The following is a 56,411-nucleotide window of genomic DNA, read 5'->3' on the forward strand; positions in this document are numbered from 1 at the left end:
CGAGGCCCTGCTCGTAGCGGCGGGCGACGGCGTTGCGGCCCTCGACATAGCTGTCGAGGCGGGTGAGCTTGCGGCGCAGGATCTCGGCCTGGACCTCGTCGAGGCGGGCGTTGTGCCCGGGGGTGCGGACGACGTAGTAGACCTTGTCCATGCCGTAGTAGCGCAGCTGGCGCAGGGCCCGGTCGGTCTCCTCGTCGGCGGTGAGGACGGCGCCGCCGTCGCCGTACGCGCCGAGGACCTTCGTCGGGTAGAAGGAGAACGCGGCGGCGTCCCCCATGGTCCCGGCGAGGCGGCCGTGGTGGCGGGCGCCGTGGGCCTGGGCGCAGTCCTCCAGGATCCTCAGCCCGTGCCGCTCGGCGATGCGGCGCAGCGGCTCCATGTCGGCGCACTGGCCGTAGAGGTGGACGGGGAGGAGGACCTTGGTGCGCTCGGTGACGGCGGCCTCGACCTGCTCGGGGTCGATGAGGAAGTCCTCCTCGCGCACGTCGACGAAGACGGGGGTGGCGCCGGTCGAGACGATCGCGACGACGGTCGGCGCGGCCGTGTTCGAGACGGTGATCACCTCGTCGCCGGGGCCGACGCCGAGGGCCTCCAGGGCGAGCTTCAGCGCGTTGGTGCCGTTGTCGACGCCGGTGCACCGGCCGCCGCCGTGGTAGGCGGCGAACTCCTCCTCGAAGCCGGAGACGCTCTCGCCGAGCACGAGGCGGCCGGACGCGAAGACGGTGGCGACCGCGTCGAGGATGTCGTCCTTCTCCTTCTCGTACTCGGGCAGGTAGTCCCAGACGTACGTGGTCATGGCTCTCCTCGGGTGTGGCGGGGGGTGCGTGGCGGGCGGCTGTCAGGGGTGGTGCGGGGTGCGCGCGGCCTTCCACCAGTCGGGGTTGTCGCGGTACCAGGCGACGGTGGCGGCGAGGCCCTCGGCGAGGGTGCGGCGGGGCGCGTAGCCGAGCTCTTCGCGGATCTTGCGGTCGCTGAGCGCGTAGCGCAGGTCGTGGCCCTTGCGGTCGGGCACGTGGCGGATCATCGACGCGTCCGCGCCGCACAGGTCGAGGATCCGCTCGGTGAGTTCGCGGTTGGACAGGTCGTCGCCGCCGCCGACGTTGTAGACCTCGCCGGCCCGCCCGCGGGTGAGGACGAGGTGCAGGGCGCGGCAGTGGTCCTCGACGTGGAGCCACTCCCGGCGGTTGCGGCCGTCGCCGTAGAGCGGGACCGGCCGGCCCTCCAGGAGGTGCGTGACGAAGCGGGGGATGACCTTCTCGGGGTGCTGGCGGGGCCCGTAGTTGTTGGAGCAGCGGGTCACGCTGACGTGCAGGCCGTGGGTGCGCCGGTACGCGCGGGCGAGCAGGTCGGAGCCGGCCTTGGAGGCGGCATAGGGCGAGTTGGGGAGCAGGGGCGAGTCCTCCGTCCACGAGCCCGTCTCGATCGATCCGTACACCTCGTCGGTCGAGACGTGGACGAAGCGCTCCACGCGGGCGTCGACGGCGGCCTGGAGGAGGGTCTGCGTGCCGAGGACGTTGGTGCGGACGAAGTCGGCGCCGCCGTCGATGGAGCGGTCGACGTGCGATTCGGCGGCGAAGTGGACGACGGCGTCGTGGCCGGGGAGCAGTCCGGCGAGGAGCGCCGCGTCGCCCACGTCGCCGTGCACGAAGGCGAGGCGGTCGTGGTGGGCCGGGAGGTTGTCGCGGTTGCCGGCGTAGGTGAGGGCGTCCAGGACGGTCACGGTGTGCCGGGCGCCCGGTTCGAGGGTGTCGTCGAGGAGGGCGCGGGTGTAGTGCGAGCCGATGAAGCCGGCGCCGCCGGTCACCAGGATCCTCATGCGGGCTCCTCGTCTCTCCGGGCCGGCTCGGCGTGCCGGTCGTCGGTGGTGATGTCCATCAGGTACCGCCCGTAGGGGGACTTGGCGAGGGCGAGGCCGAGGCGGTGGCAGGCGTCGCGGTCGATGTACCCCATGCGCCAGGCGATCTCCTCGACGCAGCCGATGCGGACCCCCTGCCGGTGGGAGAGGATCTGCACGTACTGGCCGGCCTCGGTGAGGGCGTCGTGGGTGCCCGTGTCGAGCCAGACGAAGCCGCGGCCGAGTTGGACGAAGGTGGCCTTGCCGCGTTCCAGGTAGGTGCGGTTGACGTCGGTGATCTCCAGCTCGCCCCGGGCCGAGGGGCGCAGCGAGCGGGCGATGTCGACGACCTCGTTGTCGTAGAAGTACAGCCCCGTGATCGCCAGGTTGGAGCGGGGGCGGGCCGGCTTCTCCTCCAGTCCGACCAGCCGGCCCTCGGCGTCGACCTCGCCGACGCCGTACCGCTCGGGGTCGCCGACGGGGTAGCCGAAGAGCACGCAGCCGTCGACGTCGCGGGCGGAGGTGCGGAGGATCTCGCCGAAGCCGGGCCCGTGGAAGAGGTTGTCGCCGAGGATGAGCGCGACGGAGTCGTCGCCGATGTGCTCGGCGCCCAGGACGAACGCGTCGGCGAGGCCGCGCGGCTTGTCCTGCTCGGCGTAGGTGAGGGTGAGGCCGAGGGTCGAGCCGTCGCCGAGGAGCCGCTGGAAGCCGGGGACGTCGCCGGGGGCCGCGATGACGTGGATCTCGGTGACGCCGGCGAGCATCAGCACGGAGAGCGGGTAGTAGATCATCGGCTTGTCGTAGACGGGCAGCAGCTGCTTGGAGACGCCCAGGGTGATGGGGTGCAGCCGGGTGCCGTGGCCGCCGGCCAGGATGATTCCCTTCATCCCGCGGTCCCTTCCGGAGTGGTGGGTTCTTCCGCGCGGCCGTCCCGGGTCACGAGTCGGCGGTGGTGCTCGTCGCGGGCGTCTTGGGTGGCGGCGACGCCGACAGGAACCGGTCGCCGCGCAGTTCCTCCTCGGCGGTCTGCTCGACGCGGTTCATCGCCATCCGCAGCAGTGGCGGGGCCATGAGCGAGGTGAGGACGGCGACGAGGACGACGATGGAGTACATCTCCACGGTGAGCAGTCCGAGGCGTACGCCGATCAGGGCGATGATCACCTCGATGACGCCGCGGGCGTTGATCCCGGCGCCGAGGGCGAGGCACTCCCAGCGGTTCATCCGGGTGGCGGCCCCGCCGATGAACGCGCCGAGGAACTTCCCGACCACGGCGACGGCGAAGACGGCCAGCCCCCACAGCGCGACCGTCGGGTCGGCGAGGGACGTGAGGTCCATGCGCAGTCCGGCGGTGGCGAAGAACAGGGGGGCGAGGACCGCCATCACGGTGGTGTTGAGCGGGGACAGGGCCGAGGCGTCGAAGTCCTTGGCGCCGCCGACGAGGATGCCGCAGAGGAACGCCCCGAGGGCCGCTTCGAGGCCGAGCGCGTGGGTGCCGGCGGCCGCCAGGGTCATCAGCACGACGACGGTGACCACGGGCAGGCCCGGTACGGAGGCCCGCGCGGCGGCCCGCAGGGCGGCGCCGACGACGAGCCGGCCGACGGTCATGGTGACGGCGATGAGCAGGCCGACCTCGCCGAGGGTGGTGAACACCTCGCCGGCGTACAGGCCGGTGGTGGCCATGGCGGCGATCAGGGACAGCAGGACCCAGCCGACGGCGTCGTCGATGGTGCCCGCGACCAGGATCATCTGGCCGATGTCCCGGTGGATGAGCTTCATGTCGATGAGGGTCCGCGCGATGACGGGGATGGCGCTGACGCACATCACCACGCCGACGAAGAGCGCGAACACGGTCTGGTCGGCGCCCGGGGCGCGCAGCTGCGCGGGCAGGACGAAGCCGAGCCAGGCGCCGAGGGCGAGCGGCACGAGCAGTCCGGCGGCGCCGACGCCCGCCGCGCGGGCCCCCTGCCTCCGGACGAGTTTCAGGTCGAGGTGGATTCCGGTGAAGCCGACGAGCAGGATGACGCCCAGCTGTCCCACCGCGTCGAGCAGGTGCATGTGCTCGGCGGTCTGCGGGAACAGCCAGTTCCCCACGCCGGGCGCGGCGTGGAACAGCAGCGACGGTCCGAGGAGCACCCCGGCCGTCAGCTCCCCGACGACCGCCGGCATGCCCAGCCGCTCGGCGAGGCGGCCGAGGAGCAGCGCGGTCAGCAGCAGCACGCCCACCTGGAGCAGCAGGATCATCAGGGCGTGGCTGGGGAGGGGCTCGACCACCGAGGCGGCCACGGTCATGAGGGGCACTCCTTTCCGTACGACGTCTCGGCCCGGGTGGTCCCGGCGGGCGCGGCCGCGGGGGCCGCGCCGGCCGGGCGCGGTGGGCGTCACGCCGCCGCGGGCCGGTCCTCGGCGTCGGAGCCGGTGCCGCTGCCGTCGCCGAGCGCCTCGAAGTGGCTGGGGCGGCCGTCGACGTAGACCTCCCGCCCGATCTTCTGGGCGTCGCGGCGGTGCATCAGCTCCCACGTTCCGTCCGTGCGGTGCAGCAGCGTGGAGTGCCACGGGGTGGTCCACGCGTCGGCGGCGCCCAGCAGGCGGATGCCGAACTTGATGGAGCCGCGGTTCTGCGGGTGGATGGAGAGGCGGACGTTGCGCGGATAGCTCTCGGCGATCAGCTCGCTCCAGGCGCGGCTGCGGAGGATGACCTCGTAGGCGCGGCGCCGGCAGTCGCGCTGGAGCGCCGACCGGGTGCCCTCCCAGTTGGCGGTGTCCTCGACCAGGAAGCGGGTGATGCCGCGGTACATGCGCAGGGAGGACTCGTCCTCGCGGACCTCGGCGCGCAGCTCCTCCAGCGAGGGGCCGAGGGTCGTGGCGGCGCGCTGGCGCTTCTCGTCGTACGTCAGGTCCGGCCCGTACACGTCGCGCAGGTCGAAGGTGTCGAGGTGGTCGGCGAGGCCCTCGGCGCGGATCATGTCGGCGATGGCGTCGTTGTACGCGTCGATGTGCGCGTCCGGTACGTGGATGACGTCACCGAAGATGTGGCCGTCGGAGCAGATGAGGACCTTCGCGCCCGGCGCGTAGACCTTCTCGATCTCGGCGCACAGGGAGTCGAGGAAGCGCAGCGCGAGCCGCTCGCCGTGGTCGGGGAGGTGGCTGAAGACCTTGTCGAGGTTGGGTGACTTGCAGGGGAAACCGGGCAGGCTGAAGATGACCTGCTCGTTGTTGGCCACGAAGTCCCGTATCTGGGACAGCTGCTCCGGGAAGTCGTCCGTCTTGTCCAGATGGGTGTCGGGCTCGACGGTGCGCCGGTGCGGGATGAGCAGCCGCACGATCTCGTGGCTGATGCGCTCGACCTCGGTCGTCAGGGCGGGGCTCGTCGTGGTGGCGGACTCGGACATGGCTGATCGGCTCGCTTCCGTGAGTCGTGGTGCGGGGAGGTGTGGTGCGGTGGCGGTCCCGGCGTGAACGGCCGGGTGCGGTGCGGTGGGCACGCGGCGGGGCCGGTTCAGTGCTGTACGGGGCAGCCGCCGCGCGGGGCGGCGTCCGAGGGCCCGTAGGCGACGGGCAGTTCGTTGAGGCCGCGGGCGAGGACGGCGCCGACCCAGACGAGCTCCTCGTCCGGCACGGCGAGGCGGATCTGGGGCAGGCGGTTGAGCAGTTCGCGGACGGCGATCTGCAGCTCGACGCGGGCGAGGGCCGCGCCGGGGCAGAAGTGGATGCCGTGGCCGAAGGCCATGTGCGGGTTGGGCGAGCGGTCGAGGTCGAGGGTGTCGGCGTCGGGGAACCGCTCGGGGTCGCGGTTGGCGGCGCAGAGCGAGACGATGACGGAGTCGCCGGCGGGGACGGTGGTGCCGTAGAGGTCGGAGTCCTCGGCGAAGAACCGCCACGTGGTGAGCTCGAAGGCGCTGTCGTAGCGCAGGAGTTCCTCGACGGCGCGGGAGAGGAACGCCTGGTCCGCGGCGCTCATCTCACCGGCGACGGCCTCCTGGAGGCGGCGCAGCTGGGCGGGGTGGCGCAGGAGCGCGACGAGCGCGGTGGTGATCTGGTTGGTCACCGGCTCCTGGCCGGCGACGAGGAGCTGGAAGACGATGGAGTCCTGCTCCTCCTTGGTGATCTCCCCGGCCTCGCAGGCCCGCACGAGCTTGGTGAGCAGGTCGTCGCCGGGGTGGGCGCGCTTGTGCTCCACGACGCCGGTGATGTAGTTCTGCAGGCCGCGCAGGCGCCCCTCGTACACGGGCCGCAGCGGGTCGCTGGGGCCGACGGGCTGGACGACCTTGCCCCAGTCGCGGTCGAAGCCGGCGGCGATGTCCTCGGGCAGGCCGATGACCTCGGCGAGGACGCGGAAGGGGTAGTGGGCGGCGAACGCGGCGACGACGTCGACCACGCCGCTGCCGCCCTCGGCGCCGGCGGCCGACGTGTCCGAGCCGGCCGAGCCGCCCGAGGTGTCGGACGCGGCGAGCGCGGCGTCGAGCAGCTCGGTGGCGATCTCCTCGAAGCGCGCCCGCTTCCGCTCGACGTTGCGCGGCGTGAACGCCTCGGTGACGAGCTTGCGCATCACGGTGTGCTTCGGCGGGTCCTGGTGCAGCAGGTGCACCTGGAGCTGGGAGTGCTGCGGCTCCGGCATGATCGCCGCCCGGTCGCGCCACGCCTTGTTCCCGAGGTCGTGGTTCTTGCCGAGGCGGTCGTCGTTGAGTGCGCCGTGCGCCGCCTCGTACCCGGTGACCAGCCACGCGTTGACCCCGCTGGGGAAGTTGACGTGGTGCACCGGGCCCTCCTCGCGGAGCTTGCGGTACAGCGGGTAGGGGTCGGTCTTGTACTCCTTGCCGTAGAGCGGCAGCGGTTCGGGACGCGACATGGCGTGGTGCTTCCTTCCTGAGGGGCGGTCCGGTCCCGGGTGGGGCCGGTGGGGTTCGCGGAACGCTGCACGCGCGGTCGACCGAGCGCGGGCGCGCCGAAGCGGCGCGGGGCGTGGAGCGGTGGGGGTGGTGGTACGCGGCGGGGGCGGTGGTACGCGGTGGTGCGTGCGGTGCCGGCGGTGCGCGGGGTGGTGCGGGGCGGAAGTGGTGGAGGCCGTGACGCGGGGCGGCACGGCGGGGCCGCGGCAGGCGGCGGGGTCGGTACTGCGCGAGGGGGACGGGACCGTTCCGACGGCCCGTCAGTGGTGCTTCCGGTGCTTCCGGTGTTTCACCACCGGCTTGTGCGCGGCGTCACATGGGAACCGTCTACGCGTACAAGTCACCAACAGTGAGCGAGTATTCTTGGCCACAGGTCAACATGTCAAGTTGGATCTGTTCACCCATCAACTCGTTCAAGCCTGACCGGAATCGATCAAACAACTGGCTTAAATGACTGCCTCGCGCGCCTGGTTCATCCCATAGAGTGAGTTTCCATGATGGCCTCACGGGGGAGCGCTGTCCGGTTCGGCATTCTGGGCACGTTGGTGGTTTCGGTCGGAGAACAAGATCTCCACCTGGGCGGTCCGCGCGCCCGCGCGGTTCTCGCCGCACTGCTGCTGGAGGCGAATCGGCTCGTTCCGATTTCCCATCTCGTGGAAGCGGTGTGGGAACGCGTTCCGCCCGCGACGGCGGAACACCAGATTCGTAAGATCGTCGCCGATCTCCGTTCACGTATTCCCGACGCACCGGAAATGCTCGTCACCGACGGACCGGGATACCGGATCATCGTCGGCGAGGAACAACTCGACCTCCTCCGCTTCGACCGGGCCCTCGACGAGGCGCGCCGCTGCGCCACCGTCGACGGCGAGGTCGCCGCCCTGGAGACCGCCCTCGGCCTGTACCGCGGACGGGTCCTGCCCGACAGCCGCAGCCCCGTGCTCACCTCGGCGGCGGCGGCCCTGGAGGACCGCTACCTGGGCGCCCGCGAACGCCTCCTCGAACTCCGCCTGGAGCAGGGCCGCGCCCACGACGCGGTGACCGAGCTGCTGACGCTGGTCGCCGAGCACCCGCTGCGCGAGTCCCTCAGCGCGCTGCTGATGGTCGCCCTGTACCGGGTGGGCCGGCAGGCCGACGCGCTTCGGGTCTACCACGACCTGCGCAACCTCCTCGCCGAGCAGCTCGGCATCGACCCGAGCAGCGCCGTCAACTACCGCTACCAGCAGATCCTGCGCAACGAGCCCGGCCTCGACCGCTCCCCCGCCGCCGCCCACGGCCCCGCCGCCGCGCAGCCCCCGGCCCCGCCGCCGCGCTCCCTCCCGCACGACCTGCCCGACTTCACCGGCCGGGAGGAGGAGCTGGCGCGGCTCCTCGCGCAGGCGTCCGACGCCCCCGACGGCGCCGCCGCCCACCCGGCCGTGCGGATCGTCACCGTCGACGGGATGGCGGGCAGCGGCAAGACCACCCTCGCCGTCCACGCGGCGCACCGGCTCGCCGACCGCTACCCCGACGGCCAGGTCTTCCTCGACCTGCGCGGCTTCAGCCCGCACGGCCCCCCGCTCACCCCGCACGAGGCGCTCGGCACGCTGCTGCGCGCCCTCGGCGTGCCCGGCGACCGCCTCCCCGACGACCCGTCGGACCGCGAGGGCCTCTGGCGCGGCATGACCGCCGACCGCCGCATGCTGCTCCTCTTCGACAACGCGGCCGCCTCCGACCAGGTGCGCCCGCTGATCCCCGCCGGGCCGCACTGCCTGGTCCTCGTCACCAGCCGGCCGAGCCTCGCCCAGCTGGACGGCGCCACTCCCCTGCCGCTCGCGCCGCCCCCGGCCGCCGACGGACTGGCGCTCCTCGGCCGGGTCCTCGGCCACCGCCGGGTCGCCGCCGAGCAGGAGGCCGCCGCCGAACTCGTCGCGCTGTGCGGCCGGTTGCCGCTGGCGCTGCGCGTCGTCGCCTCCCGGCTCACCAACCGCCCGCAGTGGAGCCTGGCCTACCTGACCGGACGGCTGCGCGACGAGGCCACCCGCCTGGACGAGCTGGCCGTCGAGCACCGCAGCGTCCGCGCCTCGCTGGGCCTGTCGTACGCGGCCGTGCCCGCCACCCACCAGGAGCTGTTCCGGCTGCTGGGCGCCCACCCCGGCGCGGACTTCGACGGGCCCGCCGCCGCCGCGCTCGCCGGCCTCGCCCCGCATACGGCCGAGTCCCGGCTGGAGGACCTGCTCGACGCGCGGCTCCTGGACCAGCGCGTCCCCGGCCGCTACACCTTCCACCCCCTGCTGCGCGCCCTCGCCCGGGACGCCGCCGCACAGGAGCCGCGGGCCGCCGGCGAGTCCCGGCGCCGGCTGCTCGACCACTACCTGACCGCCGCCGAGGCCACCGCCGCGCTGGTCGAGCCGGGCCGCCGGGTACCGCGACCGGCGGCCGAAGTACGGCCGCCGGCGGCCGTACCGCCACCGCGCGACGCGACCGCCGCGCTGGCCTGGTTCGACGCGGAACGGGCCAACCTGCTGGCGGTGCTCGGCCACGCGGAGGAGTCCGGGGCCGACCGCCACGTCGCCCGCCTGTCCCTCGCCCTCGCGCCCTGCCTGCACGCCCGCGGCCAGGTCGAGGACGAACTCGCCGTGCTCCGCAAGGCCGCGGCGGCCGCCCGGCGCCTGGGCGACCCGGCCCTGGAGCGCGCCGCCCTCACCGGCCTGGCCGCGCCCTACGGGCGGCTCGGGCGGGTCGCGGAGGGCCTGGAGTGCGCCCGCGAGGCGCTGTCCCTCTCCGAGCGCACCGGCGACCGGGCCGGCGCCGCGCTCTGCCTCAGCCGGATCGGCGCGTTCCACAACGCCCTCGGCCAGTACGAGAGCGCCATTGCCGCCCTCCACCGCGCGCTGGTGCTGCTCAGCCGCACCGAGGCGCGCGCCACCGAGGAGAACGCCGTCCTCGCCTCGCTCGGCGAGGCGCAGGCCGCCCTCGGGCGGCACGCCGAGGCGCTCCAGACCAGCCGCCTGGTCATCCTGCACAGCCGGGACGCCGGCGACCCGCACGGCGAGGTCACCGGCCTGACCGGCGAGGCGACGGCCTACGCCGCCGCCGGCCAGCTGGACATGGCCCTGGACCGGCTCGCCGAGGCGGCCGCCCTGGCCCGGCGCGCCGCCGCGCCGGACGGGTCGGCACCGGACGGGTTGGCGCCGGTCCTCGCCCGGTACGCCGACGTCTACCGCCGCCAGGGCCGCCACCGCGAGGCGCTGCACGCCGGGCACGCCGCCCTGCACCTGCTGCGCCGGGACCGCCGCCCCGCCCTGACCGCCGCCGTCCACAACGTCATCGGCGCCGTCCACCGCGACCGGGGCGAGTACCAGCGCGGCGAGGGCCACCACCAGACGGCCCGCCGGCTCGCCCTGCGGGCGGGGCTCCGCCGCGAACTGGCGCTCGCGCTCGACGGCATCGCCCACGCCCGCGCGCACGGCGAGGGCCCGCAGGAGGCGAAGGAGCACGAGCCGCGTTCGGCGCCCGCCGCGCCGGTCCCCCCGGTCCACGCCCACGCCTGCGCCACCCAGCACCCGACGCACTGACGCACCGGCCGCGACGCACCGGCGCCCCGGCGCCGACACGCACGGCGCCCCGCCCGGCCAACGGGCCGGACGGGGCGTCACACGCGCGTCAAAGCGCGCCGGGCGGCCGTCACCGCAGCGGGGCGAGGACCTCTCCCGTGGCGGCGTCCCGCACGGTGATCGCCTCCATGGGGCAGGTCTCCGCCGCGTCCAGCACCGCGTCGTCCGGGCCGACCACCTCGTCCACCGGGCGCGCCCGGCCGCCGTCCAGCCGCATCCGGCCGTGCGCGGTGCCGAGGCACAGCCCGGTGCCGGCGCACACGAGCCGGTCGACCTCGATCCGCCACTTCCCCCGCTCGCCCACCTGCTCCTGCTCCTGTCGCTGTTCCTGCTCCTGGGACATCTCCTGCTTTCCTTTCACGTCACGGGACGGCAGGGGGCCGTACCCGGTGGAGCGGGGCCCGGCGCCGCGGGCGGCCGCGCGCAGCGACCGCTCCGCGGCCGACGCGGCGTCGTAGCCGGGCAGGATCCCCCTCCGCTCCGCCTCGGCCATCGTCACCGCCCTCCGGTCGCGCTCCGAGATGATCAGATCCGCGCCCCCGGGGACGGGCAGCCCCAGGTCCGGATCGAGGACGGAGACCGCCTCCTCGTCCCGCGCCGCGTACCGCGCGGACCGCAGGTCGGTGATGACGGTCTCCTCCAGCGCCACGACGGCGTGCGCCACGCCGGCGGGCAGGTACACGCCGCTCGGGTGGTCGGCGTCCAGCACGAGCGACTCCCACCTGCCGTACGTCGGGGAGCCCACCCGCACGTCCACCGCGATGTACAGCGCGCGCCCCCGGGAGCAGTGCGCGTACGTGGCCGTGCCGGGCGGCACGCGGGTGAAGTGCACCCCGCGCACCGCCCCCCGGCGCGACCGGCTGTGGGTGGCCTGCCGCACCGGGAACAGCGGGCTGCCGGTGGCCGCCTCGAAGGCCGCCTCGTCGTACGGGGCGGCCACCTGCCCCCGCGCGTCGCAGGAGGGCCGCGGGACGAACAGGTACGCCCCGACGGTCCTCAGCTCGCGCACGTCCACGCCACCCGTCCCTCCCCGCTCGTCCGGCGGTACGCCGTGCGGGACGCCGGTGTCAGGCGCCCGCCAGCTCCTCCAGGCGGGCGACGATGTCCAGCGGGGTCGGCATGGCCTTGATCTCCGCGCGGACCTCCGCCGCGGCCTCGCGGATCGACGCGTCGGCGATGACCGACTCCAGCAGCTCCGGGCCGATGTCGTCGGGCTGGGCGATCCGGCCGAGGCCGCGGTCGGCGATGGCCTGCGCGACGACCGGTCGGCCCAGGCCCTTGAAGGCGGGCATGACCTGCGGCAGCCCGTGCACCATCGCGCCCAGCGCCGTACCCGGCCCGGCGTGGTGGATGACCGCCGAGCAGCCCGCCAGCAGGGCGCTGTAGGGCACCCAGTCGAAGGCGTGGACGTTCTCCGGCAGCGGACCGAAGGGCTCCAGGTCCACCCGCGGCAGGACGACCACGAACTCGGCGTCCGTCTTGGGCGCCGACGCGAGGATCCGCTCCAGGATGACGGCGGCCTCCCCCGGCACGGGCCCGCTGCCGAGGGTGACGGCGATCCGGGGGCTCTCCGGGCGGCGGTTGAGCAGGTCGTACAGCGGCTTCGGCAGCGGGCCGCTGCCGTTGTACGGCACGAAGCCCATGGACCACATGCCGGGCTCGGTCGGGACGACGCTCGGCGGGGTGATGTCGATCGTCGCCCGCGCCTCGGGCAGGGAGACGCCGTGCTCCTCGAAGAGGTCGGCGTGCAGCTGGCTCATCATCTCCGCGGAGGGGTTGACGAAGCCGAAGCCGTGCTGGACGGCGGGCACGCCGAGCTTGGCGGCGGCGACGATGCCGGGGGTCAGCAGCGGCGAGTGGACGACGACGTCGGGCCGCCACTCCTCGGCCGTGCGGATCACCGCGTCGACCATCTCCGGCTGGAGCCGCAGCGCCGCCGCGACGGCCCCGCCGACGACCTCCAGGTACGGCGTGTCGGAGGCCTCCTGGAGGAGCTTGGCGGCGACCTCGGGATGGTTCTGGGCCAGCTTGCCCACCATCTGGTCCAGGGACAGGCCGGGCGCCACGTCCACCGTGCGCGCGCCCGCCTCGCCGAGGGCGAGGCCGGGGCCGCAGGAGGCGACGAGGACCTCGTGGCCCGCGAGCTGGAGGGCCCAGGCGAGCGGGACCATGGGGTAGGTGTGTCCCGTGCCCGGGGTGATGGTCATGAGTACGCGCATGGGTGGGAGTTCTCCGTTCGAGAAGGCGGGCGGCGCGGGGGTGGTCGGCGGCGCGGGCGGCGGGCGGCTTCGCGCCGCCGCCGTCAGCGCAGCAGGTCGATGGGGCGCTCGGGGCGCAGGCCGATGGCCATCGCCCGGGCGGGGCCGGCCTGGAGCGGCGGCAGCCGCCTCATCAGGCGCAGCACGACGGGGGTGGTGGACTTCCCCTCGCCGCGGATCCACGGTTCGAGGAAGCGGGACTGGAGGAAGCGCTGGATCCGCTGCGTGGCGGCGGTGGCGCGCTCGCGGCGCTTCTGCACCCGCGCCAGGTGCTCGTGGGTCAGCGTGCCGTCGCGCAGCGGTTCGGCGAGGACGTTCGCGGCCGCGACGGCGTCCTGGAGGGCGAGGTTGATGCCGACGCCCATGATCGGCGACATGGTGTGCGCGGCGTCGCCGAGGCAGAGCATGCCGGGCCGCCACCACTGGCGCAGCCGGTCGATCTGCACGTCGAGCGTCTTGACGTCGTCCCAGCTGCGCAGGTCCTCCTCCAGCCGGCCGGCGAGGAACGGGGTGAGTTCGGCGAGCGTCGCGCGGAACGCGTCGAGGCCCTTGGCGCGCAGCTCCTCGTACCCGCCCTTGCGGATGGCGACGGCGGCCTGCCAGTGGCCGAGCCGCTCGATGCGGACGAACAGCTGCCCGTCGGAGAGCCGGCCGACCATGCCGCCCGGGTCGCTGTCCTCCTTGGTGAGCTTGAACCACAGGACGTCCATGCCGGAGCCGAAGACCTGCGGCCGCATGCCGGCGCTCCGCCTGAGGGCCGAGCGCCGGCCGTCGGCGGCGACGGTGAGTTCGGCGCGCAGCTCGTGCTCGCCGTCGGCGTCCGTGTAGCGCAGCCCGTTGACGCGGCCGCCGGCCGTGGTCACCCCGGTGACCTCGGCGTTCTGCACGAGCCGGAAGTTGGGGAAGCGGTTGGCCTCCTCCAGGAGGAAGTTGAGGAAGTCCCACTGCGGGAGGAAAGTGATGTACTTGAACTTTCCGGGCAGTCGGCTGAAGTCGGCCAGGGTGTGGGGGCCGTCGTCGGTGACGACCTGGAGGCAGTGGATCCGTTGGTGCGCCAGCTTCTGGAATTTCTCGCCCAGGCCGAGCTCGACCATCAGCTGGTGGGTGGAGGCGTGCACCGTGTCGCCCCGGAAGTCACGTAAGAAGTCGCCGTGCTTCTCCAGGACCACGGTCTCGACGCCCGCCCGGGCCAGCAGCATGCCGAGCATCAGCCCCGCGGGGCCCGCTCCGGCGATGGCGCACGTGGTCTGTCCTGATGCCATGTTCTCCCTCGTTCCGATCTCGCGGCTCGCGTCACCGCGCGTGGGGGGAAATCACCATTCGACGAGAAGGGATTCGGGGGCCCGCGCGATGAGGCCCGGCTTCCACGGAACATCATCCGCGGTGCCGGCGAGGCGCAAGGTGGGGAATCTGGCCATCAACCCCTCCAGTGCCACCTTGAGTTCGGCACGCGCGAGGCTCGCCCCGAGGCAGAAGTGCATTCCGTGGCCGAATCCCAGGTGCGGATTGCGCTCCCGGTCGAAACGGATCGTGTCGGGGTCCTCGAAGACGCGCTCGTCGCGGTCGCCGGCGGCCCGCTGGAAGATCACGGTGTCGCCCTTGCGGATGAGCTTGCCGCCGATCTCGACGTCCTCCGACGCGCGCCGGGGGAAGCTGCCGACGGAGCGGAGCGGAATGATCCGCAGCATCTCCTCGATGGCCGGGTCCAGCAGCTTCGGGTCCTGGCACAGCTGCGTGTACAGCTCGCGCTGGGCCAGCAGCAGGAAGGAGACGTTCGAGATCATGCTGAGCGAGGTCTCGTGGCCGGCCATGAGGACGCCGATGCCGGTGCGCACGGCCTCGACCTCGGAGAGCTCGCCGGCGTCGAGGGCCTCGATGAGCACGGATATCAGGTCGTCGGAGGGGGTGGAGCGGCGCTTGGCGATGAGTCTGCGCAGGAAGTCCTCCAGACCGTCGCGGGCCTCGTTGATCTCCTCCTTGGTGTGCGCGGAGGTGGCGACGAAGACGTCCGAGTAGCGGCGGAACTCGGCGCGCTCCTCGTACGGGACGCCGAACAGCTCCACGATCATGCGGACCGGAAGCGGAATGGCCAGGCGCTGCACGAGGTCCCCGGGCGGGCCCTGCTGCTCCATGGCGTCGAGCTCGGACTCGACGAGGTCGCGCATGCGGTCGGCGAGCTGGGAGACGATGCGCGGCCGGAAGGCGTGGGCGACGACCTTGCGGATCCGGCCGTGGTCCGGCGGGTCCATGCTGAGCAGGTTGCCGGGGCGCAGCGGCAGCGGCGTGACGCGCGCGGTGTCGGGCTCGGTCGCGGCGTGCGAGCTGAACCGCGGGTCGGCGAGGAACTGCTTGATCTCGTGGTAGCCGGTGAGGAGCCAGGCCTCTCCCCCGTACGGCATGGTCACCCGGGACACCGGTTCGTGGCGGCACAGTTCGAGGTACCGCGGGTGCAGGTCGAGCCGGACAACGGGGCCGAACGGGTAATTCGGCGCCCCGACGGTTTCCGTGACGGTCATGATTGCCACCTTCTGCGTGTCGTCCATCGCGCCGGAACCGGGAGAACCAGGGCGCTCACGCCGTGGTGGTGGCACACACGTGAAGCCGATGCTCGGCTTTCCGAGGAATCCCGGCGATTCGACGGTGAGGAGAAGAGCTGCGAATGCTTTTCGGGCGGGGCCGGTCGGGTCCGACTCCGTGCGTCGGCGGCGGTGCGTCGGCGCACGCCGAACCGGCCTCTCGTACCGGAATCCTCTCACAAGGACCCTGCGGAAAGCGGGTGTTCGATGTCCTGATCACGTCCCCCGCCGGCGGTCCGGAACAAGGGAATCCGCCGGTCGGCGGACGGGCGGGTGAAAGGGCCGGGAAAAGCCGGAGCCCCGCCGGCCGTCTCGGTGGCCGAAACGGGGCGGGGCTTTTTCGGACGATCTCTCCGGAGAAACGGGAAGCGGTAATTCCGCCTCAGGCGCTGGTGTGCGAGCGCTGACCGGTCCTCGCCTCCCGCTCCACGCGGTCGGCGAAGCGGAGCCACCTGTCGGCGCATTCGCGGGCCAGCTTGCTGACGCCCTCGGCGCAGTGCGGCGGGATGGTGGTGGCGAGCCGCGTCCACACGGACTCGTCGACGTCGTGCACGGAGAAGCAGCGCAGCAGGAACCGGCCGGACTGGGACAGGCGCAGCGCCGGGTCCTTGCGCAGCCGCTCCAGTAGCTCCCCGGAGTCCCGGGGAGTCGACCCGTCGGCGCGGTGCGAGGAGGTCCGCTGGGCCGGGATGCGCGGCTGCGCCCGCTCGGGCCGGGCGGCGCCGCGGCCCTCGGGCACCGGGTCGCGGCCCAGCAGCAGGCGCTTCTTCACGTCGTGGGCGGTGCCGAGCGAGATGCCGGCCGCGCGGGCGATCTCGCGGAGGCTCGCCCCGGGGCGCTCCAGCATCAGCTCGCCGGCGCGCTGCCGGCCGCTGGCCACGCCGGCCACCCCCGCCGGGCGGCGCTTGCCGTCCAGCCCGATGCGGGTGTTCAAGTGGGGAACTTCGTCACTCGAACGCCGCACCCGCGAGACGGTGCGCGGCGACAGGGCGGTGACGGAGGCCACGTACCGGTCGGAGAGCGCCGGGTTCTCCCGCAGGATGCGGGTGGCCGCGGCGAGCCGGTCCCCGTGGGACAGCGGCTTGCCGTGCGCGATGTTGAGGCTGACCGCGACCGCGAAGAGGCTGCCCTCCGGCGCGTCCAGCAGGTAGGCGCTGATCGTGCGGTCGCCGCGTGCCCGGGCGGCGGCGAGCCGGTGCATGCCGTCGACGACCCGCCCGGAGGGGCGGTGCACGACGATCGGCGGCAGCTCCTCGTCCAGCGCGATCAGGGTGTCCACGTACTCCTGGTCGAGGCCCTTCGTGCGCGGCGAGTCCGCCGGAAGGAGTGTGTCGACCGGGACGTCCGCGCGGTTTGCCGCGCTCAAGGTCGGAGCCAACGTCAGTATGCCGTCGCCGTCACCGCTACTCATCGAATCCCCCGCGTTCCCCCGCCATGATCGATGGTGCTACGCCTGCACGTTAGCAACCGGCTACAGGCCAAAGCAAGGAGTTCACGGAGCGTGGTCGTGACCGGGTCGGCGGCCCCAAATTCCTTGGTGGGCAAGGGTTTTGGTGATCACGGTGAGGGGTGCGAACCGGCCACCGGCCGGTTCGCGACGGGTGTTACTTGCGGTTGTACAGCCGGACGGTGAGGGAGCCGAAGACCGCCACCAGCGCGGCGGACCAGCCCAGCGTCCAGGCGATGTCCGCCCCCGGCCACCGCCCGTCCATCAGGCCGCGCACCGCGGAGGCGACGTGGGTGATCGGGTTGTTGTGGACCAGGGTCTGGAGCCAGCCGGGCATGGTGGCGGGGTCGACGAAGATGTCGCTGAGGAAGTTCAGGGGGAAGATCGCCGTCATCGAGGCGCCCATCACGGTCTTCTCGTCGCGGACGAGCAGGCCGAACATGGTGCCGATCCACGAGAAGGCGAAGGCGAAGACGATCAGCAGGAGGATGCCGGCGACGACGCCGACGACGCCCCCGCCCGGCCGGAAGCCGATGATCATGCCCGCGGTCAGCATCACCACCGAGGCGATCGAGTAGCGCAGCACGTCGCCCAGCAGGTATCCGATGACCGTGGCGGGCCGCCAGATCGGCAGCGTGCGGAACCGGTCGAAGACGCCCTTGTCGATGTCGTTGTTGATCGCGATGCCCGTGTACATGGTGGTCATCACGACCGACATCACCATGACGCCGGGCAGCAGGTACTGGATGTACTCGCGCGGCGAGCCGGCCAGCGCACCGCCGAAGAGGTGCGTGAACATCAGCACCATCATCACGGGCAGCACCGTCACGTCGAAGAGCTGCTCCGGCACGTGCTTGATCTTGAGCATGGCCCGCCAGCCGAAGGCGAGCGAGGCCGCCAGCGGGGACGGCCGGGTCGGCCGCTCGTCGGAGACGAGCAGCTCGGCGAGGGTCCGTACCGGCACGGGCGCGAGGTCGTCCTCGCGCGCGGGGGCCCCGCCCGACGTCGTGGTGCTCATGCCGCCGCCTCCTCCTTGACGCCCGCGGACGGGCCGTCCGCCTTCCGGTCGGTGAGCGCGAGGAACACCTCGTCCAGGCTGGGCTGCCCGAGCGAGAAGGTGTCGACGGTGATGCCGCGGCGGGCCAGCTCGGCGAGGGCGTGCGAGGCCCGCTCGGCGGCGCCCCGGTCGCCGTCGCCGTTGTCGACGCGGGCCGTCAGCGCGTACGGGTCGGGGTCGAGCTGCACCTCGGCGGCCAGGTGCAGGGCGAGCACCCGCTCGGCCTCCGCCCGCTGCGCGGGGTCGCGCAGCCGCAGGTGGACCGAGCCGGCGCCGACGGACGCCTTCAGCTCGCCCTTGGTGCCCTCGGCGATGACCCGGCCCTTGTCGATGACGGCGATCCGGGCGGCCAACTGGTCCGCCTCGTCGAGGTACTGCGTGGTGAGCAGGACGGTCGTGCCCTGGGCGACGATCGCCCGGACGATCTCCCAGACCTGGTTGCGGCTGCGCGGGTCGAGACCCGTGGTCGGCTCGTCCAGGAAGAGCAGGGCGGGGGTGTTGAGGATCGACGCGGCGATGTCGAGCCTGCGGCGCATGCCGCCGGAGTAGTTCTTCACCTGCCGGCCGGCGGCCTCGACCAGGGAGAACGCCTCCAGCATCCGGCCGGCGCGGGCGCGCGCCGACCGCTTGGAGAGCCCGACGAGCCGGCCCAGCAGGACGAGGTTCTCCTGCCCCGTCAGGTCCTCGTCGAGCGAGGCGTACTGGCCGGTGAGGCTGACCAGGCCGCGGACGGTGTCCGCCTCGCGCACCACGTCGTGGCCGAAGACGCGGGCCTCGCCGCCGTCGGGGCGCAGCAGCGTGGCGAGCATCTTCACGCTCGTGGTCTTGCCTGCGCCGTTGGGTCCCAGCACGCCGTAGACGGTGCCCGCCTCGACGGTCAGGTCGACGCCGTCGACGGCGCGGTTGGCGCCGAAGGTCTTCACCAGGCCCACGGCCTCGATGGCCGGGCCGGACGACGGGGCGCGGTCGGTCATGGCCGGATCACCCCCGCACCGCGTCCCCGGCGGGCGCCTTCAGCGCCTCGGGGTGGCGCTTGAGCCGCTGGAGGACGAGCATCCCGCCGATGCCGGGGACGAACGACAGGAGGCGGGCGCCCGCCGACGCGCCGGCGACCGTGAGCGAGAACGTCGCCACGATGGTCAGCAGGTACGCCGTGCCGTGCGTCGGCCCGCCGAGGGAGGTGATCGGCTTGGCGTGGATGGTGAAGAGGTTGACGAAGAGGATCACGATCGACGCGGCCTCGACCGCCGCCGCGATGCGCAGCACCTTGATGTTCATGGTGGTCAGACCCCCGTGGTGGAGCCGGGGCGGACGATCATGAGGACCACGACGACCGACCACAGCAGGTTGAAGACGCCGGTGAGCATGGCCAGCCGCGAGGCCGCGGCGTTCAGGCCCTCGGCGGCCGTACCGCCGCCCTGGGCCATGGCGAGCATGCGCTCCTGGTTGGGCAGGATCGCCATGGCGAGCAGGAAGGCCGCGATGGCGGTGAGGATCATCGACGAGATGAGCCAGGCGTCGCCGAGGACGCCCAGCTGGGCGCCGGTGGCGAGGCCGAAGACCGGGACGACGAGCCCGGCGACGGCGTAGATCCGGCAGACGCGGTGCAGGAACGCCGCGATGGCGGCCGAGCGCCCCTTCTCCTCCCCCTCCCCCCCTTCGGACACCGCCTGCTTCGCGTAGCGCGGGAAGAGCGAGGCCGCCACGGCGATCGACCCCACCGCCAGGATGGCGGCGAGGACGTGCACGGACAGCAGGAGCTTGGTCACGGTAGTGCCTCCAAGCGGGACGGAGCAGACCCTCGATAGATTGGCTACCAATAGATAGCACGCCTACATCAGGATTGGGTAGACTCGCTGGTCATGAGGACAGACGCGGTGCGCGGCCACTTGGACGGACTCCTCCTGGCCGTGCTCGAACCGGGCCCCCTGCACGGCTACGCGATCATCGCGGCCGTCCAGCAGCGCAGCGGGGGCGCGCTCGAACTGCGCACGGGCACGATCTATCCGGCGCTCCAGCGGCTGGAGCGGCTCGGGCTGCTCAAGAGCAGCTGGGACTCGGTCGGCGAGCGGCGGCGCCGCTGCTACGAACTGACCGAGGCCGGTCGTCGTAGTCTGGCCCATGAGCGCAACGCCTGGCAGGAGTTCACGACGGCGATCGGTTCGGTCCTCTACCCCGCGACACCCTCGACACCCTCGACGGGACTGGCCACATGAGCACCGGGGCGGGCATGGAGACGAGCATCGGCGCCGCAGGGGGCGGCAAGCGCCCCTCCGCCACCCCTTCCGACCCTCTCGACGCCTACGTCGCCGCCCTCTCCGACGTGCTGCGCGGCCCGACCCGCGCCAAGGCCCGGCTGGTCGCCGAGATACGTGACGGCCTGGACGACACGGTCGCCGCCCACCTCCGCGCGGGCCTGCCCTACGAGCGCGCCGCCGAGTTGGCCGTACGGGACTTCGGCTCGCCCGACCACCTCGCGCCCACCTTCCAGCACGAGCTGACGATCGCCCAGGCCCGGCACACGGCCCGCGCCGCCGCCCTCACCGTGCCCTTCGCCGTGGTCTGCTGGCTGCTGGTGTGGACGGCGAGCCACGACAGCGCCTGGCAACTGCCCCGCACCACCTCCCTGCTGACGGTCCACCTGGTCGGCGTCGCCGCCATCGCCTCGGTCCTCGCCGCGGCCACCCTGGCCGCGACCGGCCGCCTCGCCCGCTGGCTGCCCACGCCGCACCGGCTGCCCCTCGCCGTGGCCTGGACGGGCACGGCCGCGAGCATCGCCATGGCCATCGCCGCGCTGGTCCTCGTCACGCTCTCCGTCGTCGTCACCAACTGGCCGCTCGCCGTGGCCGCCGGGGCCTTCGCCGCGGCGTCGCACGCCGTGGTGGCCTCGTCGGCCCGCACCTGCCGGCAGTGCGCCCGCCTGCCGGTCACCTAGGGGGTGTCCCGTCGATCAGGCCGGATCAGCGAGCGGCGTCCAGTGTCGCGCGTCGCGAGGCGGACCGGGGGAGCCGGTGCGGGGCATCGGCGACCGACGGCGACGCGGCGAGGTGCGACACCGGACGCCGGAATCCCGGCACGGCCGGCGGGGCACCCCCTAGGCGTGCGGGACGAGCGCCCGGGACCGCGACCGGCCCCGCGGGGGGCGCGACCGCGACCCGCCCGCGGGGCGCGGCACCGCGCCCGCGCCGCGCTCCGCGCCCGCCGGGCCAGTGGCGATGATCACCGCCCAATGGCCGACAACCGAGGACAGCCCCCGGTCGCGCCCCCTACTCTCGGAGCGACGCGGATGACCGGACCCCAGTACTCCGAGGCGGGGTGACGTGCGGTGGTGAGACTCGCGGGCCCCCGGCCCGCCCTGCGGCTGGCGCGCGCCACCGTCTTCGCCGCGGTGTGCGTGGTGACCGCCGCGCTGGGCCACTCCCTCGCCGCCGGCGCCCCGTTACCCCTGGACGTCCTCGCCGGCGCGATGGCCGCCACCACCGCGCTCGCGTGGTGGCCGGCCGGCGCCGAGCGCCGCGGCCCCGTGCGGATCACCGCGACGACCGTCGGCGCCCAACTGGCGCTCCACACCGCCTTCTCCTTCGCGCCCTCGCCCCACGGGGGCGGACACCACCAGCAGACGACCGCCGTCGCCCCGCCCCCCAGCGTGTGCATGGGCGGCGCCACCGACCCGGTCGCCCAGGCCGTGTGGCAGGCCCACACCGCCGCGCCCGCGGTCCCCGGGCCCGAGTCGCCCGTGGAGTACGCGGTACGGCTGCTCACCCACGGCTCGTGGCTGATGTTCTTCGCGCACGTCCTGGCCGCCCTCGTGTGCGGGCTGTGGATGTGGCGCGGCGAGGCCGGCTTCTCGGCCATCGCCCGGTCGGTCCACTGCGCCCTGTTCGTACCGCTGCGGCTGGCCCTGGCGGGGCTCCCCCGGGCCCGGCTGGTGCGCCTGCCGCGCGCGGCTCCGGCCTTCGTCCGGCCGCGCCGGCTCCTCGACGCGCTGCTGCGCCACGCCATGCCCCGGCGCGGCCCACCACAGGGGTGTCCGGTCCCCTGCTGACCCGCCGCGACGGCGGGACGGCGAGGGACCGGTGCGTGCCACCTCCCACCCCTCCCCCTCGCACGTGCGCCGCCGCGCCGGTCACCACCGCGCGGCCGCCACGCGTGGCCGGACGCGAGCGTCCCGGCCGCGGCGCGCAGCAACGAAGGACGTTTCCATGCCCACCCACATCAGTGCCGTACGACACCGTGCCGCCGCCCCCGACGACGACCGGATCACCGAGCTGGCCCTGGCCGCCGCTCAGGGCGACGCCACCGCGACGGAGGACTTCATCGCGGCGACCCACCTGCACGTCTGGCGGTTCATCACCCGCGCGTGCGGCGACGCCCACAGCGCGGACGACCTCACCCAGGAGACCTACCTGCGCGCGCTGCGCAGCCTGCCGCGGTTCGCGGCCCGCTGCCACGCCCGCACCTGGCTGCTGTCGATCGCCCGCCGGGTGGTCGTCGACCGCTACCGGTCGAACGCCGCCCGCCCGCGCCTGGCCGACACCGCCGACTGGCAGGCCGCCGCCGAGCGCGCCCAGCAGACCGGGCTGCCCGGCTTCGACGAGGGCGTGGCCCTGCTCGACCTGCTGGAGTCGCTCGACCGGCCGCGCCGTGAGTCCTTCATCCTCACGCAGGTCAAGGGGCTCTCCTACGAGGAGGCCGCCTCCATCGCCGGCTGCCCGATCGGCACGGTCCGCTCTCGCGTCAACCGCGCCCGGCAGAACCTCACGCACCTGCTGAAGTCGGCCGAGGAGGACGCCGCCTGAGCCGGGGGCGGCCGGGCACCTGACACCCCGGCCGCTCCCTCCCCCGGCCGCCCCTCCCCCGGGGCGGCCCGCCCCTGGCCCGCGCCCGCGGGCCGTCGTTCAGTCCGTGCGGGCCGGCAGCACCGGCAGCAGCTCCGGCAGCTGCCCGTCGGACGCCGCGGCCGCCGCCCGCCGCTCCTCGGGGACCTCGCCGTACAGGGTGGTCCGGGGCCGCGCCGGGCGGCCCGCCGCCTCCGCGATGGCGACGAGGTCGCGCACCGACCGGTAGGAGCCGTAGCCCGACCCGGCCATCCGGGAGATCGTCTCCTCCATCAGCGTGCCGCCCAGGTCGTTCGCCCCGGACCGCAGCATCCGCGCGGCGCCCTCCGCCCCGAGCTTGACCCAGCTGGTCTGGATGTTGCGGATGTGCGGGTGGAGCAGGAGCCGGGCCATCGCCGTGACCGCCCGGTTGTCGCGGACGGTCGGGCCGGGCCGGGCCACGCCGGCGAGGTAGACGGGCGCGTTGGTGTGGACGAACGGCAGCGTGACGAACTCGGTGAACCCGCCGGTCTCCTGCTGGAGGCGGGCGAGGGTCCGCAGGTGGCCGAGCCAGTGCCGGGGCTGGTCCACGTGCCCGTACATCATGGTCGACGAGGAGCGGATGCCCAGCTCGTGGGCGGTCCTGATCACCTCGATCCAGGTGGCCGCGGGCAGCTTGCCCTTGGTCAGGATCCAGCGCACCTCGTCGTCGAGGATCTCCGCGGCCGTGCCCGGGACGGAGTCGAGGCCGGCCTCGCGCGCCGCCGTCAGCCACTCGCGGACCGACATCCCGGTGCGGGTCGCGCCGTTGACGACCTCCATCGGCGAGAAGGCGTGGACGTGCATGCCGGGGACGCGTTCCTTCACGGCCCGCGCGATGTCGAAGTAGGCCGTGCCGGGCAGGTCCGGGTGGATGCCGCCCTGCATGCACACCTCCACCGCGCCCACGTCCCACGCCTGCCGGGCGCGGTCGGCGACCTGGTCGAGGGAGAGGGTGTAGGCGTCGGCGTCCGTGCGGCGCTGGGCGAAGGCGCAGAAGCGGCAGCCGGTGTAGCAGACGTTGGTGAAGTTGATGTTGCGGGTGACGATGTACGTCACGTCGTCGCCGACGGCCGCGCGCCGGACGTCGTCGGCGATCCCGCAGAGCGCGTCCAGGGCGGGGCCGTCCGCGTGGAGCAGGGCGAGCGCCTCGCCGTCCGTCAGCCGCGTCGGGTCGTCGGCGGCCGTGGCCAGCGCCTGGCGCACGTCGGTGTCGATGCGTTCGGGCACCATGCCGGGGGCGGCGGCCTCGCGCAGGGCGCCCCAGTCGCCGTACACCTCGTCGAAGTCCTCGCGGCGGTCGCCGGTGCGGCCGTCGGTGTCGATGGTGCGGTGCAGGTCGGTGCGGCCGGCGGCGGTGAACGCCTCGTCGGGCTCCTGCCACGGGCGGCCCTCCACCACGGCGTCCTCCCGGGCCAGGCCGGTGGCCGGGTCGGCGAGGGCGGCCACGTGCGGGCGCAGGCGCGGGTCGAGCCAGGGCTCGCCGCGCCGGACGAACTCCGGGTACACGCAGAGCCGTTCACGCAGCTCGAAGCCGGCGGCGCGGGACCGGGCGGCGAGCTCCTCGATCCGCGGCCAGGGCCGTTCGGGGTTGACGTGGTCGATGGTGAGCGGGGAGACGCCGCCCCAGTCGTCGACGCCGGCGCGGATCAGCCGCTCGTACTCCGCGTCCACCAGGTTGGGCGGGGCCTGGAGGCAGGCGGAGGGGCCGAGGACGTGCCGGGCGACGGCCACCGCGGCGACCAGGTCGTCCAGTTCCGCGTCGGGCATGCCGCGCATCGCGGTGTCCGGCTTGGCGCGGAAGTTCTGGACGATCACCTCCTGGATCCCGTGGTAGGCGCGGGCGACCCGGCGCAGCGCGAACAGGGACTCGGCGCGCTCCTCGTACGTCTCGCCGATGCCGATGAGGAGGCCGGAGGTGAAGGGGACGGAGGAGCGGCCGGCGTCCTCCAGGACCCGCAGCCGGACGGCGGGTTCCTTGTCCGGGGAGCCGTGGTGGGGGCCGCCCGGCTCGGACCACAGCCGGGTCGCGGTCGTCTCCAGCATCATGCCCATCGACGGGGCGACGGGCTTGAGCCGCTGGAAGTCCGTCCAGGACAGCACGCCCGGGTTGAGGTGCGGGAGCAGACCCGTCTCCTCCAGGACGCGGATCGAGATCGCCCGCACGTAGGCGAGGGTGTCGTCGTAGCCGTGCGCGTCGAGCCACTCGCGTGCCTCGGGCCAGCGCTCCTCCGGCTTGTCGCCGAGGGTGATGAGGGCTTCCTTGCAGCCGAGGGCGGCGCCCTTGCGGGCGGTGTCGAGGACCTCGTCGGGCGACATGAACATCCCGTGCCCGGCGCGGCGGAGCTTGCCGGGCACGGTGACGAACGTGCAGTAGTGGCACGTGTCGCGGCACAGCCGGGTCAGCGGGACGAAGACGCTCTTCGAGTACGTGATGACCCCGGGCCGCCCGGCCGCCTCCAGGCCCGCGTCGCGCACCCGGGCGGCGGAGGCGGCGAGCCGTTCGAGGTCGGCGCCGCGCGCCTGGAGCAGGACGGCGGCCTCGGCGACGTCGAGCGCGACCCCGTCACCGGCCCGCTTCAGGGCGCGGCGCATCGCGTTGTCGGTGGGTCGGCTTCCGGTTCCCGTGGAGGTCATTCCCCGAGGATACGAGCGGTGTCAGAGGTACCGCGCCCAGTCGTCCAGAAGCCGCAGCACCTCCGGCTCGGCGGCCGGGGGCAGTTGCAGGACGACCTCCTCGACGCCGAGGTCCGCGTAGTGGGCGAGCTTGCCCGCGTCGGGCCGCACCGCGTACGGGACGACCCGCAGCGCCCGCGGGTCGCGCCCCGCCCTCTCCCACGCCTCGCGCAGGGCGGGCACCGAGCGGGTGAGGCCGCTGCCGCCGATGGGCAGCCAGCCGTCGGCGTACGCGGCGACGTCGGAGAAGAGGACCGGTCCCGCCGCCCCGCCGAGGAGGATCCGCGGCGCCCCGCCCCGCACCGGCTTGGGGTGGGCCAGCGACGCCGCGACCGACGCGAAGCGCCCCTCGTACGCGGTGGGCTCCGCGGCCCACAGCGCCCGCATGACGGCCATGTGGTCGCGGACGCGGGCGCGCCGGGTGCGCCACTCGACGCCGTGGTCGGCGGCCTCCTCGCGGTTCCAGCCGAAGCCGACGCCGAGGGTGAGGCGGCCGCCCGAGAGGTGGTCGAGGGTGGCGACCTGCTTGGCCAGCACGATGGGGTCGTGCTGGGCGACGAGCGTGATGCCGGTGCCCAGCGCGAGCCGCTCGGTGACGGCCGCGGCCTGGGCGAGGGCGACGAACGGGTCGAGCGTGCGGCCGTACTCGCGGGGCAGCTCGCCGCCGGCCGGGTACGGGCTGGTCCGCGCGGCCGGGATGTGCGTGTGCTCGGGCAGGTACAGGCCGGCGTAGCCGCGCTCCTCCAGAGCGCGTGCGAGGCGGACCGGGGTGACGGTCTCGTCGGTGAGGAAGATCGTGGCGGCCAGGCGCATGGGCGTTCCTTCCGGTGCGTCGGAGGGCGTCCGCGGGGATCGTACGCGGGTGTCCGCGGGTAACCCCCGGGGCGCCGCCGGTGTTCCCGTTCAGGTTGGCGAACGGCGCGTAGACGGCGCGGTTCACGCCACGTACGGTCGTCACGTCGCCCCCCGGGAGGGGGTGCGGGACGGGGGTTTCGCATGAGGGCGCACCAGGATCCGCAGTCGGGTCCGCGTCGGGATCCGCTTCGGGGGACGGATCCCTTTCCGGCCGATTCCGCGGGGGTCGCGCCCGCTCGGGACGCGTCCGCTCCGGACGCGTCCGGCGTCCCGGTCCGGCACACCCCCTAGGGGGTCGTCTCGTCGATCGGGCCGGATCAGCGAGCGCCGGCAGCCCGGCGTGATCGGCGAGACGCCCCCTGGGGCCTGAGCCCACCGGTGCCCGCAGCCGTCCGGCTGCCGCTCACCCCTGCCCTTCCGCGCCCGGCCCCGCGCCGGGCGGCATCCCCGACCCCTTCGCCTTCCGGCAGCCGCGACGCGCGGCGCATCCGTGTACCAGCGAACGAAAGGTCTGACACGTGCGGGAGTACTACGACGTCGTGATCATGGGTGGTGGCCCGGCCGGGTCCACCCTCGGCGCCCTGCTGGCCCAGCGCACCGACCTGCGGATAGCCATCTTCGACAAGGAGGTCTTCCCGCGGGAGCACATCGGCGAGTCGTTCGCCCACCCCGTCGTCCCCGCCCTCCAGGAGAGCGGGGCGCTGGCCAAGGTCCTCGCCAGCCCGTGCTGGGTGAAGAAGTTCGGCGGCGTGTACGCCTGGGACCCGGGGAAGCCGGCCGTCGCCCTCTTCGACCAGGGCCCGTTCGAGAAGGACGGCGTGCGGCGGTGGACGATGCACGTCGACCGCGCCGAGTTCGACCACATCCTGCTGGACCACGCCGCCGACGTGGGCGTGGAGGTCTTCCAGGGCGTGGCGGTCACGGCGTACGAGCCGGAGGGCAACGGCGGCCTGGTGCGGCTGGGCGACGGGGGCGCGGTGCGCGCCGGCTACTTCGTCGACGCGTCGGGGCGCCAGAGCAGCGTCTCGGCGGCCCGCAACAAGCGGGGCTGGCTGTCGAACTTCAAGAACATCGCCATCTGGCAGCACTTCACCAAGGGCGCCCAGACGCAGAACCTCGCCGAGGACTGGAACATCTTCACCGAGGACAACCTGTCGCCGATCGGCTGCTTCGCCTTCCGCGACGGCTGGTGCTGGTACATCCCGGTGCCGAAGGTCATCGAGGGCAGGCGGGTGCTGACGCACTCGGTCGGCATCGTCACCAACCCGGCGGTGCTGAAGGAGCCGGGCCGCGACTACACCGACCAGAAGCAGTTCCTGGAGGCGGTGCGGCAGGTGCCGTACCTCAAGGACCTGATCACGCGGGCGGAGCCGGTCGCCGAGACCATGCTGACCGCCACCAACTACTCGCGCGTCAGCGACGAGTTCGCCGACTACGACGAGCGGCACCTGCTCGTGGGGGACGCGGCGTTCTTCGTCGACCCGCTGTTCTCGTCGGGCGTCGCGGTGGCGCTGACGCAGGCGGCGGCCGCGGCGCTGCTGATCCAGAAGACGGTCGACGGCAGCCTGGACGAGACCGACCAGCGCCACCTGTGGCAGGACTACAACGCCAAGTGGCACGGCACCGCCGAGACGTTCGCCCTGATGATCGACCAGTGGTACCACGCCATCGCGAAGAACAACCCGGGCAGCGTCTACTGGAACACCCGCGGCACCGGCGCCGACCTCGGCATCCGCGAGCAGACCTTCGACGCGCTGCTCAACACGGCGTTCCAGCCGGCGCTGCTGGAGGTCATGACGCACGGCACCCGCAAGGTCGAGGACCTGGACGCGGCGGGCCCGTACCTCACCGCGACGGCGCTCGCCGAGCCGGCGGAGCTGACGGACGACGCGCTGGTGTCGCTGGCGCCGACGACGGTGATCCGCGACAGCGTCACGTTCGTGGTGCCGGGCTTCAAGGCGACCAACCCGCCGGCCAACGTCCGGCTGCCGCAGGCGGTCATCGACGGGATGTCGGAGTACTGGCGCAACCCGATCACCCACGCGGACGCGTCGCCCTCACCGCTGCGGGACACCGTCCCGTGCCGGCGGATCCACTCCGCTGACGACCCGCACGGCCCGACCATCGACGCCGACCCGCTGCGGGACGGGGTGGACGAGCTGTGGAAGCTCCTGAGCGAGGGGCCCGTGAAGTTCGGCGAGATCGCGCCGCGCCTGACCCCGCCGCAGCTGCGGCTGGTGAAGCGCATGTGCGTGAGCGGCTTCCTCACGGTCCAGCCGGCGGCCTGACGCCCGGCAACGCCGTACCCCCGGCCCCGCGCCCCGGAGCCGGGGGCCGGGGGCCGGGGGCTTGGGGCCGGGGGCTCGGGGTCAGACGCCGGTGGTGCCGTCGACGAGTTCGCGGATCGCGTCGAGGTGGCCGTTGTGCCGGGCGGTCTCCTCGATCAGGTGCATGAGGATCCACCGCAGGGTGACGTGGCGGCCGTCCCTGACCGGGCGCTTCGCCACCGCGTCGAGGCCGTGGTCGGCGACCAGGCGGCGGTGGCGCTCGGCGTGCGCCCGGTACTCCGCCACCAGCTCCTCCAGCGGCACGTCGAGCCCGACGCGCATCTCCCGGTCGGGGTCCTCGGGAGTCCAGGGCGCCCGGTCCTCCTCGCCGAGGAAGACCGCCTCGAACCAGTAGTGCTCGACCCAGCGCAGATGGCTGATGATCCCGGCGACGGTCATCAGCGGCGACGCCGGCAGGGGGGCCGTGCGGGCGCCCTCGTCGGAGAGGCCCTCGCACTTCGAGGCCGCGGTCTCGCGGGTGTAGTCGAGGAACGTGGTCAGGTAGGCGCGCTCGTCCTCGGACGGCGGCGTGTCGCTGCGAGTCATGGGTCGCATGGTCGCGCCCCGCACGCGCCGGTGTCGAACGAATACCCGACCGCCGCGGAGGCCGCGACCGCACGGCGGTCGCGGCGCGCACGGCGGCCGGGGTGCGTACGGGCGGCCGGGGTGCGTACGGGCGGCCGGGGTGCGTACGGCGGTCGGGCGCGTACGGGCGGTCGGTCAGTCGTTGACCGCGGTCAGCAGGAACGCCGCGTCGGTGACCGCCGTGATGCTGTGCCGCTCGGGCGGCACGAGGTACAAGGCGCCCGACTTCAGCTCGGTCTCCTCCGTCGCGGTGTTGACGGTGACGGCCCCCTGCAGGACCTGGAGGGAGGCCGCGGGGGGCGCGTTGTGCTCGTCGAGCCGGGTGCCGGCGGTGAGCGCGATGACGGTCTGCCGCAGCGGCCGGTCGCGCAGCAGCAGGTTGGCGCTGCGGCCGTGCTCGGAGCGGTGGGCGGCGGCGAGGTGTTCCTCGGCGAGGGCGTTCAGGTCGTGCTGGGCCATGGCACCACCCTGCACCCGTCGGGCCGGACCCGCACCGCCGGCGCGTACGGGCCGGTGACCGGGGGCGGCGACTCGGGTGGGGGTGGTGGGGGCCGGGTCAGTCCTCGGCGACCAGGGCGGGGGTCTCCTTCGTCAGGACCTCGCCCCGGAAGAACGCCGGGCTGCGGCGGTGCATCACGGCCATGATCACCGCGCCGGCGAGCAGCAGGCCGACACCGATGACGAAGACGGAGCCGACGCCGAGGACGGAGGAGCCGCTGCCGTAGGCGGGGTCCCACATGTCGGTGAGGGTCTGCACGAACACGGCCGTGAGCATCAGGCCGCCCAGCCCCGGCAGGACGCCCCGGACGAGGAGGTGGCGGGCCGAGCGGGTCAGGTCGCGGCGGAAGAACCAGACGCAGGCGAAGGCCGTGATCGAGTAGTAGAAGCAGATCATCAGGCCGAGCGCGTAGATGGTGTCGACCAGGACGTTCTCGCTGACCAGGGTCATCACGGAGTAGAACACGCCGGTCGCGACGCCGGCGACGACGGTGGCGCGGCCGGGGGTCTTGTGGACCGGGTGCACCTTCGAGAAGGCCGGCGGGAGCGCCTCGTAGGTGGACATCGCCAGGGCCGTGCGGGCGACGGGGATGAAGGTGGTCTGGAGGCTGGCCGCGGCGGAGGCGAGGACCGCGACGAAGAGCAGGACGCCGAGGCCGGAGCCCATGATCGGGGCGGCGAGGGCCGCGAAGACGTTGTCGGAGGTCTCGGGGTTGCCCAGGCCGAGGCCCTCCTCGCCGATGCCCGCGTACATCTGCACCGCGACGGCGACCATCAGGTAGGAGGAGACGATCACGACGATGGCGAGGAGGGCGGCGCGGCCGGGCGTGCGGGCGCTGCCGACGCTCTCCTCGTTCACGGACAGGCAGGTGTCCCAGCCCCAGTAGATGAAGATCGACAGGGAGAGGCCGGCGGTGAAGGCGGCGAAGGAGTCGACCGCGAAGGGGTCCATCCAGGACCAGGAGAAGGACAGGGAGCCGGTGGCCTCGCCCGCCCCGGTCACGGCCATGCCGGCGAACAGGACGATCACGACGAGCTGGAGTCCGACGAGGGCGTACTGGAGCCACTTGGTGGCGGTGATGCCCCGGTAGCTGACGAAGGTCGCGGCGGCGACGAAGGCGAGCGTCGTGAGGATGTGGACGGCCTTGTTGTCGTCGAGGGCGGCGATCGAGGGGCTGCCGGTGATCTCGCCGGCGGTCAGCCAGAAGAACGACGTGGCGACGCCGGCCAGGTTGGACAGCACGACCACGGTGGCCACGAGGAGGCCCCAGCCGCACATCCAGCCCACCTTGGGGCCGAACGCCTTCACCGACCAGGTGAAGGAGGTGCCGCAGTCGGGCACGGCCCGGTTGAGCTCCCGGTAGGCGAAGGCCACCAGGAGCATGGGGAGGAACCCGGCGAGGAAGATCGCGGGCATCTGGAGGCCGACTTCCCCCACGGTCGGGCCGAGGGTCGAGGTCAGGCAGTAGACGGGGGCGACGGTGGAGATGCCGATGACGGCACCACCCGTCAGCCCGACGGAGTTCCCGCCGAGCCCCTTGGTGCGCACACCGCTGTTCTCGCCCGTCGCGTCGACGTTCCTTACCGTGTCTCCGGCCGGGGGCCGGGCTTCCACCTGAGTCATGTGCAGGACGGTATGGGGTGCGGTTTCCACATCCGGAGGATCGAACTCCGCGATCTTTCCCTTCGGTTGTGCGGGACGAAACGGTCCCCTGGCAGAGAATTCATGGTCCGTTGCGGCTTGAACCATGTATCCCGGGGTCGCCTCGCAGGGTGTTCGCCATACGGGAACCGTAGGTGTGTCCGTTTTGCCCCTTTGAAAAATTTCCCGTGCCGGTTTTCCCGGCCTCCCACCGGGACCGTCCGGCCCGCCCCGGCCCGGTCCGTACGGCCCGCCCCCCGCACGGTCCGCACGGCCGCCCGGACCGCGAGGCGCTCACGCGGGGCGGGTCAGGTCCGAGGGGTCGGTGTTCGCGCCGCACAGCACGACCGCCGTCCGCTCGCCCTCCGCGGGCCCGTAGGCGCGCAGCCCCGCCAGGGCGGCCGCGGCGGCGTGCTCGACGGCGACGCGGTGCTCCTCCCACAGGTCCCGGCGGGCCCGCACGATCTCGGCGTCGGGCACCAGCACCGAGCACACGTCGTACCGCTGCGCCGCGTGCAGGGCCAGCGGGGTGACGCGGCGGGCACCGAGGGCGTCGGCGGCGACGGACTCCACGGGCACGTCGACGACCTCGCCCGCCGCGAGGGCCGCGTTCAGGGCCCGGCAGCGCTCCGGCTCGACGGCGACCACCCGCACCCCGTACCGCTGCGCCGAGGTGGCCACCCCGGCGAAGAGGCCGCCGCCGCCGACGGAGACGACCACCGTGTCCAGGTCGGGCAGGCGCCCGTGCAGCTCCTCCATGAGGGTGCCGGCGCCCGCCGCGATGAGCGGGTGGTCGTACGCGTGCGAGGCCAGCGCCCCGCTGCCGGCGGCGTGCTCCCGGCACGCCTCCAGCGCCTCCGCGTACTCGGCGCCCACGAGCCGCACGTCCGCGTCGTAAGCGCGCAGCCGCGCGACCTTCACGGCCGGGGCCCCGGCGGGCAGGAAGACGGTGGCCCGCACGCCCTGCCGGCGGGCGGCCCAGGCGCAGGCCAGCCCGGCGTTGCCGCCCGAGGCGATGGTGACGCCCGCGTCGGGCAGGGTGCCGGCCTCCTGGTGGGCGCGGATGAAGTTGACGGCGCCGCGCGCCTTGAACGTCCCGGTGTGCTGGAGGAACTCCAGCGCGTACCAGTTCCGGTCGTCCGCGCCGGGCGCGACCGCCAGCGGCCGGACCCGCCCCGCGACCCGCTCCGCGGCGGCGGTCACGTCGGCGTGGCTGAGGAGATCCATGTCAGGACCATACGACGAGCCGGCCACAGGTCGTGAGGCCCAGGAAGAAGGCGAACGCGACGCGCCGGCCGGGTCCGCGGTTGGGCGCCACGGCGTGGAAGTGGGCGGGGTCGAACAGCAGCCCGTCGCCGACGTGCGGCGGCAGCTCCACCCGCTGGTGGCCCTCGACGGCGCCCGGCCCGTAGCCGTACGCGTCGCGGTGGCGTTCGTCGGCCGGCTCCCAGCGGTGCCGCCACACGGTGGTGGCCCCGCCGTCGGCGACGCTCACGTACAGGTTGAAGGCGAGCTGCGCGATGACCCGCTGGTCGAAGAGGCCGCCGGGGAACTCGCGGTTGATGTCGTCGTAGTGCGTCAGCAGCCCGGCGTTGATCTCCCGCAGCGTGCCGCCGAAGGTGGCCCGCCCGTCGACGGTCGCGGGTGCCACGGCGGCGCCCCAGGCGGCGCCGAGCCGGGCGAGGGCGATCGCCACCGGGTCGGGGCGGATCCCGGCGCGGTTCCACTCGGCGCGCGCCGCGTCGGCCTCGGCCCAGTACCGGTCGGCGTCGAGGACGCCGCCGGGCAGGCGGTGGTCGTTGAGCGCGGGACCGAAGCGCAGCACCGGTGTCGGCACGCGCCCCGGGTCGTACGGCGCGGTGTGCAGCCGGTCCAGGGCACCGGTCACGGCCCGGCAGGTGGCCGGGTCGAGGAACCCCGGGACGCGCACGGCGGCGAGGGTGCCCGCCGCGAGGCGGGCCAGGTGGCCACCGGTGAACGCGGGGGCCTCCGTGACGGTGAACAGCGGGTCGGACAGGGCGGGCGCCCCGGTGGGCGCGGTCGGCGCGGTGACCATCTCGCCTCCTCGGCCGGAGGGCATACGGCACTTTCCGACCGTACGACGCGCCGCCGCGACCCGCCTGTCGGGGCGTCGACCCGGGTGGCGGCCGGTAGCCGAAAACACCCGTACGGGCCGTGGCCGCCCCCTACATTCGGCGTTCCGGACACCGAAGGACGCCCCCGGCACGTCGGCCGGGGCAGGGGAGGGCAGCAGACATGGGCGTGTTGGACGGCAGGACCGCCGTCGTCACCGGAGGTTCGCGGGGGATCGGCCGGGGCGTGGTGGAGCGGCTGGCCCGCGACGGCGCGGAGGTGGTCTTCAACTACGCGCGGGACGGCAGGGCCGCCGAGGACGTGGTGCGCACCGTACGGGCGGCGGGCGGCAGCGCCCGGGCGGTGCGGCTCGACCTCGCGGAGACGGACGCGGCGGAGGAGCTGATGCGGACCGCGTCGGAGGGGTCGGCGGCCGGCCCGGTGCGGATCCTGGTGAACAACGCGGCGGTGAACTTCACACCGACCCCCCTGGACGAGACCGGCGACGAGCTCTTCGACCGGGTCCTGGCGGTGAACGCCAGAGCGGCGTTCCTGACGGTGCGCTACGCGGCGCGGTACATGCCGGAGGGCGGGCGGATCGTCAACGTCTCCACGCTCAACACCAGCCGTCCCGGGCGGGGCATCGCCCCCTACATGATGAGCAAGGGCGCCCTGGAGCAGCTCACGGCGGCGGCCGCCCAGGAGCTGGGCCCGCGCGGGATCACCGTCAACACCGTGTCGCCGGGCGCCACGGACACCGACCTCCTGCGCGGGACGAACCCGCCGGAGGCCCTCGACATGGCCGTCGGCCTGACCCCGCTGGGCCGCCTGGGCGAGCCGGCCGACATCGCGGCGGTGGTCGCCTTCCTCGCGGGCCCGGACGGCGGCTGGGTCACGGGTCAGAACATCAGGGCCACGGGCGGCCTGGGCTGACGCCCCGCGCCCCGGGCCGGGTGCGGCCGCGCCCCGGCCGGCCGGCTCAGCCCACCCGGAAGCCGAGCGCCACGGCGAGGACCGCGGCCTGCTCCGGGTCGACGCGGGCCCCCGCGGCCCGCGCCGTCCTGGGGTCGAGCGACGACAGGTCGCTGCCGCGCAGGTCGGCCCGGTCCAGGCGGACGTCCCGCCAGCGGGCGCCGGACAGGTCGCAGCGGGTGACCACGGCCTCCTCCAGCCGGGCGCCCGTGAGGTCGGCCTCGCGCAGGCGCACGCCGTCCAGCTCGGCCTTGCGCAGGTCGGCGCGGGCCAGTTCGGTGAACGACCAGTCGCCGCCGTCGACCGCGAAGGCGGTGAACGACGAGTCCGGGAACCGGCTGCCCACCAGCTTGCACCGCTCGAACCGCGTGTCGAAGAACACGCACCGGCGGAAGGCGCAGTTGGTGAACGCGGACCCGGAGTGCCGGGAGGCGTTGAACCGCACCCCGGCGAAGTCGCAGCCGTCGAAGGAGGCTCCCTCGCTCGCCCCCTCCGTCCAGTCGACGTCGAGGAAGGTGCACCCCTCGAACGCGTCGCCGGCGCCCAGTTCCCGCCCGTACCAGTCCTCGCCCCGTACGACGAGGTCGCGTGTGATCGCCATGGTCCGATCCAACCCGGTCCGGCACCCGCCCGCACCTCCGGTCGGGCGCCTGCGCGCCGGACTCCCCGGTACGGCCCATGTTCCCTTGTCCACACGGCAGCTGACGGACCGTCGGTTGCGTGCGCCGGGTCGGGTCATGTCACGACCTTGTGCGCAGCGTCACCCGATGCTGACGCATCCGCCGCGGACAAGGCAGACTGTCAGCGGCGATACCAGCGGTACGGGCAGGGGGAGCTATGGACCGTGACTACGGGCCGCGAGTGCCGGAGCAGCGTGTTCCACGGCCAGCGCAGGTACCGGGCGGTCGAGCACCGGTCGGCGACCGGCCCCCGGGCGGCCACCGGACGGCCCCGGGGGGCGGGCCCGCGGGCCGCGCCGCCCTGCGCTTCGCGGTGCTCGGGCCGGTGCGCGCCTGGCGCGAGGGCGAGCCGCTGCCGTCCGGTTCGCCGCAGCAGCGCGCCCTGCTGGCCGCCCTGCTGCTGCGCGACGGGAGGACGGCGACGGCCGCCGAGCTGATCGACGCCATCTGGGGCGACGAACCGCCCTCGCAGGCGCTCGCCGCCGTCCGCACCTACGCCTCCCGGTTGCGCAAGGTGCTCCCCCCGGACGTCCTGGTCAGCGAGTCCGGCGGGTACGCGATCCGCGGCGCGGGCGACGCCCTCGACCTGAACGTGGCGCAGGAGCTGGCCGCGGAGGCGGAGAAGGCCCGCGTCGCCGGCGACCGCGCCCAGGCCGTCACGCTGATCGACAAGGCGCTCGGGCTGTGGGACGGCGAGCCCCTGGCGTCCGTCCCCGGCCCGTACGCGGAGACGCAGCGCGCCCGGCTGGAGGAGTGGCGGCTCCAGCTCGTGGAGACCCGCCTGGACCTGGACCTGGAGTGCGGCCACCACGCCGAGGCCGTCTCCGAGCTGACCGCGCTGACCGCCGCGCACCCGCTGCGCGAGCGGCTGCGGGAGCTGCTCATGCTGGCCCTGTACCGCAGCGGCCGGCAGGCGGAGGCGCTCGCCGTGTACGCGGACACCCGCCGCCTCCTCGCCGACGAGCTGGGCGTCGACCCGCGCCCCGAGCTGTCCCGCCTCCAGCAGCGGATCCTCCAGGCCGACAGCGAACTGGACCGGCCGGTCGAGGAGGCCGCGCCGGGCACGGCGGCCGTGGCCCGCCCCGCCCAGCTCCCGGCGACGGTCCCCGACTTCACCGGCCGGGTCCCCTTCGTACGGGAGCTGGGAGACCTGCTGGTCACCGCCGAGGGCTCGGTGATGGCCGTGTCGGCGCTCGCCGGCATCGGCGGCGTCGGCAAGACGACCCTCGCCGTCCACGTGGCGCACCAGGCGCGGCCGCACTTCCCGGACGGGCAGCTGTACGTGGACCTGATGGGCGCCGGGTCGCGCGCGGCGGAGCCGGAGACCGTGCTCGGCTCGTTCCTGCGGGCGCTCGGCACTCCGGACGCGCAGGTCCCCGAGACGCTGGAGGAACGGGCGGCGCTGTACCGGTCGACGCTGGCGGGCCGGCGGGTGCTGGTCCTGCTCGACAACGCCCGCGACGCCGCCCAGGTACGGCCGCTGCTGCCCGGCAGCGAGGGGTGCGCCGCGCTGGTGACCAGCCGGATCCGGATGGTGGACCTGGCGGGGGCGCACCTGGTCGACCTGGACGTGATGTCGCCGGACGAGGCGCTGCAGCTGTTCACCCGGATCGTGGGCGCCGAACGGGTGCGGGCGGAGCGCGAGGCGGCCCTGGACGTGGTCGCCGCGTGCGGGTTCCTGCCGCTGGCCATCCGCATCGCGGCGTCCCGGCTGGCCGCCCGCCGCACGTGGACGGTGTCCGTGCTGGCGGCCAAGCTCGCCGACGAGCGGCGCCGGCTGGACGAGCTCCAGGCGGGCGACCTGGCCGTGAAGGCCACCTTCGAACTCGGCTACACGCACCTGGAGCCCGCGCAGGCCCGCGCCTTCCGGCTGCTCGGCCTCGCCGACGGCCCGGACATCTCGCTCGCCGCGGCCGCCGCCGTCCTGGACCTGCCGCCGCAGGAGACCGAGGACCTCATCGAGACGCTCGTGGACACCTCGCTCGTCGAGTCGGCGGCCCCCGGCCGCTACCGGTACCACGACCTGGTCCGCCTCTACGCCCGCGCCTGCGCCGAGCGGGACGAGCAGCCCCCGGCGGAGCGCGAGGCGGCCATGTCCCGGCTGCTCGACTTCTACCTGGCGACCGCCGCCCGCGTGTACGCCATCGAGCGGCCCGGCGACCGGCTCGTCGACCACCTCGAACCCACCACGTACGAGGGGCTGTCCTTCACCGACCGGCACACCGCCCAGGACTGGCTGTACCGCGAGGCGAACTGCGTCCTGGCCTGCGTCCGCCAGGCGACGGCGGGCGGGGCGCCGCCCAGCAGGCTGCGCCGCGCGGTGGACCTGCTGTGGGCGGCGAAGGACCTCACGGAGTCCGGGGCGAACTCCAAGCAGTACGAGTCGGCGGCGCTGGCCGCGCGGGAGGCCGCGCACGCCGCCGGCGACGCCCGTACGGAGGCGCGGGCGCGCACGACGCTGAGCAACGTCCACCTGGTGGCGGGCCGCTACGACCGGGCGGACCGGGAGGCGCGCGGCGCGCGCGAGCTGGCGGTGGCCGCGGGCGACCCGGCACCGGTCTACTGGGCGGACAACGACCGCGGGATCATCGCCATCGTCCAGGGTCGCCACCAGGACGCCGAGGAGCACCTGGTCCGCGCGACGGAGGGGTCGCGGGAGGTCGGCAACCTCTCCAGCGTCGCCACCGCCCTGTGCAACCTCTCCCGCGTGCACCTCCTCACCGGCCGCCCCACCAGCGCCATCGACCTGGCGCGCCAGGGCATCGAGATCTACGACCGGCTCGGCCTGACGCTGCGCCTGGCCAACGGCCGGTACGCGCTCGGTGTCGCCCTCACCCACGCCGACCGGCACGCGGAGGCGCTGGAGGAGTTCGCCGAGGCGCTGCGGATCTTCGCGAAGAACCGGCAGCGGCTGTGGGAGGGCGCCACGCACTTCCGCATCGCCGAGGCGCAGTTGCGCTCGCGGCGCCCCGCGCACGCCGCGCAGCACGCCGAACAGGCCCTGGCGCTGGGCTGCATCGGCGGCGACCAGATGCGCGGCCACACCCTGACGCTGCTGGGCAAGGCCCTGCGGGCGCTGGGGCAGAGCGACCGCTCCCGGGCCTGCCTGGTGGAGGCGCTGTCCCTCTACGAGGAACTGGGCGCGCAGGAGGCGGCGGGCGTACGGGCCCTGCTGGCCCCGTCGGCGGCCGCCTGAGGGGTCCGGCGGGGCGCGCACGCCCCGGACCGGGGCGTTCAGCATTCGTTTATGAGCGACCGGCACTCTGTTGGTGAACGGTCCGTCGCGTCGGGGGGCAGGCGGACCGGTCGGCGCTCACCGTCCAGGGTGAGCGGTCCTGAACGCCCGTTCGGCGGCCCTCGGGGGAGTCGCCGAGCGGGCGTGACCGATCACACCGCACCACAACGGGGAGACACGATGAGCGACAAGAAGAACGAAGAGATCATCGCGGCGATGGACAACCACGTGCCCGCTCCGCCGCGGGAGGGCCTGGTCACGATGGACAACCACGTCCCGGCCCCGCCGCGGGACGGCGTGGTCACGATGGACAACCACGTGCCCGCCCCGCCGCGGGACGGCGTGGCCGTCGAGGAGCTCGTGACCACGATGGACAACCACGTCCCCGCCCCGCCGCGGGACACCTTCGTGACCATGGACAACCACGTGCCGGCGCCGCCGGTCAAGTAGGCCCACACCACACGGGGAGCGACCGCGGCGGCGCGGAGGGGGAGCCGTCGCGGTCGCCGCGCGTCCCCGGCGGGTCGGTGACCGACCCGCCGGGGACGTCGCCGTTCCCGGGCGCCACCCGCCCGGAGGCGGTCAGGCGGCGGTGCGGGAGGCGGTGGTCACGACGCACTGGGTGTACTCGGACCCGGTGCCGCCGCCCGTGTAGGCCGTGGTGGCCTCGGTGGTCCGGGAGCCGCCGGCCGGGACGGCGAGGTCGTCGACCCGCGCGGCGGCGTAGGGGGCGGTCTGCCCGGCGCCGCCCTTGAACTGGACGGTCGCGTCGTACGTGTAGCCGACCGAGCCGTCGTTGGTGACCGTCAGCCGGGCGACGAGGTTCTTGCCGGAGGCGTCGAGCTTGCACTCGTCGATGCGGATGTCCCGCAGGGCCTGGTTGCCGGAGGAGCCGCCGCCGGAGACCGAGCCGCCCGACGAGCCGCCCGAGGAGTTGTTGTCGCTGTCGTGGCCGCCGCTGCTCGAACCGCCGCCGGAGCTGCCGGAGCCGCTCGAACCGGAGCTGGAACCGTCGCAGCCGCCACCGCCGGACCCGCGGGCACCGGTCAGGGCGACCAGGACGAGACCGCAGACCGCGACCGCCCGAACGTGACGCATTTTCATGTTTCAACCCCCGTCGAAAGTGGAATACTACGGCGCTCACATTGACGAGCGCACGTCACCCTAGCAGCGGGGTGGAGGACGCCGTACCGGCGTCGCGGGGTTCCCCCCGCCCTCCTCGGGTACTCGACCGCCGACCGGACGCCGTCCGGATGCCGACGGGATGCCGTCCGGTACGAGCCGAAGGAGGCCGAGGATGATCCGTAACGTCATCGGCGCCGTTCTCGCCGTCGTGGGCGCGGCCGCCGCCGTGTACAGCCCCTTCCGGGCCTGGTACGACGGCCGCCTGGGTCGGCACTACCGGATCGACGACGTCGTCGTCGGGATCACGCCGGAGACGGCGGGGCTGTGGACGTCGCTGTGGCCGGCCATGGCGTTCGCGGCGCTGGTCGCCCTGGCGGGCGTCGTCCTGCGCTCCCGGCTCGCCGTGGCGCTGGCCGGGGTGATCGTGCTCGGGTTCTCCGTGCTGTGGATGGTCCGCCAGAGCCAGGCGGCCGGAAGCCTCACCGCGTCCGGCGACGAGACGCGGGGCCTCGGCTCGGGTCTCGGGCTGGCGCTGGCCGGCGGGGTGCTGCTGCTGCTGGCCGCCGCGCTGATGGCGGGCCGGCGGGTACGGCGGACGGCGCCCGCGGGGCGGCACTCCGACGCCTCGTACCCGACGCTGGACGACCCGCGCCACCAGCCGCACCAGGACCGGCGCGGCCACGGCGACCGGGGCCACGACGACCGCGGGTACGGGGACCCCGGCCACCGCGACCCGGACCACTGGGACCAGGGCCACCACGACCGGGACTACCGGGACCAGGGCTACCGGGACCAGGGCCATCACGACCAGGACTACCGGGACCAGGGCTACCGCGATCCGCAGGAGACCCGCGACCACCGCTACCCGGACCACCCGGACGACCGCCGCTGACCACCGCCCCCGCGGCCGCCCCGTGGGGTCACCGGGCCGCGGCGCGCCCCGTGGCGGTGCCCTTGACCGCGTCCAGCGCGTAGACGCACCGGTCCTTGCTGCACGCGTAGACGACACCGGCCCGCGCCACGGGCGACCCGGTGATCTCGCCGCCGGTGGTCAGCTTCCACCGCAGCTGCCCGCCGGCGGCGTCGAGGGTGTACAGGACGTGGTCGGCGGAGCCGAAGTGCAGCCGCCCGTCGGCGACGACGGGCGCGCCGACGATCTCCCCGCCCGCCGCGAACCGCCACTTCGGGGTGCCGGTGACCGCGTCCAGCGTGTACAGGGCGCTGCCGCTGCCGACGTGGACGTTGCCGTCGGTGACGAGGACCGGCTCGATCGACTGGCGGGTCTCCGTCGCGATGCGCCACCGGTCCTTGCCGGTCGAGGCGTCGAGGGCGTACACGGTGCCCAGGTGGTCGGCGAGGTACACGCCGCCGCCGGTGACCGCGGGCCCGGGGGCGAAGGCGGGTGCGGAGAGGAACACCGCGGGCGCCTCGAAGTGCCAGCGGACGCGGCCGGACAGGACGTCGACGGAGAGGACGCGGGTGCCGGCGGCGACGTACACGTAGCCGTCCTCGGCCGGGGTGACGCGGACGGGCACGCCGCCGCAGGAGGCGGCGTCGCCGATGGGGTACGACCAGCGCTCGACGCCCGTGCGGGCGTCGAGGGCGCGCAGCCGGGCGTCCTGCCAGACGTACACGGTGTCGCCGTGGACGGCGGGCCCGGCCTCGGGGGTCTCGAAGTCGGTCTGGGCGCCGGAGAGCTCCCACAGCCGTGCGCCGTTGGACGCCTCCCAGCCCTGGACCCCGCCGCCGCGCGTACCGGTGACGACCGTGCCGCGGTCGACCTTGAGCGCGTACACCCACGCGTCGGTCTGGAGCCGCCACAGCTCGCCCGCGTCGTGGGCGCCGAGCGCGTAGAGGGTGGGCCCGTCGGAGGCGTGGATGCGGCCGGCGGCGACCGCCATCGACCAGGCGACGTCGCGGGTCTTGAACTGGCGGCGGCCGGTGGCCGTGTCGAGGGCGTGGACCTCGAAGGACGTCACGTACAGCAGGTCGCCGTCGACGACGGGCGTGCCCCACACGTCGTTCGACATGCGGAACCGCCAGGGCCGCCAGTGGCCGGGCGCGGCGACGGCGGCGGTGGGTCCGCCGTCGGTGGCGCCGCCCTGGCCGGGCAGGGGGCGGCCGGTGGGCGGCGGCGGGGCGGCGTCGCCGGTGAGCCCGGCGGGCGGGCGGATCCATCCGGTCGCGGGGCCGGCGGGGTCGTGGGCGGCGCGGGCGGCGGCCCGGCGGGGGCCGGGCCCGATGGGCACGCCGGAGCCGGGGAGCCGCACGGGCGCGGCGTCGGCGGGGGCCGCCGCGTGGCCGGTGCGCGGGTCGCTGCCGCCGCGCCGGGCGGGGTCCCACTCCTGTCCGGGCTGGGGCGCGCCGGGCGCCCGGCCGCCGGCGGGTCCCTGCGGCGGGGGGCCCTGCGGCGCGGCGCCGGGACCGTGGCCGGGGGGCGGGCCGGGCGGGGCCGGCGGCAGGGGCGGGGCGGGGCGGCCGCCGCGCCGCTGCTCGATCATGGCGGTGGCGCTGGCGGGCAGCCAGGCGGAGGCCGTGCCGCTGTCGTCGCCGCCGGCGAAGAGGTGCGGGGCCAGCTGCGCCTGGAGGTCGGCCGGGGTGGGCCGCAGCGCCGCGTCCATCTGCATGCACGAGTCGATGAGCGGGCGCAGCTCGTCGGGGAGCCCTTCGAGGTCCGGGCCCTCGCGCAGCAGCATGAAGACCGTCTCGACGGGGTTCGCGCCGTGGAAGGGGGCGTGGCCGGTCGCGGCGAAGACGAGCGTCGAGCCGAGGGAGAAGACGTCGCTGGCGCCGGTGACGCTGCGCGAGTCGCGGGCCTGCTCGGGGGACATGTAGGCGGGCGTCCCGACGGCGACGTTGGTCATGGTCAGCCGGGTGTTGGAGACGCCGGACGCGATGCCGAAGTCGATGACGCGCGGGCCGTCCTCGACGACGAGGACGTTGGAGGGCTTGAGGTCGCGGTGGACGAGGCCCGCGCCGTGGATGGACTGGAGTGCCTCGGCGATCCCGGCGGCCAGCCAGCGCACGGCGGGCGCGGGCATCGGCCCGCACTCGTTGACGATCTCCTCCAGGGAGGGCGCGGGCACGTAGGCGGTCGCCAGCCACGGCACGGCCGCGCGCGGGTCGGCGTCCACGACGGCCGCGGTGTAGAAACCGGACACCGCCCGCGCGGCCTCGACCTCGCGGGTGAAGCGGACGCGGAACAGCTGGTCCTCGGCGAGCTCGGTCCGTACGGTCTTGATCGCCACGCGGCGGCCGGACGCCGACCGCGCCAGGTAGACCAGGCCCATCCCGCCGGCGCCGAGCCGGCCCAGCACCTCGAACGGGCCGATCCGTCTCGGGTCGTGCTGCGTCAGCTGCTCCACTTGCGTGCCACCTCCCCGTCAGGGCCATGAGGGTACGACCCTGTGGGCCCTGATTCTTCCTGTCCGGGGCGGCCGTGGCGAACCCGGGGGCGGATCGGGGTGTCTCACCCGGATCCGGACACGCCGGTGAGGCCGGTGGAGTGGGGACACGGCAGGGGATACCACCGCGTTCCGGCCACGGGGGTCAGGCGGCCGCGGGTTCGGCGAGGACGGCGAAGACCGCGCCCTGGTCGTCGGCGAGGACGGCGATCCTGCCGTACGGCGTGTCGAAGGGGGGCTCGGTGACGCGGCCGCCCAGCCGGACGGCGGTGGTGGCGGTGGTGTCGCAGTCCTCGACGGCGAAGTAGACGAGGAAGTGGGCCGGCATCTCGGCCGGGAAGGCGTCGCCGATGACGCTGCGCCCGCCGATGGCGGTGGCGTCGGTGGGTTCCCCGGGGCCGGGCGGGGACCAGACGCGGAAGTCGGCGGCGGGGTCGTCGAGGTCGCGGGTGCGGTAGCCGAAGACGGTCGCGTAGAAGGTGTCGACGGCGTCCCTGTCGGCGGGCCGGGTGTACACCTCGGTCCAGCAGTACGAGCCGGGGACCCCCTGGCGGCCGAAGCCCGGCCGCTCCTCGCCCTGCCAGAGGCCGAAGACGGCGCCTCCCGGGTCGACGGCGAGGGCGGTGACGCCCGCGGTGCCGACCCGTACGGGCGCGGTGATGATCTGGCCGCCGGCGTGCCGGATGCGGGCGGCGAGGGCGGTGGCGTCGGGGGTGGACAGGTACACGCCCCAGGCGGTGGGCATCCTGCCGTCCCGTTTGGGGGCGAGCCCGGCGACGGGCGCGCCGGCGACGAGGGCGACGGCGTAGGGGCGGTCGGCCTCGCCGCCGTCGGCGAAGGTCCAGCCGAACAGCTCGCCGTAGAAGCGCTTGCCGGCCTCCAGGTCCGGGAGCAGCGCGTCCGCCCAGCAGGGCGTGCCCTCCGGCGTCTGCTGCGTGGTCGCGGCCATGGGCGTGGTTCCTTCCCTGTGCACGGGCGCGCACGGAGCGTGTGCGCCCGTGGGCGTCACGCTAGTGCGAGTGGGGACGGGGCGCAGGGGGAGCGGGTCCGCTCGGGCACTTGTCCACCAAAGTTGTCCACAGCCTGTTGATAATCCTACGGCTCACCCGCCACGGCCCCGACCCCGGCCACCGGGCGTCGCGAGGGGCGGCGCCGAAGGCGCCGGTACACATCCGGGAGAGCCGTCTGCACGGGGGTGCACCCCATTTGCAGTCGGCCGAATAGCGCGCCGAACACCCGTCGGTAAGCTGACGGCATGACAGGACAAGTGCGCACCGTCGACGGCCGCGTGGCCGGTCGGCGCGGACAGGCGACGCGGCAGAAGCTGCTCGACTGCCTCAGCGAGATGCTCGGCTCCTCGCCGTACCGGGACGTCAAAGTCATCGACGTGGCCCGGAAGGCGGGCACTTCACCTGCGACCTTCTATCAGTATTTCCCGGACGTGGAGGGCGCTGTCCTCGAAATCGCCGAGGAAATGGCCAAGGAAGGCGCAGGATTGACCGAATTGGTATCAGGTCGCTCCTGGGTCGGCCGGGCCGCCAAGCAGTCGGCGGAGGAGCTCGTCGACGGCTTCCTCGACTTCTGGCGGCGCAACGACGCCATCCTGCGCGTCGTGGACCTGGCCGCCGCCGAAGGGGACAAACGGTTCTACAAGATCCGTATGAAGGTCCTCGGCTCCGTGACCGGCTCCCTCACGGACGCGGTGAAGGAGCTCCAGTCCAAGGGCCGGGTCGACAAGGACGTGAACCCCGCCGCGATGGCGGGCGCCCTGGTCACGATGCTCGCGTCGGTGGCCTCGCACCAGAAGGGGTTCCAGACCTGGGGCGTGAAGCAGGCCGAGATCCGCCCCAACCTGGCCCTCCTGGTCCACCTCGGCATCACGGGCAAGAAGCCCGCCAAGTAGCGAGTGGCGCGGACGGTCCTGTCACCCCGGCGGCGACCGCCACCGGCACCCCGCGCCCGACACCCGCCGGCCCCACCGCCCGACGGGCCCGCCACTCCCCACCCCACCCCCCGCCGCCACTCCCCCACCCCCGCTCGCTCCCCGCCCCGTCCTCTCCCGGCCCCCACGCGCCCCCGCGTGCCCCCGGGCGGCCCCGGGCGGTGCGTACCGGCGCGGCGGCCCATGATGTCCCCATGACGGACAGCGCCTTCGAGGCCACCCTGCGCTCCCTGCGGGTCTGGGACACCGACCTGCCCGACTTCGACCCGGACGACGCCCCCGACGACCCGCTGCCGCTCTTCCGCGACTGGTTCGTGGACGCGGCCCGCGCGGGCCAGCCGGAGCCGCACGCCATGCAGCTGGCCACGGTCGACGCCGCCGGTCACCCGGACGTCCGCACGGTGATGCTGCACGGCGCCGACGCGCGGGGCTGGCGGTTCGCCACGCACTCCACCAGCACCAAGGGCCGGCAGCTGGCCGCCTGCCCGGACGCCGCGCTCCACTTCTACTGGCCGGCGCGGGCCCGCCAGGTCCGGCTCCGGGGCCGGGTCACGGCGGGCAGCCCGGCGGAGGCGTACGACGACCTCCACGCCCGATCGACGGGCGCGCTGGCCGCGGCGCTCGTGGGCCGCCAGAGTGAACCGCTGCCCTCCCTGCAGGTGCTGCGCGAGGCGAGCGACGCCTCCTGGGCCCTGGCGGAGACGGATCCGGCGGCCGGGGTCGCCACCTGGACGGTCTACCACCTGGCCGCCCGGGAGGCGGAGTTCTTCCAGGGCGATGCCCGTCGCCGCCACGTACGACTGCGCTACCTCCGCGACGGCGACGGCGCCTGGACGCGGGGCCTGCTCTGGCCGTGACCGCGCCGGCCGCCCCTGATCCGCTGCCTCCCGGCCGCCCGCCTCCCGATCCGCCGCCTCCCGGCCGCCCGCCTCCCGACCGCCCGCCCGCGGCGATCGGCGCCCCGGACTGAACGCCCCGGCGGCCCCTTCCGTATCCCTCTGCAAGCTGAACGAGGAGGGACCATGCATCCGAACCGACGCGCCCCCCGGCGCCCCGGCGTGCCCCGGCCGGCCATCGCCGCCGTCGCCGCCTCCTGCGCCGCGCTGCTGGCGCTGTTCCTGCTGGTGCGGGGCGGGAACGACGAGGCGCAGGCCGAGCAGGCCGGCTCGGTGGTGCGGCAGGACGGGGGGTACGGGAGCGCCGCGGCCGGCCCGCAGCCGGTGACGGAGATCGACCGGACGTTCCTCGTCAAGGTCCGGCAGGCGGGGCTGTGGGAGATACCGGCCGGGAGGCTGGCGCAGACCAACGGCTCCAGCGAGGCGGTGAAGCGCGCCGGCCTCCACCTGCTCGACGGGCACAGCAAGCTCGACCAGCTGGTCCGGGAGGACGCCCGGATCCTCGGCGTGGAGATCCCGAACGAGGCGACGGAGGAGCAGCAGGGCTTCGTGCGGCAGCTGGAGGCCGCCCGGGGAGCGGAGTTCGACCGGATCTTCGCCAACATCCTCCGCTCGTCCCACGGCAAGATCTTCGCCACGATCGCCGAGGTGCGCGCGGCGACGCAGAACGACCTGATCCGCCGGCACGCCCGCCAGGCCAACGACACCGTCCTGGACCACATGGAGGTCCTGGAGGACACCGGCCTGGTGGAGGGCAAGACGTTCGCGGAGGTCGAGGAGGCGGTCACGCCCAAGTAGCGCTCCACGCACCGCGCACGGCGCGCCCCGCTCGCTCCCCCGGGTGCGCTCCCGGGCGGGCGGAGCCGGGGGCGCGGCCCGGTTCGTGACCCTTTCGCAACCGATTTCCCCCTTGACCGGGACCCAACAAAAGATCGGGCCACTACGCTCAGCGTCCATGGCCCGAGACACCGTTCCGATCGCCCCCGACCCCGTCCTCGGCCCGCCCGTCTACGTCGTCGGCGGCGGTCCCGGAGGACTCGCCGTGGCCGCCGCGCTGCGCGGGCGCGGCGTGCGGGCCGTCGTCCTGGAGAAGGCGCCCGCGGTCGCCGCGAGCTGGCGCCGCCACTACGACCGGCTGCGGCTGCACACCACCCGGCGCCGCTCGGCGCTGCCGGGGCTGCGACCCTCCCGCGCGTCGGGCCGCTGGCTCTCGCGCGACGACGTGGTCCGTTACCTGGAGGGGTACGCCGAGGCGCACGGCCTGGAGGTCGTCACCGGCGTGGAGGTCCTGCGCATCGAGCGCGCACCGGCCGCGGAGGACGCCGAGGGGGCAGCCGGCGGGACACCTGACGGAGCGCCCGGCCCTGCGGCCCCCAGCGCCTCCGGCGGGCCCGGCCGGACGGGTGGGCCCGGCCGGACCGGTGGGCCCGGCGGGGTCGGCGGCGAGGACCGCTGGATCCTGCACGCGACCGGTGGCCGGCGGCTGACCAGCCGCGCCGTCGTGGTGGCCACGGGCGCCGCCCACACGCCCCTGGTGCCGTCCTGGCCCGGCGTCGACACCTGGGAGGGCGAGCTGCTGCACTCCGCCGCGTACCGCTCCCCCGCCCCGTACGCCGGCCGGGACGTGCTGGTGGTGGGGGCGGGGAACAGCGGCACGGAGATAGCCGTCGACCTGGTGGAGGGCGGCGCGGCGCGGGTGCGGCTGGCCGTCCGCACGGTGCCGCACCTGGTGCGCCGCTCGGTGCTCGGGTGGCCCGCGCAGGCCACCGGGGTCCTGGTGCGCCGGTTGCCCGCGTGGCCGGCGGACCGGTTGCTGCGGCTGCTGGGGCGGCTGACGGTGCCGGACCTGTCGGCGTACGGTCTGCCGCGCCCGGCCGAGGGCCCGTGCGCGCGGCTGCGCCGCGACGGGAGGCTGCCGGTGTACGACACCGGAGTGGTCGACGCCGTGCGGCGGGGCCGGGTGGAGCCGGTGGCGGCCGTGGCGTCGTTCGAGCCGGGGAAGGTCACGCTGGCCGACGGCTCCGTGGCGAGCCCGGACGCGGTCATCGCGGCGACGGGGTACCGGCGCGCGCTGGAGGACCTGGTCGGGCACCTGGGCGTACTGGACGCGCGGGGGCGGCCCGTGGTGCGGGGCGGCCGTACGGCGCAGGGGGCGCCGGGTCTGTACTTCGCCGGCTACGCGCACCCGTTGGGCGGCGCGCTGCGTGAGGTCGCGCGGGAGGCGCGGCGGATCGCGAAGGCGGTGGCGGCGGTGCCGCAGCCGCCCGCCCCGTACGGGGTGCACGGCCCGCACGGGCCCGAGGCCGCGACCGACCGGGCGGGGCGGCGCGGCCGCCGGGGCCGGCGCGGCGCCGACGGGCGTCCGCGCGCCGGCGCGGGGGTCGGAACCGGAACCGGTGCCGTTGCCGGTGCCGGAAGCGGCACCGGGCCGGGAGGGCGGGAGGACGACCGTCCCGCCGTCCTCCCGCCGCGGCTCATGCCGCCGGTCAGCCTGCCGCGTTGAGGACGACGTCCGCGGTGTTGTCGGTGGCGTCGGGGTCGTTGGGCCGCGCCTCTCCCCAGGTGTCGCGGAGGGTCACCGTGCCGGTGGCGCCGGGGACGACGGTGTCGACGCGCAGCGTGAACGGCAGGGAGACCTGCTGCCGCTCACCGATCCACATGGGCAGGTCGCACTGGTAGCGCGGGGCGCCGCCGGGACCCTCGTACCAGTCGCCCGACGCGGTGCGGCCGTGGCAGTTCTCCGGCGCCGAGGTGACCGTGGCGCCCTGCGGGACGACGAAGTGGAGGGCGGCGACGGGTTCGCCGGAGCGCAGGTTGGCGACCCAGCCGGGGCCGTCGTTGCGGAAGGTCAGGTCGGCCGTGACGGTCTGGCCGGCGGCGGCGGTCAGGTGGGCGCCGCGGACGGAGAAGTCGGAGGTGTTGGCCACCCGTACGGCCGTGTGGAGGCCGTTGTCGGAGGGCTCCAGGTCCTGCGCGTCGCCGCCCGGGTCGACGCTGATGTCGAGCCGCTCGTGGTAGGCGTACGGGGCGGCGGTCGCCGTGAGGGTCCGCGGCAGCGCGAAGGCCGCGCCGGGGGCCACGACGTCGTCGAAGAGGCAGTCGACCCGCTGGAGGGCGGAGATCCCGGACTGCTCGTCCAGCGGCGTGGTCTCGCACTTCGGGTCGACGGCCCCGACGTCCAGGCCGCGCGTGACGTACATCGTGACGCGTACGCCGTGGGCCGCCTCGCCGCCGCGGTTGACGACGGTGAACGGCACGGCCACCGTGTCGCCGGGCTGCAGGGTGCCGCTCGGCTCGGTCCCCTGCACGACGAGGTCGGGGCCGGAGCCGAGCCTGAGCGTCGTCTCCTGCTCGTGCGCGGTGAGTTCGCCGCCCTGCTGGGTGGTGGCGGCGCGCGCCGAGTAGGCGATCCGGCCGGTGGCGCCGAGGGCCGCCCCGGCCGCCGCCCGGACCTGGAGGCGGACGGGCTCGTCGAGACCGGAGAGGGGCACCTCGGGCACGGCGCACACGGCGCGGGTGCCGCTGGGCGCGCAGTTGTCCGGCCAGACCACCTCGGCCACACCGGTGAGCCCGGAGACGTCGACGGTGAGCCGGCCGTCCGTCACGGCGAAGTTGCCGTTGTCGTGGGACAGCCCCACCTCGAGGGGCCGCTCCACGCCCGCGTCGCCGCCGGTGCCGACGGGCAGGGTCGCCTCGTACGGGGCGCTGATCCACAGCTGGTCGCTCTGCGGCTCGTCCTCGGCGGAGGCGGGGAGCACCGTGCCGGCGCCGACGATCCCGGTGACCACGGCGACGCACGCGGCGCGCGTCAGGGCACGTGCGGGGGAGGTCGTTCTCATGGAATGGGGCCCTTTTCTGTGACAGGAGTGAAGGGTGGGGTCTGGCTCCAGCAAGACCCCCGAACCGGTCCGGAGGTTGTACGCCCAGGTCGGCGCGCGGGCGGCCCAGTTGACGGGCCGTCGGGGCGGCATGCCTGTTCCCGCCATGCCAACTGTTCGGTAACCTGACACCGCGTCAACTATCTCGCGCGACGACCAGCGGGAGGCGGCGAACGATGCTCGGATCCGCGCACACCCTCATCCCCGATCCGCACGCCCCGGCCCTGCCCCGCGGCCGCGGACGCCCCGGCGACCCCGACCCCGAGGTGGACGTCGGCGGCCGGCCGCTGAGGGCCGCGGTACCCGATCTGGACCGGCTGTTCCGGCCGACGGCCGTGGCCGTCCTCGGGGCCTCGGACACCGAGGGGCGTCCCGCCGCCACCGTCACCCGGTGGGCCATGCGCTGGGCGGAGCGGGTGGGGGCACGGGTGCACCCGGTGCGTCCGGGGCGGGGCACCGTCTTCGGCACGGCCTGCGCCGGGTCCGTCGCCGAGCTGCCCGGCGACGTGGAGGTGGCGGTGCTGGCCGCCGGCGACCCGCTGCGAGCGCTGGCGGAACTGGCCTCCACGGGCGTGCGGTTCGCCGTCGCCGCGGACCCGGCGGGCCGGGGCGTCGCGGACCCGCGGCGGTGGGCGGCCGCCGCCGAACGGGCGGGCATCCGGCTGCTCGGCCCGGGCGCGGGCGTGTTCGGACCGGGCGCCGCGAGCCCGTCCGGCACGGGCCCGTCCGGCACGGACCGGTCCGGCACGATCACGTCCGGCCCGGACCCGACCGGCACGACCCCGGGCCACACGACCCCGGGCCACACGACCTCGGACGGCGCGACCTCGGACGGCACGACTTCCGGCGGCGGGGGCCCGCACGCGGGCGTGGACGGCCCGGGGGCGCCCGCCGCGCGCGGGCCCGCCGTCGCGCTGGTCACCCGTACCCGCCACCAGGGCCGCCCCCTCGCCGCGCTGGACGAGCTGGGCGTGCCGATCAGCCACTGGGCGGCCACCGGCGACGGGGCGGACCTGGGGGCGGCCGACCTCCTGGCGTACCTGGCCGGGTGCCCGGAGGTCGGCGCCGTCGCCTGCCAGTTGGGCGGGGTCCAGGACGGCCGGGCCCTGCTGCTCGCCGCCGACCACGCCGCCCGCCGGGGCGTCCCGGTGGTGGCCGTACGCACCCCCCGCGCCACCGGCACCACCGGCCTCGTCCACCCGGGCGCCGGCCCCTCCCCCGGCCCGGCGGCCCCGGCCTCGGCCGCAGACCCGGCGGCGAGGGCGGGTCGGGTGCTGGACGCGGCGCTGCGGCAGTTCGGGGTCGTCCCGGTCGACACGCCGGAGCAGCTGCGGGACACCGCCGCGCTGCTTGCCCGGGCCCGCCCGCCGCGCGCGGACGGCGTCGCCGTGTACGCCCTGTCCGGGGCCGAGACCGCGCACTTCGCCGGCCTGCTGTCCGCCGCGGGGCTCCCCCTCGCCGCGCTCGGCGAGGGGACGCGCGAGGCGCTCGGCGCGGCGCTGCCGGGCCACCCCGACGCCCGGGAGCCCGTCGGCGACGGGGAGGGGCATCCGGCCGGCGACCGGCGCGGGCGGCGCGCCCTCGACGCGCTGCTCGCCGACCCCGCCGTCGGGTTGCTGGTCTGCCCGGTCGCCGCGCCCGTCCCGCCGCTCACCGACCGGTTGGCGCGGGACCTGGTCGACGCCGCGGAGGCGAGCGGCACCCCGGTGTGCGTGGTCTGGGGGTCGGCGGCCGGCACCGAGGCGGCGTACCGGGAAACGCTCCTCGGCTCGTCGCGGGTGACGACGTTCCGCACGGCGGGCGGCTGTGTCGCGGCGGTCGCGGCGTACTTCGCCCACCACCGCTTCGCCGCCGCCTACCGCTCCCCGTTCGACGAGGTGCCCCGCACCCCGTCGCCCGCCCTGCGCAAGGCGCGGGCGCTGCTGCGGCCGGGGCGCCGGCTGAGCGAGTACGAGGCGAAGCAGCTGCTGCGGGCGTACGGGATCCGCGTGCCGCGGGAGCAGTCGGTGACGAGCGCGGCGGCGGCCGTCCGGGCGGCGGGGCAGGTCGGGTACCCGGTCGCGCTGAAGGCGTCGGCCCCGCACCTGGCGCACCGCACGGGGCTGGGCCTCGTGCGGCTCGGGTTGACCTCGGCGAGCCAGGTGCGGGACACCTACCGGGAGCTGGTGGACATCGCCCGGTACGAGCGGGTCGACCTCGACGGCGTGCTCGTCTGCCAGCTGGTGGAGGGCGGGGTGGAGATGCGGGTGGGCCTGGCCCACGACCCCGCCTTCGGGCCGGTCGTGACGGTCGGGCTGGGCGGGGTGCTGGGCGAGGTGCTCACGGACACGGCGGTGCGCGTGCCGCCGTTCGGCGCGGCGCAGGCGCGCGGGATGCTGGACGAACTGCCCGGGAGGGCCCTGCTGGACGGGGTGCGGGGCGGGCCGCCGCTGGACGTGGACGCGTTGGTGGAGGTGGTTCTGCGGGTGCAGCGGATGGGCCTCGAACTCGGCGGGGAGGTCGCGGAGTTGGCCGTGGACCCCCTCGTCGTCCAGGAGCGCGGGCAGGGCGCGGTCGCCCTGGGCGCGCACGCGCGGTGCCGCCCCACGGACGCGTGACCCGCCCGCCCCGGCGACCCGGCGGACCCGCCGGACGGCCGTGCGCAGGCGTCCGACGGCGTGGGCGAGCCGCCCGACGGCGCGGACGGCGTGGGGCGGCGGCGTGGAGGTGGCCGACATGAGATGGCGGCGCGGCGCCGGCGCGGGACGGCCGGCACGAGGCGGCCGGCGTGGAGGTGGCCGACATGAGATGGCGGCGCGCGGGGTGGCGGCGCGCGTATGCGCGCCCCGAGCACGGCACGGCGGCCGCCACCCGGCCCGGCGCCGGCGCTCCCGCGGCGTTTCCCACCGGGGACCGACACCGAACCGCGACCCGTACTCGCCAAGGGCGTCAAGCCCTCGGCGTCCCCTCGCCACGAATCGCTCTTCCCAGGGTGATCAGGCCGGCACCGTACGTCAACGGGTATTCCCGGAAATGACCGTTACGTGGTGTTCGTGACGGGTCGCGGGGCGTCGCCCGGGGAGTAGTGGCGGGCGCCGCACGCCCGCGGTTCCCGGACGACCGCGCTCAGCACCGGCGCGCTCCGGTCCACCTCGCACCAGATGCGCTTGCCACCGCCCTCCGGCTGCCAGCCCCACCGGTCGGCGAGCCCGTCGACCAGTTCCAGCCCGCGCCCGTGGGTGTCACCGCCGTCCGCGCGGCGCTGCTGCGGGGGGCAGGCGCTGCGGTCGGCGACCTCGACCCGCACGATGCCGGCCCCGGCGCCGCCCGGCCCGAAGAGCATCCGCAGGACGGCCGGGCACCCCGTGTGCACCACGGCGTTGGTCACGAGTTCCGAGATGAGCAGCACCAGCGTGTCGGCCAGCGGCTCGTCGGCAGCTATGCCCGTACCGGCCAGCCGTGACCTGGCCCATCTGCGGGCCCGACCCACCTCGGAGGGGTCGGGTCCGACCTCCAACTGAACCTGAAGCACCTGCACCGCTCACACCATCCGAACCGGCGGACACATCGCCTCGCGCCTCACAGCGATCCTTGTGGGACAGCATGGTTGACGTACAGTCACCGCAACAAGCGCTTCGGGCATATTCCAGCGCGAAGGAGTACGGTTGGTGCATACTGTGCGACGCACTTTCCGGGCAGTCGAACACCCGGGCGCGGTCCGTCACGCCAGCCTCACCACCACGCGCACGCCACGGAGCGTACCCGAGGGGGCCGCCGTACCCGGCGCGTGGCGACCGCCGCGCGGGACACGACCCGGTATCGACTCTGCCCATCCGGCGCGCGGCTATCCTCACGGACCGTCACCCGTCGTGGTGACGCTGCGTACGGGCAGGGGCGGTCAGGCGACCATGAAGTAGCGGGCGAGGGCGTCGACGGCCCGCTCCTCGTCGATCCGGCCGCTGCCGTCCGGGTCGAGCGCCCCGGCCGCCCGGGCCGCGGCGTCCGGCTCGACGCCCAGCACGCGCAGCGCCCGCGCCACGCCCGCCGTGTCCGCCCGGCCCTGCCCGTCGGGGGCGGCGACGGCCAGCACGGCGCGGACGAACGGGCGGGCGATCCCGGCAAACCGCTGGGGATTGTCGCGCAGCCGCTTCACCGCGCCGTTCGCGAACTCCTCCCGGCTGACGCGCTGGTCGCCGTCGACGTCCGCGATGCCCGCGAAACCCTGCCAGAACGCCTCGGCGCCCAGCGTCACGGCCTGCCCCCGGTCGGAGCGGTACGGCGTGCCGAACTCGGACAGCAGCCGCCGCGCCGCGGTGGTGAAGTCCTCGCGCGAGACGTACCCGCTGCCGTCCTGGTCGAGCGCCGCGAACCGGGCGGCGACGCGGTGCTGGTGCAACTCCTCCGCTTCCATGCGGGGAGCGTACGACGGGGAGGGGCCGTCCGGGGAGGCGCAGGCCCCGGCGCGCCCGCGCACACCCGCCGCCCCCCGTGCCCCACCGCCCACACGCCCCGCAGCCCGTGTGCCCCGCAGCCCGCGCGCGGCGACCGGGCGGCCGCCACCACCGCTGACCCCGCCGACCCGCTGCCCCCGCTGCCTCCGGTCGGCTACGCGGCGGGGCGCTCCTCCGTCGCCGCGGGGAGGTCCGGGTACACGTCGAACAGCCGCTGCACGCCGAGCGCGGCGAGCACCCGGTTGACGTGGGAGCCCTCGACGGCGCCCCGGGCCGGCAGGATCAACCGGAGGCCGCCCCGGCAGGAGTGGAGCAGCCGGCGGGCCGCGATGAGCACCCCCACGCCGCTGGAGTCGCAGAACAGGACGCCGGAGAGGTCCAGTACGAGGGCGTGGCGCCCGTCGGCGACCACCTCGTGCACCTGCCGCCGCACCACGGGCGAGGAGACGAGGTCGAGTTCGCCGCGCACGCGGAGCACGGTCCAGGCGCCGTGTTCGGCCCGCTCCACCGTCAGCATCACCTGCCGCGCCCCTCCCTCGCCGGGCGCCGTCGCCCGTGAGGAGGCGTCCTACCCGACGCCCCTGCCCCGTGCGCACCGGTCGAAACACCCGCGGCGGTTTCCGGCGGATTCCCCTACCACCGGCGCCCGACGCACCGCCGGCAGTTGCCCGAAGGGGGGCGCACTCCGGCGCGGGCGGACTACGTTGGAGCCATGGCGAAGGACACACCACCGCGCTGGGACCGCAGGATGCAGCAGCGGCTGGCGCGGGGCGAGGCGGCCGCGCTCGGCGAGCTGTACGACCGCTTCGCCTCCCTCGTCCACAACACCGCCCACCGCGTGCTGGAGGACGAGGAGGCCGCCGACCTCGTCACCCGGGAGGTCTTCGGGTACGTGTGGGAGAACCCGGACGCGTACGACCCCCGGGAGGAGGGCTCGATGCGGGCGTGGATCGCGCGGCTGGCCCGCCGCCAGGCCGTGTACCGGCTCCGCCAGAGCGGTACGCGGGCGCTCGCCGAGCACGGCGGGGGTTCGGCGGAGGAGCTGGAGCAGAAGGTGCGGCGGGCGGCGGTGGCGGCCCGCGCCGACTACATCGTCACGGCCATGCCGGCGCCGCTGCGCAGGGCGCTGGAGCTGGCGTACTTCCAGCGCCGGGACTACCGCCAGACCGCCGCCGACCTCGGGGTGACCGAGGACGAGGCGCGGCGCCGGCTGCGGTTGGGGCTCCAGTTGCTGTCCTCGGCCCACACCAGGCCCGTCGAGGGGCCGCCGGGGCACGGGGGGTCACCGCTGTGACCGGCCCGCCGGCCGGCGGCGGCCGCGACGAGGAGCGGGAGGGCCGGGACGAGGTGGGCCGGGCGCCCCGCATACCGGCCCCGCGCCGCGCGGCGGACGACGCGGAGCACGCCCCTCCGGACGTCGCGGCCCCCGCCGGGCCGGTCCCGCGGGCGGAGCCACCGGAGGAGCCGAGGGACGAGCCGCAGGACGAGCCGCGGAACGAGCCGAGGGACGAACCGCTGGACGGCGCGCGGCACGAGCCGGTGCCGGGCCCCGCGGGCGGGCCGCCGCCGGGCGCGCTGTCGCACGCGGTGCTGAAGTCGCTGCTCGGCGCCTGGGCGCTGGCGGCGTGCTCCGCCGAGGAGACCGCCGCCGTCGAGGCGCACCTCACGGAGTGCGCGCCCTGCGCGGACGAGGCGCTGCGGCTGCGGGACGCGGTGGGGCTGCTGCACAGCGAACGCGACCTGGACCTGGATCCGCTGCTGCGCTCGCGGGTCCTGGAGAACTGCCTGGGCCGGCGCCCCGCCCGGATCCCGCTGCCCGGCTGGGCCGCGCCGTACGACGCGGAGACCGCCCGGCTCGACGCGCTGCTGCGCGACATCGGCGAACCGGAGTGGCACGCCCCGGTGCGGCTGCGCTGGTACGAGGGCGACCGACGGGCGGACCGCCGCTCGACGGTCGCGGGCGTCATCGCCCACCTCTACGCCGTGGACGGGCTGGTCGCGGCGGCCCTCGGCCTGGACGACCCGCTGCGCCCGGGGGTGCGGGGCCCGGCCGCGGACCTGCCCGACGGCTGCGGGCCGACCGGGCGCACGGAGGCGCTGTGGCGGTCGGCGGACGGGCCCTTCACGCGCGCGGTGCGCGACCCGTGGCGGGACCAGGCGCACACGCTGGTGCGGACGGTGTCGTTCGCGGGGCGCGGGGTGGGCGACCTGTCCGTCCCGTACGGCGCGTTCTCCCTGCCCCTGCGGGACGCCCTGGTGGAGCGGGCCTTCGAGTGCTGGGTGCACGCCGACGACATCGCGGCGGCCGTGGACTACCCGTACGAGCCGCCGTCCGGGGCGCACCTGCACGGCATGGTCGACCTGGCGGCGCGGCTGCTGCCGGCCGCGCTGGCCGACCGGCGCCGCGCGGGGCTCGCCGGGCCGGTCCGCACGCTGGTGGAGGCGGGCGCCCCGGGGCGGTCGCTGCACCTGGAGGTGGAGGGGTCGGGCGGCGGGCACTGGTACATCCCGCTCGACTCGCCCGCGGCGGTCGGGTCGCCGGACCACGAGGTCGCCCAGGTGGCGGTGGACGGCGTGGAGTTCTGCCGGCTCGTGGCCGGGCGGGTGGCGCCGGAGGAGGCCGCGGCCGGCCAGGACGGGGACCGGGAGGCGGTCAGGGACGTCCTCCTCGCGGCGGCGTCCCTGA

The 56,411-nt window shown here is 75.0% G+C and carries 47 protein-coding genes (2 of these 47 only partly in view); 17 read left to right on the forward strand and 30 right to left on the reverse strand.

Features of this window, described 5'->3' with window-relative positions:
• The 6 genes from LPA54_RS04710 to LPA54_RS04735 form a co-directional block, all read right to left on the reverse strand.
• A protein-coding gene (locus LPA54_RS04710; protein ID WP_228974040.1) for a DegT/DnrJ/EryC1/StrS aminotransferase family protein crosses the window boundary here: on the reverse strand, positions 1-796 show its 5' portion. The gene continues 326 nt to the left of window position 1, outside the view; the window shows 796 of its 1,122 coding nt (coding positions 1-796); its start codon is at positions 794-796; the stop codon falls past the left edge of the window.
• Between the two features lie 42 nt (positions 797-838).
• Positions 839-1,816: a dTDP-glucose 4,6-dehydratase gene (gene rfbB, locus LPA54_RS04715; protein WP_228974043.1), complete on the reverse strand. Its 978-nt coding sequence runs from the start codon at positions 1,814-1,816 to the stop codon at positions 839-841.
• The gene (gene rfbA, locus LPA54_RS04720) at positions 1,813-2,721 is read right to left on the reverse strand and encodes a glucose-1-phosphate thymidylyltransferase RfbA (protein ID WP_228974045.1); all 909 of its coding nucleotides are present in this window, start codon (positions 2,719-2,721) and stop codon (positions 1,813-1,815) included. Before rfbA ends, rfbB begins: the two co-directional genes overlap by 4 nt.
• A gap of 49 nt (positions 2,722-2,770) precedes the next feature.
• Positions 2,771-4,123 (reverse strand): cation:proton antiporter, encoded by a 1,353-nt coding sequence (locus LPA54_RS04725; protein ID WP_228974047.1) that lies wholly within the window; start codon positions 4,121-4,123, stop codon positions 2,771-2,773.
• A gap of 89 nt (positions 4,124-4,212) precedes the next feature.
• Positions 4,213-5,223: an L-tyrosine/L-tryptophan isonitrile synthase family protein gene (locus LPA54_RS04730; protein ID WP_228974049.1), complete on the reverse strand. Its 1,011-nt coding sequence runs from the start codon at positions 5,221-5,223 to the stop codon at positions 4,213-4,215.
• 107 nt (positions 5,224-5,330) lie between these two features.
• Entirely contained in the window at positions 5,331-6,680 is a 1,350-nt protein-coding gene (locus LPA54_RS04735; protein WP_228974050.1) for a cytochrome P450, read from the reverse strand.
• Between the two features lie 792 nt (positions 6,681-7,472).
• Here LPA54_RS04735 and LPA54_RS42210 point away from each other — a divergent pair.
• Positions 7,473-10,274: a BTAD domain-containing putative transcriptional regulator gene (locus LPA54_RS42210; protein ID WP_267486766.1), complete on the forward strand. Its 2,802-nt coding sequence runs from the start codon at positions 7,473-7,475 to the stop codon at positions 10,272-10,274.
• A 109-nt stretch (positions 10,275-10,383) separates the two neighbouring features.
• Here LPA54_RS42210 and LPA54_RS04745 read toward each other — a convergent pair whose 3' ends face one another.
• The 9 genes from LPA54_RS04745 to LPA54_RS04785 all read right to left on the reverse strand — a co-directional run bounded on the left by LPA54_RS04745 (position 10,384) and on the right by LPA54_RS04785 (position 19,420).
• Positions 10,384-11,328 carry a dTDP-4-dehydrorhamnose 3,5-epimerase family protein gene (locus LPA54_RS04745; RefSeq protein ID WP_228974052.1) on the reverse strand — a complete coding sequence of 315 codons (945 nt, stop codon included), beginning with the start codon at positions 11,326-11,328 and terminating at the stop codon, positions 10,384-10,386.
• Positions 11,329-11,380: 52 nt separating this feature from the next.
• Entirely contained in the window at positions 11,381-12,532 is a 1,152-nt protein-coding gene (locus LPA54_RS04750; protein WP_228974054.1) for a nucleotide disphospho-sugar-binding domain-containing protein, read from the reverse strand.
• Positions 12,533-12,615: 83 nt separating this feature from the next.
• Positions 12,616-13,833, reverse strand: coding sequence for an FAD-dependent oxidoreductase (locus LPA54_RS04755; RefSeq protein WP_228974056.1), 1,218 nt, complete (start codon positions 13,831-13,833; stop codon positions 12,616-12,618).
• 51 nt (positions 13,834-13,884) lie between these two features.
• On the reverse strand, positions 13,885-15,087 hold the full coding sequence (locus LPA54_RS04760) for a cytochrome P450 (protein ID WP_228974063.1): 1,203 nt from the start codon (positions 15,085-15,087) through the stop codon (positions 13,885-13,887).
• Between the two features lie 442 nt (positions 15,088-15,529).
• Positions 15,530-16,513 carry a ParB/RepB/Spo0J family partition protein gene (locus LPA54_RS04765; protein ID WP_228974065.1) on the reverse strand — a complete coding sequence of 328 codons (984 nt, stop codon included), beginning with the start codon at positions 16,511-16,513 and terminating at the stop codon, positions 15,530-15,532.
• Between the two features lie 238 nt (positions 16,514-16,751).
• The gene (locus LPA54_RS04770; protein WP_228974066.1) at positions 16,752-17,612 is read right to left on the reverse strand and encodes an ABC transporter permease; all 861 of its coding nucleotides are present in this window, start codon (positions 17,610-17,612) and stop codon (positions 16,752-16,754) included.
• Positions 17,609-18,625 carry an ATP-binding cassette domain-containing protein gene (locus LPA54_RS04775; protein ID WP_228974068.1) on the reverse strand — a complete coding sequence of 339 codons (1,017 nt, stop codon included), beginning with the start codon at positions 18,623-18,625 and terminating at the stop codon, positions 17,609-17,611. The genes LPA54_RS04770 and LPA54_RS04775 overlap by 4 nt, the downstream gene beginning before the upstream one ends.
• 7 nt (positions 18,626-18,632) lie before the next feature.
• Positions 18,633-18,929 (reverse strand): hypothetical protein, encoded by a 297-nt coding sequence (locus tag LPA54_RS04780; protein ID WP_228974070.1) that lies wholly within the window; start codon positions 18,927-18,929, stop codon positions 18,633-18,635.
• Between the two features lie 5 nt (positions 18,930-18,934).
• Positions 18,935-19,420 carry a hypothetical protein gene (locus LPA54_RS04785; RefSeq protein ID WP_228974071.1) on the reverse strand — a complete coding sequence of 162 codons (486 nt, stop codon included), beginning with the start codon at positions 19,418-19,420 and terminating at the stop codon, positions 18,935-18,937.
• Between the two features lie 93 nt (positions 19,421-19,513).
• Here LPA54_RS04785 and LPA54_RS04790 point away from each other — a divergent pair, with 93 nt between their 5' ends.
• The 4 genes from LPA54_RS04790 to LPA54_RS04805 all read left to right on the forward strand — a co-directional run bounded on the left by LPA54_RS04790 (position 19,514) and on the right by LPA54_RS04805 (position 22,450).
• A complete protein-coding gene (locus LPA54_RS04790; protein WP_228974073.1) occupies positions 19,514-19,867 on the forward strand; it encodes a PadR family transcriptional regulator in 354 nt (117 codons plus the stop codon).
• Positions 19,864-20,586 (forward strand): permease prefix domain 1-containing protein, encoded by a 723-nt coding sequence (locus tag LPA54_RS04795; protein ID WP_228974076.1) that lies wholly within the window; start codon positions 19,864-19,866, stop codon positions 20,584-20,586. Before LPA54_RS04790 ends, LPA54_RS04795 begins: the two co-directional genes overlap by 4 nt.
• A gap of 390 nt (positions 20,587-20,976) precedes the next feature.
• A complete protein-coding gene (locus LPA54_RS04800; protein WP_228974077.1) occupies positions 20,977-21,696 on the forward strand; it encodes a hypothetical protein in 720 nt (239 codons plus the stop codon).
• A gap of 157 nt (positions 21,697-21,853) precedes the next feature.
• Entirely contained in the window at positions 21,854-22,450 is a 597-nt protein-coding gene (locus LPA54_RS04805; protein ID WP_228974079.1) for a sigma-70 family RNA polymerase sigma factor, read from the forward strand.
• A 99-nt stretch (positions 22,451-22,549) separates the two neighbouring features.
• Here LPA54_RS04805 and LPA54_RS04810 read toward each other — a convergent pair whose 3' ends face one another.
• The gene (locus LPA54_RS04810; protein ID WP_228974081.1) at positions 22,550-25,144 is read right to left on the reverse strand and encodes a bifunctional FO biosynthesis protein CofGH; all 2,595 of its coding nucleotides are present in this window, start codon (positions 25,142-25,144) and stop codon (positions 22,550-22,552) included.
• Between the two features lie 21 nt (positions 25,145-25,165).
• The gene (locus LPA54_RS04815) at positions 25,166-25,996 is read right to left on the reverse strand and encodes an LLM class F420-dependent oxidoreductase (RefSeq protein ID WP_228974083.1); all 831 of its coding nucleotides are present in this window, start codon (positions 25,994-25,996) and stop codon (positions 25,166-25,168) included.
• Positions 25,997-26,556: 560 nt separating this feature from the next.
• On the opposite strand from LPA54_RS04815, the gene LPA54_RS04820 reads away from it, so the two are divergent.
• Positions 26,557-28,326 (forward strand): NAD(P)/FAD-dependent oxidoreductase, encoded by a 1,770-nt coding sequence (locus LPA54_RS04820; RefSeq protein ID WP_228974084.1) that lies wholly within the window; start codon positions 26,557-26,559, stop codon positions 28,324-28,326.
• A gap of 81 nt (positions 28,327-28,407) precedes the next feature.
• Here LPA54_RS04820 and LPA54_RS04825 read toward each other — a convergent pair whose 3' ends face one another.
• The 5 genes from LPA54_RS04825 to LPA54_RS04845 form a co-directional block, all read right to left on the reverse strand.
• Positions 28,408-28,911, reverse strand: a complete 504-nt coding sequence (locus tag LPA54_RS04825; RefSeq protein WP_228974085.1) for a DinB family protein — start codon at positions 28,909-28,911, stop codon at positions 28,408-28,410.
• Between the two features lie 174 nt (positions 28,912-29,085).
• Positions 29,086-29,409: a cupin gene (locus LPA54_RS04830; RefSeq protein WP_228974086.1), complete on the reverse strand. Its 324-nt coding sequence runs from the start codon at positions 29,407-29,409 to the stop codon at positions 29,086-29,088.
• A 97-nt stretch (positions 29,410-29,506) separates the two neighbouring features.
• On the reverse strand, positions 29,507-31,072 hold the full coding sequence (locus LPA54_RS04835) for an APC family permease (RefSeq protein ID WP_228974087.1): 1,566 nt from the start codon (positions 31,070-31,072) through the stop codon (positions 29,507-29,509).
• A 312-nt stretch (positions 31,073-31,384) separates the two neighbouring features.
• On the reverse strand, positions 31,385-32,317 hold the full coding sequence (locus LPA54_RS04840; RefSeq protein WP_228974089.1) for a serine/threonine dehydratase: 933 nt from the start codon (positions 32,315-32,317) through the stop codon (positions 31,385-31,387).
• 1 nt (position 32,318) lies between these two features.
• Positions 32,319-33,146: a proline hydroxylase gene (locus LPA54_RS04845; RefSeq protein ID WP_228974091.1), complete on the reverse strand. Its 828-nt coding sequence runs from the start codon at positions 33,144-33,146 to the stop codon at positions 32,319-32,321.
• A 200-nt stretch (positions 33,147-33,346) separates the two neighbouring features.
• On the opposite strand from LPA54_RS04845, the gene LPA54_RS04850 reads away from it, so the two are divergent.
• On the forward strand, positions 33,347-34,096 hold the full coding sequence (locus LPA54_RS04850; protein WP_228974093.1) for an SDR family NAD(P)-dependent oxidoreductase: 750 nt from the start codon (positions 33,347-33,349) through the stop codon (positions 34,094-34,096).
• Between the two features lie 46 nt (positions 34,097-34,142).
• Here the strand turns inward: LPA54_RS04850 and LPA54_RS04855 are convergent, their stop codons facing one another.
• Positions 34,143-34,736 (reverse strand): pentapeptide repeat-containing protein, encoded by a 594-nt coding sequence (locus LPA54_RS04855; RefSeq protein WP_228974095.1) that lies wholly within the window; start codon positions 34,734-34,736, stop codon positions 34,143-34,145.
• 236 nt (positions 34,737-34,972) lie between these two features.
• On the opposite strand from LPA54_RS04855, the gene LPA54_RS04860 reads away from it, so the two are divergent.
• Entirely contained in the window at positions 34,973-38,011 is a 3,039-nt protein-coding gene (locus LPA54_RS04860) for a BTAD domain-containing putative transcriptional regulator (RefSeq protein WP_228974097.1), read from the forward strand.
• A gap of 219 nt (positions 38,012-38,230) precedes the next feature.
• Positions 38,231-38,500 carry a hypothetical protein gene (locus tag LPA54_RS04865; RefSeq protein ID WP_228974099.1) on the forward strand — a complete coding sequence of 90 codons (270 nt, stop codon included), beginning with the start codon at positions 38,231-38,233 and terminating at the stop codon, positions 38,498-38,500.
• A gap of 132 nt (positions 38,501-38,632) precedes the next feature.
• On the opposite strand, the gene LPA54_RS04870 is transcribed toward LPA54_RS04865, so the two are convergent.
• Entirely contained in the window at positions 38,633-39,148 is a 516-nt protein-coding gene (locus tag LPA54_RS04870; RefSeq protein ID WP_228974101.1) for a hypothetical protein, read from the reverse strand.
• A 199-nt stretch (positions 39,149-39,347) separates the two neighbouring features.
• Here LPA54_RS04870 and LPA54_RS04875 point away from each other — a divergent pair, with 199 nt between their 5' ends.
• Positions 39,348-40,067: a hypothetical protein gene (locus tag LPA54_RS04875; protein WP_228974103.1), complete on the forward strand. Its 720-nt coding sequence runs from the start codon at positions 39,348-39,350 to the stop codon at positions 40,065-40,067.
• Positions 40,068-40,095: 28 nt separating this feature from the next.
• On the opposite strand, the gene LPA54_RS04880 is transcribed toward LPA54_RS04875, so the two are convergent.
• Together LPA54_RS04880 and LPA54_RS04885 are read right to left on the reverse strand one after the other, a co-directional pair.
• Positions 40,096-42,540: a PQQ-binding-like beta-propeller repeat protein gene (locus LPA54_RS04880; RefSeq protein WP_228974106.1), complete on the reverse strand. Its 2,445-nt coding sequence runs from the start codon at positions 42,538-42,540 to the stop codon at positions 40,096-40,098.
• 184 nt (positions 42,541-42,724) lie between these two features.
• Positions 42,725-43,528, reverse strand: coding sequence for a VOC family protein (locus LPA54_RS04885; protein WP_228974107.1), 804 nt, complete (start codon positions 43,526-43,528; stop codon positions 42,725-42,727).
• Between the two features lie 306 nt (positions 43,529-43,834).
• On the opposite strand from LPA54_RS04885, the gene LPA54_RS04890 reads away from it, so the two are divergent.
• The 4 genes from LPA54_RS04890 (at position 43,835) to LPA54_RS04905 (ending at position 47,920) form a co-directional block, all read left to right on the forward strand.
• Positions 43,835-44,482: a TetR family transcriptional regulator gene (locus tag LPA54_RS04890; protein ID WP_228974110.1), complete on the forward strand. Its 648-nt coding sequence runs from the start codon at positions 43,835-43,837 to the stop codon at positions 44,480-44,482.
• A gap of 233 nt (positions 44,483-44,715) precedes the next feature.
• Positions 44,716-45,378: a pyridoxal 5'-phosphate synthase gene (locus tag LPA54_RS04895; RefSeq protein WP_228974112.1), complete on the forward strand. Its 663-nt coding sequence runs from the start codon at positions 44,716-44,718 to the stop codon at positions 45,376-45,378.
• Positions 45,379-45,543: 165 nt separating this feature from the next.
• Complete coding sequence (locus tag LPA54_RS04900) at positions 45,544-46,215, forward strand: DUF4142 domain-containing protein (RefSeq protein WP_228974114.1); 672 nt, start codon at positions 45,544-45,546, stop codon at positions 46,213-46,215.
• A 157-nt stretch (positions 46,216-46,372) separates the two neighbouring features.
• Positions 46,373-47,920, forward strand: a complete 1,548-nt coding sequence (locus LPA54_RS04905) for an NAD(P)/FAD-dependent oxidoreductase (RefSeq protein WP_228974116.1) — start codon at positions 46,373-46,375, stop codon at positions 47,918-47,920.
• Here the strand turns inward: LPA54_RS04905 and LPA54_RS04910 are convergent.
• Positions 47,904-49,256 carry a hypothetical protein gene (locus tag LPA54_RS04910; RefSeq protein WP_228974118.1) on the reverse strand — a complete coding sequence of 451 codons (1,353 nt, stop codon included), beginning with the start codon at positions 49,254-49,256 and terminating at the stop codon, positions 47,904-47,906. The two genes, LPA54_RS04905 and LPA54_RS04910, sit on opposite strands and share 17 nt — an antisense overlap.
• A 215-nt stretch (positions 49,257-49,471) precedes the next feature.
• Here LPA54_RS04910 and LPA54_RS04915 point away from each other — a divergent pair, with 215 nt between their 5' ends.
• Entirely contained in the window at positions 49,472-51,892 is a 2,421-nt protein-coding gene (locus LPA54_RS04915; protein ID WP_228974121.1) for an acetate--CoA ligase family protein, read from the forward strand.
• Between the two features lie 422 nt (positions 51,893-52,314).
• Here LPA54_RS04915 and LPA54_RS04920 read toward each other — a convergent pair whose 3' ends face one another.
• The 3 genes from LPA54_RS04920 to LPA54_RS04930 form a co-directional block, all read right to left on the reverse strand.
• The gene (locus LPA54_RS04920) at positions 52,315-52,812 is read right to left on the reverse strand and encodes an ATP-binding protein (RefSeq protein WP_228974124.1); all 498 of its coding nucleotides are present in this window, start codon (positions 52,810-52,812) and stop codon (positions 52,315-52,317) included.
• A gap of 360 nt (positions 52,813-53,172) precedes the next feature.
• On the reverse strand, positions 53,173-53,685 hold the full coding sequence (locus tag LPA54_RS04925; protein WP_228974126.1) for an EF-hand domain-containing protein: 513 nt from the start codon (positions 53,683-53,685) through the stop codon (positions 53,173-53,175).
• Positions 53,686-53,879: 194 nt separating this feature from the next.
• Positions 53,880-54,242, reverse strand: coding sequence for an STAS domain-containing protein (locus LPA54_RS04930; protein ID WP_228974378.1), 363 nt, complete (start codon positions 54,240-54,242; stop codon positions 53,880-53,882).
• A gap of 195 nt (positions 54,243-54,437) precedes the next feature.
• Here LPA54_RS04930 and LPA54_RS04935 point away from each other — a divergent pair, with 195 nt between their 5' ends.
• Together LPA54_RS04935 and LPA54_RS04940 are read left to right on the forward strand one after the other, a co-directional pair.
• Complete coding sequence (locus LPA54_RS04935) at positions 54,438-55,019, forward strand: RNA polymerase sigma factor (protein ID WP_228974128.1); 582 nt, start codon at positions 54,438-54,440, stop codon at positions 55,017-55,019.
• A protein-coding gene (locus LPA54_RS04940) for a zf-HC2 domain-containing protein (RefSeq protein WP_228974131.1) crosses the window boundary here: on the forward strand, positions 55,016-56,411 show its 5' portion. The gene runs 11 nt beyond the window's last position; 1,396 of the gene's 1,407 nt are visible here — the first part of the coding sequence; the start codon lies at positions 55,016-55,018; its stop codon lies beyond the right edge, outside the window. Before LPA54_RS04935 ends, LPA54_RS04940 begins: the two co-directional genes overlap by 4 nt.

This window comes from Streptomyces sp. DH12 (genome assembly GCF_020873895.1).
Taxonomy (GTDB): Bacteria; Actinomycetota; Actinomycetes; order Streptomycetales; family Streptomycetaceae; genus Streptomyces.

What these genes read in the sequence shown, in the direction of transcription:
- rfbB (WP_228974043.1), bottom strand. Translation starts at nt 1,816, where the DNA reads ATGAGGATCCTGGTGACCGGCGGCGCCGGCTTCATCGGCTCGCACTAC.
- rfbA (WP_228974045.1), bottom strand. Translation starts at nt 2,721, where the DNA reads ATGAAGGGAATCATCCTGGCCGGCGGCCACGGCACCCGGCTGCACCCC.
- LPA54_RS04725 (WP_228974047.1), bottom strand. Translation starts at nt 4,123, where the DNA reads ATGACCGTGGCCGCCTCGGTGGTCGAGCCCCTCCCCAGCCACGCCCTG.
- LPA54_RS04730 (WP_228974049.1), bottom strand. Translation starts at nt 5,223, where the DNA reads ATGTCCGAGTCCGCCACCACGACGAGCCCCGCCCTGACGACCGAGGTC.
- LPA54_RS04735 (WP_228974050.1), bottom strand. Translation starts at nt 6,680, where the DNA reads ATGTCGCGTCCCGAACCGCTGCCGCTCTACGGCAAGGAGTACAAGACC.
- LPA54_RS42210 (WP_267486766.1), top strand. Translation starts at nt 7,473, where the DNA reads ATGCTCGTCACCGACGGACCGGGATACCGGATCATCGTCGGCGAGGAA.
- LPA54_RS04750 (WP_228974054.1), bottom strand. Translation starts at nt 12,532, where the DNA reads ATGCGCGTACTCATGACCATCACCCCGGGCACGGGACACACCTACCCC.
- LPA54_RS04755 (WP_228974056.1), bottom strand. Translation starts at nt 13,833, where the DNA reads ATGGCATCAGGACAGACCACGTGCGCCATCGCCGGAGCGGGCCCCGCG.
- LPA54_RS04760 (WP_228974063.1), bottom strand. Translation starts at nt 15,087, where the DNA reads ATGACCGTCACGGAAACCGTCGGGGCGCCGAATTACCCGTTCGGCCCC.
- LPA54_RS04770 (WP_228974066.1), bottom strand. Translation starts at nt 17,612, where the DNA reads ATGAGCACCACGACGTCGGGCGGGGCCCCCGCGCGCGAGGACGACCTC.
- LPA54_RS04775 (WP_228974068.1), bottom strand. Translation starts at nt 18,625, where the DNA reads ATGACCGACCGCGCCCCGTCGTCCGGCCCGGCCATCGAGGCCGTGGGC.
- LPA54_RS04780 (WP_228974070.1), bottom strand. Translation starts at nt 18,929, where the DNA reads ATGAACATCAAGGTGCTGCGCATCGCGGCGGCGGTCGAGGCCGCGTCG.
- LPA54_RS04790 (WP_228974073.1), top strand. Translation starts at nt 19,514, where the DNA reads ATGAGGACAGACGCGGTGCGCGGCCACTTGGACGGACTCCTCCTGGCC.
- LPA54_RS04795 (WP_228974076.1), top strand. Translation starts at nt 19,864, where the DNA reads ATGAGCACCGGGGCGGGCATGGAGACGAGCATCGGCGCCGCAGGGGGC.
- LPA54_RS04805 (WP_228974079.1), top strand. Translation starts at nt 21,854, where the DNA reads ATGCCCACCCACATCAGTGCCGTACGACACCGTGCCGCCGCCCCCGAC.
- LPA54_RS04810 (WP_228974081.1), bottom strand. Translation starts at nt 25,144, where the DNA reads ATGACCTCCACGGGAACCGGAAGCCGACCCACCGACAACGCGATGCGC.
- LPA54_RS04815 (WP_228974083.1), bottom strand. Translation starts at nt 25,996, where the DNA reads ATGCGCCTGGCCGCCACGATCTTCCTCACCGACGAGACCGTCACCCCG.
- LPA54_RS04825 (WP_228974085.1), bottom strand. Translation starts at nt 28,911, where the DNA reads ATGACTCGCAGCGACACGCCGCCGTCCGAGGACGAGCGCGCCTACCTG.
- LPA54_RS04830 (WP_228974086.1), bottom strand. Translation starts at nt 29,409, where the DNA reads ATGGCCCAGCACGACCTGAACGCCCTCGCCGAGGAACACCTCGCCGCC.
- LPA54_RS04835 (WP_228974087.1), bottom strand. Translation starts at nt 31,072, where the DNA reads ATGACTCAGGTGGAAGCCCGGCCCCCGGCCGGAGACACGGTAAGGAAC.
- LPA54_RS04840 (WP_228974089.1), bottom strand. Translation starts at nt 32,317, where the DNA reads ATGGATCTCCTCAGCCACGCCGACGTGACCGCCGCCGCGGAGCGGGTC.
- LPA54_RS04845 (WP_228974091.1), bottom strand. Translation starts at nt 33,146, where the DNA reads ATGGTCACCGCGCCGACCGCGCCCACCGGGGCGCCCGCCCTGTCCGAC.
- LPA54_RS04850 (WP_228974093.1), top strand. Translation starts at nt 33,347, where the DNA reads ATGGGCGTGTTGGACGGCAGGACCGCCGTCGTCACCGGAGGTTCGCGG.
- LPA54_RS04855 (WP_228974095.1), bottom strand. Translation starts at nt 34,736, where the DNA reads ATGGCGATCACACGCGACCTCGTCGTACGGGGCGAGGACTGGTACGGG.
- LPA54_RS04860 (WP_228974097.1), top strand. Translation starts at nt 34,973, where the DNA reads ATGGACCGTGACTACGGGCCGCGAGTGCCGGAGCAGCGTGTTCCACGG.
- LPA54_RS04865 (WP_228974099.1), top strand. Translation starts at nt 38,231, where the DNA reads ATGAGCGACAAGAAGAACGAAGAGATCATCGCGGCGATGGACAACCAC.
- LPA54_RS04870 (WP_228974101.1), bottom strand. Translation starts at nt 39,148, where the DNA reads ATGCGTCACGTTCGGGCGGTCGCGGTCTGCGGTCTCGTCCTGGTCGCC.
- LPA54_RS04875 (WP_228974103.1), top strand. Translation starts at nt 39,348, where the DNA reads ATGATCCGTAACGTCATCGGCGCCGTTCTCGCCGTCGTGGGCGCGGCC.
- LPA54_RS04885 (WP_228974107.1), bottom strand. Translation starts at nt 43,528, where the DNA reads ATGGCCGCGACCACGCAGCAGACGCCGGAGGGCACGCCCTGCTGGGCG.
- LPA54_RS04890 (WP_228974110.1), top strand. Translation starts at nt 43,835, where the DNA reads ATGACAGGACAAGTGCGCACCGTCGACGGCCGCGTGGCCGGTCGGCGC.
- LPA54_RS04895 (WP_228974112.1), top strand. Translation starts at nt 44,716, where the DNA reads ATGACGGACAGCGCCTTCGAGGCCACCCTGCGCTCCCTGCGGGTCTGG.
- LPA54_RS04900 (WP_228974114.1), top strand. Translation starts at nt 45,544, where the DNA reads ATGCATCCGAACCGACGCGCCCCCCGGCGCCCCGGCGTGCCCCGGCCG.
- LPA54_RS04905 (WP_228974116.1), top strand. Translation starts at nt 46,373, where the DNA reads ATGGCCCGAGACACCGTTCCGATCGCCCCCGACCCCGTCCTCGGCCCG.
- LPA54_RS04910 (WP_228974118.1), bottom strand. Translation starts at nt 49,256, where the DNA reads ATGAGAACGACCTCCCCCGCACGTGCCCTGACGCGCGCCGCGTGCGTC.
- LPA54_RS04915 (WP_228974121.1), top strand. Translation starts at nt 49,472, where the DNA reads ATGCTCGGATCCGCGCACACCCTCATCCCCGATCCGCACGCCCCGGCC.
- LPA54_RS04925 (WP_228974126.1), bottom strand. Translation starts at nt 53,685, where the DNA reads ATGGAAGCGGAGGAGTTGCACCAGCACCGCGTCGCCGCCCGGTTCGCG.
- LPA54_RS04930 (WP_228974378.1), bottom strand. Translation starts at nt 54,242, where the DNA reads ATGCTGACGGTGGAGCGGGCCGAACACGGCGCCTGGACCGTGCTCCGC.
- LPA54_RS04935 (WP_228974128.1), top strand. Translation starts at nt 54,438, where the DNA reads ATGGCGAAGGACACACCACCGCGCTGGGACCGCAGGATGCAGCAGCGG.